Here is a 56312-nt window from a genome sequence, read left to right on the forward strand (position 1 = left end):
GCCACGCTCCCACCCGTCTCCCGCCCGTGGTGCCCCGCGGGGGGCCCGGGCGCGGCGCGCCCGCCCCCGGCTCGGGGTTAGGGGGTGTCCGCAATGTCCCGGCGTCCGCCCGGAGGGCGGGCCCGGCGGCGTTCGGTGCGTGCTCTGGGGGTCCCCCCGGCCGAAGGCTGGAGGAGTGCCGGGCGGACGCCCGCGTACTGGTTGTACGCGGGTGGTCGCCCGGTGCGGCGAGTGGGGGCACCTCCCACGCAGGGCAGGGACTTTGCGGACACCCCCTACTAGGCCGAGGCCGTCGTGCGCGGCGGTAGCCTGTCGTAGTAGTCGCCGACGGCCGTGAGGTACGCCGGGTCCCGGGTCTCGCTGTCGGTCTGGAAGCGGGGCGCCGCCTTGGCGTCTCCCCTGGTGCAGGCCAGCGTGATCTTCCGGCCCTGCGGGTCGATGCCGGTGACGACTCCGGCCGGCACCAGGACGCTGCGGCCGAACACCCACACGCCGGTGTCGACGACCAGGTGCCGCATGCCGTGCGGGGCGTCCTCACGGTCCACGTGCCCGATCGTGCCGTCGGTCGCGGCGACGGTGAAACCGGTCAGGTCCTGCCCCTCGACGTGACCGCTGTCCGGCGCGTACGACCAGATTCTGTCGATGGCCACGCTGCTCCATCCTCCCTGACGGTGTGCGGATCGCGGAGTCCGGCCGACGGTTCCCGCCCGACCGCTCCACAGCAGCAACTACCCTCCTGCCGCAAGCGCATTCGGTGCACACACGTGCCACCGTACGCCGTCGGCGGCGGGCTTCGGCAAGGTTCGTCGGCCTGGGGGCATGGGAGGCGGTTTCCGGGGTAATCGCGGGGCGCGGTGAAAACGGAGCCCGGTGGCGAAGGGAGGCAGATGAAAAACGCCAGCAGAGCCCGCACCAGAACCGGCATCGCCCCGCACCGCGGTCATCCGCAGAGGTGACCCGCCCAGGCCGTAGCACTTGTTGGAGGTACCCGTGCCCCTCGCCCAGAACCCGCTGTCCGTGGAAGTCGAACTGCCCCGGGAGGACGTGGCCCTGATCACGGTCGACGGCTACCTGGACGTCGACACCGCGACCGAGTTCCAGGCCCATCTGGCCAACCAACTCCACCACGGCCGACGGCACTTCCTGCTCGACCTGTCGTCCGTCCCCTTCATGGACTCGTCCGGGATGAACATCATCCTGCGGGTGTACCAGGAGACCCGCAGGACCGCCGGCAGCGTGCACGTCATCAACCCGACGCCGGCCGTGCGGCGCGTCCTCGACCTGACCGGTGTCAGCATCACGGTGCCGATATCCGAGAGCGTCGAGGAGGCTCTGGAACGCGCCGACGAGGTGCCGGACATCCCCGAGGAGCCCGGGGCGCAGAGCGCCTGACGGGCCGGGTGGCCCCTCGGGCACGCCGTCGGCGGGACCGGCGGCCCGGTATCCTCGTCCGCCCTGCCCGGACGGCCGTTCGTCCTGTGCGCGCCGGTGACGGCGCCGGTCAAGTGCCGCTCCCCCGGACCGGATCGGTTGCGCCGGATCCGGTGTCGTACGAGGTCGGCGCATGGTTAGAGTTGTCGCCCGGCAAGTGTCACAGCACCGTCCCGTTGCCTTTGGCGGGCTCGGTCGACGCAACGCGGATGAGGAGAGAACCAGGTGCCGGAGCACGAAGCGGACGGACAGCTCGCCACGCCGACACACGAGGTCAGGGACTTCCTGCACCGCAGGCGTGAGCAGATCGCCCAGCGGTGGGCGGACGAGCCCTTGTTCCGCACCGTGTTCACCGTCTCGCGTGACGAGGCGGTGGAGGCGAGCAAGGTCGTCGTGGACGCGCTGGCCCAGGTGGCCGACTCGGATCAGGTGGAGGACCCTGACGCCGCGGGATTCAGCGGCGTGCGTGAGCAGCTGGCCCGGATGGGGGCGGCCCGCTCGCGGGCCGGGCTCTCGAACACCCAGGTCGCCACTGAGCTGGCCGCGCTGCGGCCCCCTGTGGAGAACCTGCTGGCCGCCGATCTGGAGCAGGCGCCGCCCGAGCACATGCGGGCGTGTTCGACGGCGCTGACGGTGCTGATGGGCACCCTGCGGCTGGTCGCCATGCAGACGGCGCTGAGCGAGTGGCAGGCGCTCAGCGACCGGCAGCGGCTGCAGCTGATGGAGGTGGCGACGCCCGTCATCCGGCTGTGGGACGGCGTCGTGGCCGTTCCGCTGATCGGGACGCTGGACAGTGCCCGCAGCCAGGTGGTGATGGAGACGCTGCTGAACGCCGTCGTCGACCAGCACGCCCGGTTCGCGATCCTCGACATCACCGGCGTGCCGACGGTGGACTCGCTGGTGGCGCAGCACCTGATGAAGACGGTCGCCGCGGCGCGGCTGATGGGCGCCCAGTGCATCGTCTCGGGCATCCGCCCCGCCATCGCGCAGACCATCGTCCATCTCGGCCTGGACCTGGACGTGATCACCCGCGCCAGCCTTTCCGACGCGCTGCGGTACGCGCTGCACGAGCTCGGCGCGGACATCGTGAACCCGGGTGCGGGTCAGCGGTGAGCGACGCGTACTCCCGTCCCGTCCCGGGCCACGTGCCGGTTCTCCGGCTCGGTGACGTCCTGCTGGTCACGCTCCAGGGGGACCTGCACGACAGCACGGCACAGCAGCTCCAGCAGGATCTCGCGGAAACGATCTCCCGTACCGGGGTGCGTGGTGTCCTCATCGACATCTCCGGGGTGGAGATCGTCGACTCCTTCCTCGGCCGGGTGCTGGCCGAGATCGCCGCGCAGGCCAAGCTGCTGGCCGCGCGGACCGTGGTGGCCGGCATGCGCCCGGCGGTCGCCATCACCCTGGCGGAACTGGGTCTGACCCTGCCCGGGCTGAGCACGGCGCTGAGCACCGAGGCCGGCATGGAGCTCCTCACGCAGCAGACCCCGGCGTACCGTCCGGGCGGCCCGCGTCAGGAGAGTCCGTGATGCACACTGCCGCGGGCGTGGAGGCCTGCCTGCCCATCCGGTCGGACATGGACCTGGTGTGGGTGCGACAGCATGTGCGGCAGGCCGCGGCCCGGCTCGGCTTCGGCCTGGTGGAGCAGACCAAGCTGGTCACGGCGGCCAGCGAGCTGGCCCGCAACACCCTCGTGCACGGCGGTGGCGGACAGATGGAGGCGACGCACCTGTGCAGCGGCGGTGCGCAGGGGCTCCGGCTGGCCTTCACCGACCAGGGGCCGGGCATCGCCGACCTGGACCAGGCGCTCAGCGACGGCTACACCTCCGGCGACGGGCTGGGGATGGGTCTGAGCGGCGCCCGGCGCCTGGTGCACGACTTCGAGATCGACAGCACGCCGGGCGACGGCACCACCGTGCGGGTGACCTGCTGGGCGGCCCAGCCGCCGCGTCCGCGCGAGGAGGCCTGATGCCGCGCGTGTGGGACGTCCCGGTGCGCGATTCGACGCGGGTGCGCGACGCTCGGGTCGCCGCGGAGAGCGCGGCCGCGCTGGCCGGTCTGGACGAGCGGCGCACGGCGGCCGCCGCGCTGGTCGCGACCGAGCTGGCCACGAATCTGCTCAAGCACGCCGAGGGCGGTCAGGTGCTCATCGACATCGTGACCGCGCCCGCGCTGCGGGAGGACGGCGCGGAGTCCCGGGTCGTACAGATCACCACGATCGATCACGGACCTGGCATTCCGGATCTGCCCGCGGCCATGAGCGACGGTTTCTCCACGACCAGCTCGCTCGGCGCGGGCCTCGGCACGTGTCAACGGCTCGCCGACGACTTCGCCCTGCACAGCACGCCCGGCCGCGGCACGGTCGCGGTGGCCCGCGTGGGCACCACGCCGCGCGGTGGCGGCGGTCCGGTCGTGCGGGCCGGGGCCGCCTTCGTGCCGGGCGGCCGGGGCCCGGCGACCGGTACGGCTGTTCCCGGCGCCCCGGCCCGGTCCGAGGGCGGGGCCTTGGCCGGCGGCTGGTGGCCGGGCGGTGCCGCACGGGCGGGCGACGCACCGGTGGGAGCCGTGGCGTGCGGCACCCTGACGGGGCACGCGGTGGTACCCGGCGGCGCGGCGGCGCCCGGCGGCGCGGCGGTCTTCCCCGGGCGGGCGGGCGGCGTGCCCGACGGCAACGTGCCCGACGTCAGCGGCGGGCCCGGGGACAGCGGCACGCCCGGGAACAGCGGCCGGCCCGAGGTCAGCAGCAGGCCCGGGGACAGCGGTATGCCTGGGGAGAGCAGCGTGCCCGGGGGTGGTCGGGGTCTCGGGGATGGCGCCGGTCCTCGGCAGGTCTCCGCCGTTCCGGGCCGCGAGACGCGGGGGGACGGCGTACCGGGGCCGGCAGGGCTGCCCGGCCTGTCGGGAGACCGGTCCGTCGCCGTCGCCGGTGTGCGCGCCGGAGGCGTGAACATCCCCTACGGCGGAGCCGAGTACTCGGGTGACGCCTGGGCGTGGGTGCGTTCCGGCGACCGGCTGACGCTGATGCTGGCGGACGGTCTGGGGCACGGCCCGGAGGCGGCCCGCGCCTCGTCCGCCGCGGTCACGGCGCTGCACCGCTGGGCCCACCTCTCCCCCGCCGAGTCGCTGCGGCGGCTCCACGACGCCCTGAAGGGCACCCGGGGCGCGGCCGTCGCCCTGGCCCAGCTCGACGTGCGGGCCGGGCGGCTGCGGTTCGCCGGCATCGGCAACGTAGGGGCGCGGCTGCGCGCGGACGGCACCTGGCGTCCGCTGCTGTCGCGGCCAGGCATCGTCGGCGTGCACCGGCCCGGCACCCTCCGCGAGGAGGAGGCCGACTGGGCCGCCGACCGGCTGCTGGTCCTGCACACCGACGGCCTGCCCAGCCGCTGGACGCCGCCGTCCGACGCCGGTCTGCCCGCGGCCGACCCGGCCGTGACGGCCGCCCTGGCGATACGCGACGCGAGCAGTCCCGCCCGGCCGGTGCGGGACGACACCGCCGTGGCCGTGCTGACTCCGACCCCGCCGGAACTCCCATGATGCGCACTTGGCAGATCACCACCGTCACCGATGCGGCACGGGCCCGCATCGCCCTGGCGCGCCTGGCCGCCGCGTACGGTGTGCCCACCGTCGAACGGACCAGGCTGGCCGCCGCCCTCAGCGCCCATCTGCGGCAGTGCCTCACCAAGGGCGGCACCTGGCTGCTCACCCTGGACATGGCCGGGTCCCCCGCCGAGGAGGGGCTGCTGCACGCCGTGGTGACGCCGTCGCCGGACGCGTCGGCCGCCGCCGGGGAGCCGCCGTGGGAGGTCACTGTCCCCTGCCCCGAGGCGGCCCGGGCCACGGAGGCCGGTGCCGTCGAGGACGATCCCGCCGCCCTCGCGCAGGCGCTGCTCGGCGCCGACGAGGACACGGCCGTGGTGCTGGACAAGCTCACGGAGCAGGAGGACCTGGTCGCCTTCCACCGCGAGGAGCTGCACCAGACGAACCAGGGCGTCCTGGCGCTGCACGCCGAGCTGGACGCGGCGGGCCGGGCCCAGCGCGAGGCCTTCGCCGCCGAGCGCAGGGCACGCAACGAGGCGGAGAGCGCCCGCCGCCGGCTGACGTTCCTCGCGGACGCGAGCGCGGTGCTCACGGCCTCGCTCAACCACGAGGAGATCGTGCGCCGGCTGCCGGACCTGCTGGTGCCGGAGTACGCCCGCAGCGTCGACATCTGGCTGTTCGACAACGAGGACGACAAGCACCGGTCGGCGCCGCATCCGGCCGCCGCCGTGGTCGCGGCCCGAACCGGGCGGCCGCAGTACGCGGCCGACCATCCCGGCGGACTGCCCGGCGTCGACGACCAGCCGCCGTCCGCGCTGGATCCCACCCGGCCCCTGCTGTGCGTTCCGCTGCCGACGCGCCGGGCCCCGCTGGGCGTGCTGACCCTGTCGCCGCCCGGTGCGCGCTGGGACCCGGACGACGCGGTGATGCTGATCGAGCTCACCCGGCGGGCCAGCATCGCGATCGACAACGCCCGGCGCTTCGAGCACAACCGCGACATCGCCGAGACGCTGCAACGCGCCCTGCTCACGGATCTGCCGGCCACCCCGGGCCTGAGACTCGCCGCGCGGTATCTGCCCGCCACCCACGGGCTGAACATCGGTGGTGACTGGTACGACGCGTTCCCCCAGCGGGACGGCGGTCTCATCACCGTCGTCGGCGACGTGACCGGGCACGGACTGCACGCGGCCGTCATGATGAGCCAGCTGCGCACGGCGCTGCGGGCGTACGCGGTCGACGGTGACAGCCCGGGCCGGCTGCTGACCCGGCTGCACCGGTTCCTGCACCATCTCCAGCCGGATCTGTACGCCACCGCGGTCATCGCCCGGTTCCACCCGGACGAGCCCACCATGACCTGGGCCGCCGCGGGCCATCCGCCGCCGGTGCTGCGGCTGCCCGACGGGACCGTGCGCACCCTCGACGCCAAACCCGGCGCCATGCTGGGCATCCCCCTCACGCAGGAGATCGACGACCACACGGTGCGCCTGTCGCCGGGCTCGACGCTCGCGCTGTACACGGACGGACTGGTCGAACGGCGTGCACAGGGCATAGACCCGGGCATCGAGCGGCTGGCCTCGGCGCTCGGCGATTTCCGCTCGGCGGAGCTGGACGCCGATCTGGAGGGTTCGGCGGACCGGATCCTGCATCCGCTGCTGAGCGATTCCGAGCGCGACGACGACGTGTGTCTGCTGCTGTGTCATCTCCAAGGGGACGCCGCGTCCTGACGCCGCATCCTGTGACGGGTCCCGCCGACCGTGTGTGCACGCGTTCTTCACTCCCGCCTGGTGCTTTTCGGCCACGGGCCGGGCATGGTGGTGATCGACGCGTTCGTCTGCCTGCCGCGTCCGACTGGCGTGCCGGTCGAGGACGCGGTGGGATCAATGGGGTGCGAACCAGCGATCCAGGGGCAGTCGATAGGCGTTCGAGGCAGACCGCCTGGAGCCGCAGAAAGGGATGAACACCGTGACACGAGCCAGGATCCTGGTGGTTGGCGCAGGCTTCGCCGGCGTGGAGTGCGTCCGCCGTCTGGAACGGAAACTCTCCCCGGACGAGGCCGACGTCACGCTGGTGACGCCGTTCGCCTACCAGCTGTATCTTCCGCTGCTCCCCCAGGTCGCCTCCGGCGTGCTGACGCCGCAGTCGATCGCCGTCTCGCTGCGCCGCAGCAAGAAGTACCGCACGCGGATCATTCCGGGCGGGGCCATCGGCGTCGATCTAAAGTCCAAGGTCTGCGTCATCCGCACGATCACCGACCAGATCGTCAACGAGCCGTACGACTACATCGTGCTGGCCCCCGGCAGCATCACCCGCACCTTCGACATCCCGGGGCTGACGGACCATGCGTTCGGGATGAAGACGCTCGCCGAGGCGGCGTACATCCGTGACCACGTCATCTCGCAGCTGGACCTGGCCGACGCGAGCCAGGACCCCGCCGAGCGGGCCTCGCGGCTGCAGTTCGTGGTGGTCGGCGGCGGCTACGCGGGCACCGAGACCGCGGCGTGCCTGCAGCGGCTCACGCACGCGGCCGTGAAGCGGTACCCGCGGCTGGACCCTGGCCTGATCAAGTGGCATCTGATCGACATCGCGCCGAAGCTGATGCCGGAGCTCGGCGAGAAGCTCGGCAGCAGCGCGCAGGAGATCCTGCGCCGACGGGGCATCGAGATCTCCCTCGGCGTCTCGATCGCGAAGGCGGGCCCGGAGGAGGTCACCTTCACCGACGGGCGGGTGATCCCGACCCGCACGCTCATCTGGACGGCCGGGGTCGTCGCCAGTCCCCTCATCGCGACGCTGGGCGCGGAGACCGTCAAAGGGCGGCTGGCGGTCGCCCCCGAGATGAACCTGCCGGGCAACGACGGGGTGTTCGCGCTCGGCGACTCGGCCGCCGTGCCCGACCTGGCCAAGGGGGACGACGGCGCCATGTGCCCGCCCACCGCGCAGCACGCCCTGCGGCAGGGCAAGCACGTCGCGGACAACGTCATCGCGACGCTGCGGGGTCAGGCCAGGAAACCGTACGTCCACAAGGACCTGGGGCTCGTCGTCGACCTCGGCGGCACCGACGCGGTCTCCAAGCCGCTGGGCATCGAACTGCGGGGCCTGCCCGCCCAGGCCGTGGCACGCGGCTACCACTGGTCGGCGCTGCGCACCAACGTCGCCAAGACGCGGGTGATGACCAACTGGCTCCTCAACGCGGTAGCCGGCGACGACTTCGTACGGACCGGGTTCCAGGCCCGCAAGGCAGCGAGGCTGAAGGACTTCGAGTACACCGACGCCTATCTGACGCCGGAGCAGGTGCGGGCTCACGTCGAGGGAACCGCCCGGCAGGAGTAGGCCGGGCCGGACGGGGCCTTCCGCTCGTGGCATGTCATGCTGAGGTGCGGATCTTGGTGTGGTGAGTCGGGAGAGAGTGCGGCGGCGTGAGGGCAGCGGGACGGTCGGTGCGGGCACGACTGCGGGACCGGATCGCGGCGTCCGACCCGGGGCTGCTGCGCCTGACGGCCGGGCTGCGGACGGTCGGCGCCATCGCCCTCACGCTGGCCGTGCTCACCCTGTTCGGGGCCGATGTGCATCTGCTGGTGGCGGGGGCCATGGCGGCGATGGTCGCCACCTTCGCCATCCGGGAGAAGCAGCTCGGCGCCCAGGCCGTGACGCTGGCGCTGGGCCTGCCGGTGGCGCTGGTCTCCGTGACGCTGGGCGCGGTGCTCAACGCGCGTCTGTACGCCGGTGACGTCTTCTTCGTCGTCCTGATCTTCTGCGCGGTGTACGGCCGCCGGTTCGGCGACCGGGGCACGGCGCTCGGGCTGATCGGCTTCCAGGTCTACTTCCTGTCCCTGTTCGTCGGCGCCAAGGTGTCCGCGCTGCCCACGTTGTGCGGTGCCATCGCCGTGGCGTTCTGTGCCAGTGCCGTGCTGCGCTTCGCGGTCGTGCCCGCGACGCCGACGGGTGTCCTGCTGCGGCTGCGGCTGGCCTTCCGCGCCCGGCTGGCCCAGCTGGTGTCCGCGCAGCTCGACCTTCTCGACGCCGCCCCGGAGGAGATGGACAAGGCTCTGGAGGCCGTGCGCGAGGGCACGGCGCGGCTGCACGAGACGGCGATGATGATCCAGGCGCAGCTGGAGGAGGGCACCCCGGACGAGTCGGCGGCCCGTCTCGTGCAGCGGCGTATCGCGGACGCCGAGATCGCCGCCGAGCGGCTCGGTCTGCTGCTGCTGACCTCGCGCAGCGCCGAACGGGCCGACACTCTCACCCTGCACCTGCCGGGCGCTCCCGCGCCGTCGGTGGGGAAGCCGGCCGTACCGGACGAGGCCACGGCCACGCTCCGCCGTGATCTCCAGGCGCTGCGCGCTCTCGTGCTGCGGGCCGGGAGCGGCGACGCGGGGACCGGGCTGGCGCACGTGCGCAACCGTCTCCTCGGCTACCGGGACGAGGAGAACCTGCCGCCCGCGCCCGCGGCCGTCCAGGACGTGTTCCGTGGCATCGGCGAGGCGGCCCGCTCGGTGCTGGGGCTGCGGATCGCGCTGGACGGGCCGCAGGACGAGTCGGACGACACCCCCGCGACGGCCCGCTCCCGTGAGGAACTGGACGCGGAGGACGCCGCGATCGACGGCGGCGAGGAGCCGGCGGAGGAGAAGGAGACGGGGCTGCGGCGGCCCACCACACGCGCGGCCGTGCAGGTCGCCGTCGGGTCGGCACTGGCCATCGTGGGCGGCGAGCTGCTGTCCACGCAGCGCTGGTACTGGGCGGTGCTGACGTGCTGGATCGTTTTCCTGAACACCGCCTCGACGGGCGAGATCCTCGTCAAGGGGTACCGGCGGCTGCTGGGCACGGTGTTCGGCGTGGTGGCGGGCATCGTCCTGGCGGGTCTGGTCGGACAGCACACCTGGACGGCGTTCGGCCTGGTCCTGGTGCTGATCTTCGCGATGTTCTACGTGGCGCCGCTGTCGTACACGCTGATGTCGTTCTTCGTGACCGCGATGCTGGGGCTGCTGTACACGCTGCTGCACACCTACAGCCTCGACGTGCTCCTGCTGCGGGTGGAGGAGACGGCGCTCGGTGCGGCCTGCGGGGTCGTCGCGGCGGCGCTGGTGCTGCCGGTGCGGACCGACCGCCGGACGAACGAGCTGCTCGGCACGGTGCTGGAGCGGCTGGCCGATGTCACCGAGGCCGCGGTCGGCCAGCTGAGCGGCGGGCCGGCGGACGAGCTGCTGGACAAGGCGCGCGACCTGGACCAGGCGCTGGCCGACCTGCGGGCCGCCACGCAGCCGCTGACCCATCCGGTCACGCCGCTGCGGGCCCGGCGCCACACGGCCCGCTACGTGGTGGCGCTGCTGGAGACCTGCGCGTACCACGCGCGGACGCTGGCGGCCACCGCCGAGCTGCTGCCCACGCATCCCTCGATCGCGGCGGACCCCCGACTGCGCGGGGCCGCGGGGCGCACGGTACGCAACATCGAGACCATCGCGGCCCGGGTCGCCGACGAGCACGCCGCCGCCCGGGTCGAGACCGGGCCGAGCATCGCCTCACTGCTGGGCTCCGACGCCGGCACACCACGCTACGGCCGCATCACCGACCGCGTACTGCGACACCTGGAGCGACTCGACGAGGCCGTGGTGGGCCTCGCCCGACCACTGGACGTGCCGGTGGCGGAACCGCGGGCCTGAGGGGCCTGAGGCCGGGGACCCGGAGGGCCCCCGGGACCCGAGACCGCCGACCCGGGGACCGGGAGGGCCGGGGCACGAGCCCGTGGTGGGCAACCGCTGAGCGCGCGGTGGCGGACCCGCGGGCCTGAAGGGCCGCGAGCCGGAAACCGGAGGCCAGGGACCGGGGCAAGGAACGCGGAGGGCCCGGCGCCCGGGACCGCGGACCGGGAAATCGGGAGCCTGTGGCGGAACCGTGAGCCTGAAGGCCGGAGGCCAAGGCGGAGACCGGTATGCGCGAACCGGGAGCCGGGGGCCCGGAGGGCCAGGAGGCGAGACCGTGGTGGGCCTCGCCCAGCCGCTGAGCGTGCCGGTGGCGGAAGCGCGCGCTTGAAGGGCCGGAGACCGGGGACCGCCGACCGGAGGCCGGGGACCCAGAGAGCCGGGGCCTGGGATCCGGAAACCGACAGGCGCGAGATCGGGGACTGCGGACCGGAGGCCGGGGGGGCAGGCCCTGGTGGGCTGCTACGCGTGCCGGTGGCGGCACTGCGGGCCTGAAGGGGCCGGAGACCGGGGAGAACCGGGAGGGCCGGGGCACGAGGCCCTGGTGGGCCTTGCCCAGCCGCCCAGCGCGCCGGTGGCGGAAACGCACACCGAAGGCCGGAGACCAGGGACCTAGACGGCCGGGGCCTGGGACAACCCCAGGACCGACGGGCCGGGATCGGGGATCATGGGCCGGAGGCCGGAGCCCAGAGAGCCGGGGGCCTAGGGGACCGACGGGCCCGGGATCGGGGACCGTGGGCCGGAGGCCGGGGGCCAGAGAGCCGGGGGCCTAGGGGACCGACGGAGCCGAGGGACGAAGGCCCGGAGGGCCTGGGGCGTGGGGCAGGGCCGGGGTCGGAGGCTGGGCTTCAGGGGGCCCGGTGACCAGGGTCGAGGCTGGTCAGAAGTCCGTGGGCAGGCCGCTGACCTCGGCGATGCCCCGCAGTTCCTCCGTCTGCCGGTGCCGTTCCTTGATGTAGTCGGCGATCTCGCCGAGGCGGACCGGGTCGGACGCGGTGGACGCGTCCGTGACGATCCTGACCGGGCCGGTCTCGTCGACGTCGAGTTCGATCACTTCGTTGTCCAGGCGGCCGGTGACGGCGGTGGCGATGACGAGGGCCACCTCGTCCCGCACTTCCTGGGGCAGTTCGTCGTCGGCCCCGGAGTCGAGCGCGAAGTCGAGGCTGGACAGGCGCTCCTCGTCGATCGCCTGGAGGACCGGTTCCACCACGCGCATCAGGAGGCGGTAGTCCTCCGTGTCCATCCGGATGCGCAGGAGGTCCAGGTACACGTCCACGGGCCGGCCGTCGCCATGCGGAATCTCGGAATCGCTCATTGGCTTCGTGTTCCCCGGATGGCGCGGCTCAGACGCGGCGCCAGCGGGCCATGGCGAAGGAGAACACCCCGAACAGCACCAGCCCGGCCGCGACGCAGACCAGCAGCCAGGGGCCGAGAGGGGTGTCCGCGAAGCTGCGCAGGGTGTCGTCCAGGCCCTTGGCCCGGTCGGGTTCGTAGTCGACCGCGGCGCGGACGGCGAAGACGCCGGCCACGGCGAACACCAGCCCCCGGGCGGCGCCGCCGGCCACACCCGTGACGTCCACCAGCCGTCGTGTCCGGGGGTTCATCTGCCCGAGCCGGAGTTTGTCGTGGTACTTCCGGAGCACCGCCCGTACGCCGATCCACCCGCCGACCGCGACGATCGCGAGGCCGGCCGCGCCGACCAGCCACTGGCCCGCGGGCATCTCTAGGGCCCTGGCGGTGGCGTCCTGGGACTGCCGGTCGCTGGATCCGCCGCCGCTTCCGCCCCGGTCCGCCGCGAACGACAGCACGGAGTAGGCGACGAAGACGTAGAAGCAGAAGCGGGCCGTCGCCAGCAGCCGCTTGCGGGCGCTGCGGCCGTCCTGTCCGACGGAGCCGAAGAGCGCCTCGGACAGCCGCCACAGGGCCATACCGGCCAGTCCGATGCCCAGCGCCCACAGCATCACCGCGCCGAACGGCTTCTGCGACAGTTCGGCCAGGGCTCCCCCGCGGTCGGCCTGCTCACCGGTGTCGCCGAAGGCGATCTGCACCGCCAGGGCCCCGACGAGCAGGTAGATCACACCGCGGGCGGCCAGGCCCGCCCGTGCCGCCCCCTCGACAGCCGAACCCCGTGCCGCTCGCCGGGCCCGGATCCGGCCGTCCTGTGCCAATGCACTCGTGTTCATGTCGACCTCCCGGCACTCCGGATGCCCCGGCTCGCCCGGCACACACCCGGCCCGGCCACCGGACCAGGGGATTCCGGTCAGAGCGGGGCCTGCCGCGTGCGCTTCAGGACCGCCGGAACCTCGTTCCACGGCCGGCGCGGCCGAGGGCGTGCAGGTGCTCCAGGGCGTCCAGAACCACCGTGCGGTCGTGCCAGGCGAGCCACCGGCCGGCCTCGCCGCCCACGGTGTCGAGGGCCTTGGTCTGGGCCGTCGTCAGTCCCTGGAGGGGCCGGTCCAGATGGGCCGAGACCATGCCGACGCACAGGCCGGACGCGGTGATCAGCGGGACGCTGTGACAGGCCCTGCTGCCCGCCTGGAGGATGGCCCGGCGGGCCGGTTCGCTGAACACCGGGTCGCTCTCCACGTCCCGCACGGTGACCTGGGCGACGTCGCGGGCGGCCCGGGCGCAGGCGGTTCCGCCGCCGTCGACGTGGGCGAAGAAGTCGACGAAGTCGGGCGGGTGTCCGGTGTGCTCCTCCAGGCGCAGGCCGCCCCGGGCCCGGTCGGTGAGCTGGACGTTGCCCATGTCGGTGTCGACCACGGCCAGGGTGCTGCTCAGCACGGCCTTCAGGACGGCGCTGCGGCTGCCGGACCCGGACCGGTGGGCCGAGGTGAAGGTCAGGTCGGGTTCCGGCCGGCGGACCCGGCGCGGGAACCACAGCCGTTCCCGGCTGTCGGGAGGCGGCGCGGTCACCAGGAACCCCACGAGGGTCCGCAGCTTGACGTTGTACCGCTGGGACGCCCGCTGCATCAGCGCGAAGGCGCTCTCCGCGTCGGGCAGCGCGTACCGCTCCTGCAGCATGCCCTGGGCCTGTGAGATCAGCGGGTAGACGCGAGCCCGGGCACGCAGGTCGCGCACTTCGGCGCGCAGGCGCTCCAGTTCGGCATCGTCGTCTGCGGCCTTCCGTCCCGCTGTGGACATGGAACTCCCCGGTCTAGGTGACGTGACACGTAAGAGCCCGGCCTCGGCTGCCGCCGTGGGCCGGGCCCCTTCGGTGCCACGCCTTCCCCGTCACGTCATGCGCACACTCCGATCACGCGGGCTCCGGGGTCGGTGTGCGCTGCCCGGTGACGGAGGGCGGGGCGGACGACTCGCGGGCCGGTGCGGGTGCGGTCGCGAGCCACTGGTGAGCGACTTCCAGGGCACGCTCGACGTTCCGGGTGCCGGTGGACACGCACAACGTGTACTCAAGGTCGCCTGCCCGCCCGCTCAGGTCGGCCGGTTCTCCCGGTCGCGCGGCGGCCGACAGTGCTTCGTACTCGTCGACGAGGCGACGGAGCACGACGGGATGGGGCCTCAGCATGGCTTTCTCGCTCCTCGGTGGGTCGGTGGTCAGGCCGTCGTGGAGGTGCCGCGGGTGCCCGTCCGCTGCCCCAGGACCTCGTCACGCACGCGGGCGCAGCTGCGGCTGATGAGGCGGGAGACGTGCATCTGGGAGATGCCCAGGTGGTCGGCGATGCGGCTCTGGGTCATGTCCTCGAAGAACCGCATGTAGAGAATGGCCCGCTCGCGTTCCGGCAGGCGGCGCAGGCCTTCCTTGGCGGATTCGCGGTCGACGACGACGTCGTAGGACGAGTCCGCCGCGCCGAGGGTGTCCGCGAGGCTGTAGCCGTCGTCGTCGGCGGAGAGTTCGGCGTCCAGTGACAGGGTGCTGAAGCTCTCCAGCGCCTCGAGCCCGGCGCTGACCTCTTCCTCGGTCAGGCCGGTGTGGGCGGCGATGTCCGCCACGGAGGGCTCGGGGCTGCCCGGGTTCTGGGTGAGTTCACGGCGTGCAAGCCGCACCTTGTTGCGCAGTTCCTGCACGCGGCGGGGGACCCGCAGGGCCCACATGCGGTCCCGGAAGTGCCGCTTGACCTCGCCGGTGATGGTGGGGACGGCGTAGCTCTCGAAGGCTCCCCGGCTCGGGTCGAACCGGTCGATGGCCTTGACGAGCCCGAGGGCCGCCACCTGCCGGAGGTCCTCGATCGACTCTCCGCGGTCGCGGAAGCGGCCGGCGATCCGGTGGGCCATGGGCAGCCAGAGCGTGACGAGCTCGTCGCGGACTGCTTCTCGTTCGGGCCCTTCCTCCAGTTCCGCCAGCCGGGCGAAGAGAGCCGCGGTGTCCGGAGCGTCGTCGTGCCGCCGCCGCGTGGCGGTGGTCGTCGATTCGGGCGTGCCGGGACGGTTCGTGGGCGTATCGATGAGCATGCGGATTCGCTCCTGAACAACGATGGTCTCAGGGACTTACCGCGGGACGGTCGCCGCCCGGATCGCCTGGAGGGCCTCCGGGGCAGTCGTACATACCGCTCCCGCTGGCGCGCCTCCGGTCCGAAGCACGAGTTTGCGTCTGCCCTGCCCCCGGTGGAACAAACTCCACTTTGCTGAGCAATCTGGAGTGAACCGGTCCGCGGGCGTTCAGGCCAGGGGGACGACGGCGGTGATGCGCTTGCCGCCGGCGGGCAGATCGGACACGCGGACGTCACGGGAGAGGCGGCAGACGATGGGCCAGCCGTGGCCGCCGTGCCGCAGCCGTCCGTGTGGATCGGTGGGCGGCGCGGTCACCGGCAGTTCGTCGCTGCGGTCGCTCACCGAGAGCCGTACGCCGGGCCCGTCGACGTCGACCTGGAAGTCGGTGACGCCGCCGCCGTGCAGGATGGCGTTGGTCGTCAGCTCCGAGGCGACGAGCAGTGCGTCGGACAGGGCGTCGGCGTCACAGGCGGTATGGGTCGTGCGGCAGCGCTCGGCCACGGCGCGCTCCACGGCCCGGCGTGCCTCGGCGGGTTTGCACGGCCGGGCCCGGTGCGCACCGGGCGGCTCGAATACTGATTCGATCATGTGCTCCTCGCACATCCTTAAGCTCCCTGCTCGGTCAGGACATGACCCGGGTCCCGGATCCCGCACCGTGGCCGCCTGCCCGGGCACACTTCGGGCTCACGGACCCGCAATTCGGTGTCTTCTTCCTTCCACCGCCCGCGGTTTCGGGGCGCGTCGCGCGAGCACCGCGGGTCTCCTTAGTTCGGCTGACCTCTCCCCGCACCTGCAAACCTCGGTCCGCACCACTGTCGGAAAATCACCCCGAAAAGACCCCGGTGGCAGATCCGGGAAACTCCGGGAAATCCGGGCCGGCCGTGAATCGTTGCCATCACCACGCGTCGCCGGGGTACGCGGGGTGCATGACCGATGTGGTGGATTCCGACGAACTGCTGCGGCGCATCCAGCGCGCGAGGGCCTGCGCGGTGCGCGAGGAGCGGTCCTGGCGGACCAGGAGCGAGGAACTGGGCCCGACCGACCCGCAGGGCGCCCGGGACGCGACCGTGCGGCAGATGTCCTACGAGGCGGTGCTGACGGTGCTGGACGAGATCCTGACTCCGGGCAAACACACCGCGGAGGGCTGACCAAGAGGTCCGCTGCCCGCTGCCGGGCACGGGCGGATTGTGCGGGCACCTGCCGGGAACCCGGTGCGCATGACAGTCGACCACACCAGAGCACCGGTCCTGGAAGCCCTGGACGAGTACCGCCGCAAGGGGCACCTGTCGTTCACGCCGCCCGGGCACAAGCAGGCCCGGGGCGCCGACCCGGCGGTCCGGGAGGTCCTCGGTGACGCGGTCTTCCACGGCGATGTGCTGGCCTCCGGTGGTCTGGACGACCGGCTCACCCGCGGGCGGGTGCTGCAACGCGCCCAGGAGCTGATGGCCGACGCGGTGCACGCCGAGCACACGTTCTTCAGCACCTGCGGCAGTTCCCTGTCGGTGAAGGCCGCGATGCTGTCGGTCGCCGGGCCGCACGAGAAGCTGCTGATCGGGCGTGACGCCCACAAGTCGGTGGTGGCGGGACTGATCATCTCCGGGATCGAGCCCGTCTGGGTCGAGCCGCGGTGGGACGCCGAGCGGCACCTGGCCCATCCCCCGTCCGCCGAGGACTTCGACCAGGCCTTCGACGCCCGCCCGGACGCGCGGGGTGCGCTGGTCACGAGCCCCACACCGTACGGCGGCTGCGCGGATCTGCGGGCGGTCGCCGAGGTGTGCCACCGACGCTCGCGGCCGCTGATCGTGGACGAGGCCTGGGGCGCGCATCTGCCCTTCCATCCCGGTCTGCCGTCCTGGGCGATGGACGCGGGCGCGGACATCTGCGTGACCAGCATCCACAAGATGGGCAGCGGCCTGGAGCAGGGCTCGGTCTTCCATCTCCAGGGCGATCTGGTCCCGCCGGCGCTGCTGGGGATGCGCGCGGACCTGCTGGGCACCACGAGCCCGTCGGTGCTGATCTTCGCTGGCCTGGACGGCTGGCGGCGGCAGATGGCGCTGCACGGCGAGGAGCTGATGGGCGGCGCCCTCACGCTCGCGGCCGAGGTCCGCTCCGCCATCGAGGAGATCGACGGGCTGCACGTCAACGACCGCGACGACTTCTGCGGCCCGGGCCTGTCCGACGACCTCGACCCGCTGCCCGGCGTCATCGACGTCACCGGGCTGGGGATCACGGGCTACCAGGCGGCGGACTGGCTGCGCGAGCACCGGCAGATCGACGCGCATCTGGTGGACCACCGCCGCATCGGCGCGCAGATCACCCATGGCGACGACCGGGAGACGACCGGGCAGCTGCTGGAGGCGCTGCGGGACCTCGCGGGGACCGCGCGGGAGCTGCCGCGGGCGCCGCGGGTGGAGGTGCCGTCGCCGGCGGGGCTGCGGATGGAACAGGCCGTGCTGCCCCGGGACGCGTTCTTCGGTCCGGCCGAGGACGTGCCGGTGGCGGGGGCGGCCGGACGGGTCGCGGCGGAGATGATCACGCCGTATCCCCCCGGCATCCCGGCCGTCCTGCCCGGCGAGCGCCTCACCGAGCCGGTGCTGGCGTACCTGCGGACCGGTCTGGCCGCGGGGATGCATCTGCCCGACCCCACCGACCCGGAGCTCGAGACGGTCCGGGTCCTCGCCGAGGACGCGGACTGAAGTGAAACGGGTCACGCGACCCGGTCCGGGGTGCACACAGGCCCCAGGGATGGTTTACGGTTCATCCATACGTGGTGACGGAGTCGACCCCCTGTCCTCCGCACCACCGCTTACGGCCCTGGCTGGTCTCCCCCGTCCAGCCAGGGCTTTTTCATGTCCCGGAAAAGTTGTGCACGCCGAGGTGCCCGGGGGCCCGGCAGCGGCTGAAATGGGCGTAGGGAAAGCACCGGAAGTCGACCGCCCGGCGAGGAGCTCCGCGTCATGACCAAAGCGATCAAACTCCTGACCGCCCTGCCCCCGCCCCAGCGGCAGCGCCTGATGACACTCGCCCGGGAGGTGTCCTTCCCCGAGGACGCCCGGATCTTCGAGGCGGGCGGAACGGCCGACCGTTTCTGGGTCATCCGCTCCGGCGCGGTCTCCCTGGACCAGCAGGTGAACTCCCTCCAGCGGGTGACCGTGGCCAGCCTCGGCGCGGGCGACCTGCTCGGCTGGTCCTGGCTGTTCCCGCCGTACACCTGGGACTTCGGGGCGGTGGCGTTCAGTCCCGTCCGGGCCTACGAGTTCGACGCGGCGGCCGTGCTGCGGCTGTGCGAGGAGGATCCGCAGCTCGGGCTGGTGCTGGTGCGCAATGTCGCCGAGGTGCTCGCGCACCGGCTGGAGATGACCCGGGGCAAGCTGATGGAGCAGTACACGCTGCACCGGCGAGGCGCCCTGTGAGACGTCAGACGCGGTAGCGCCGCAGCGCCGGTACGGCGGCGGCCAGGACCAGCATCACGGCGACGACCAGCAGCCCGCCGCCCGCGACGGCGGTCCGGGGGCCGAAGGCGGAGCCCGCGGTGCCGTGCAGCACGTCGGCCAGGCGCGGACCGCCCGCCACGACGACGGTGAAGACGCCCTGCATGCGCCCGCGCATCTCGTCGGTCGCGGCGGACAGCAGGATCGCCCCGCGGAAGACCATCGACACCATGTCGGCGACCCCGGCCACGGCCAGGAACGCCACCCCCACCCACAGACTGCGGCTGAGCCCGAAACCCGTGATGGCCACGCCCCAGACGACGACCGCCCCGATGACCATCCAGCCGTGCCGGCGGGCCCGGGAGAAGGTGCCGGAGAACAGGCCGCCGAGCACGGCACCGATGGGAATCGCCGCGAACAGCAGCCCGAGCGCGAGCCCCTCGCCGTAGGGCGCGTAGGTCTGGGCGGCGAGCTGCGGGAACAGGGCCCGGGGCATGCCGAGGACCATGGCGATGATGTCGGCGAGGAACGACAGCAGCAGCACGGTGTGCCCGGAGATGTAGCGGAAACCGGCGGCTATCTCCTTCACGCCCGCGCGGGGCACCGCCGTTCCGCCCAGGGGCGGCAGCGACGGCAGCCGGTACACCGCCCACACCGTGACGCACAGGGCGACGGCGTCGATGAGATACAGCTCGGGCAGGCCGATGACGGGGATGAGGGCACCGGCCAGCAGCGGGCCCGCCACCTGGCCGGTCTGCATCACGGTCGAACCGAGGGCGTTGGCCGCGGGCAGTTCGTCCTCGGGGACCAGCCGGGCTATGGAGGCGTTGCGGGCCGGTGCGTTCAGGCCCCAGAAGGCCTGCTGCACAGCGAGCAGCAGCATGAGCGCGGTCACCGACTCCAGGCCGGTGAAGGCCTGGAGCCAGAACAGCAGCGAGGTGACGGCGATGCCGCTGTTGGTGATCAGCAGCAGCTTGCGCCGGTCCATGCTGTCGGCGATCGCCCCGCCCCACAGCGCGAACACGATCAGCGGCAGCAGGCCGGCCATGCTCGCGGCGCCGACCCAGGCCGAGGAGCCGGTGATGTCGTAGATCTGCTTGGGTACGGCGACGGCGGTGAGCTGGCTGCCGACGGCCGTGACGATGGTCGAGCTCCACAGCCGCCGGTAGGCGGGGCGGCGCAGGGGGCGGGTGTCCATGGCCCAGCGCCGCCAGCCGCGCCGCCGGGGGGCCTCCGGCGCCGGATGCCGCTCGTCCTTCCTGCTCTCACTCGTGTCCACTCGCCGCTTCCTGGATGCTCGCTACACCGACCGGGCCGGGGATCACTATCGCACCGGCCTCCGGGCGCCGGATCGCCGAGGTCTCAGCTCCCGGTGATGAGCACGGCACCGAGCACGATCATGGTGGCGGCGACCAGGCCGTCCAGGACGCGCCAGGCGGCGGGCCTGGCGAGGAAACGGCCGAGCAGCCGGGCGCCGAACCCGAGGGCGGCGAACCAGCACAGGCTGGCCAGCACGGCGCCGAGGCCGAACGTCCAGCGCAGCGGGCCGTGGTCGGCGGCGACGGAGCCGAGCAGGAAGACGGTGTCGAGGTAGACGTGCGGGTTGAGCCAGGTCATCGCCAGGCAGGTGAGGACCGCCCGGTGCGTCGATCCGGCCGACTCCCCTTCCGTCTTCAGCGCGCCGCCGTCCGGCCGGAACACCCGGCGGGCGGCCAGGGCGCCGTAGCCCAGCAGGAACGCGCCGCCGATCCAGCCGACCGCCTTCAGTGCGCCCGGCCAGGTCACCACCACGGCACCGACCCCGAAGACGCCGAGGGCGATGAGCGCGGCGTCGGACAGGGCGCAGATGGCGACGACGGCGAGGACGGCCTGGCGGCGGATCCCCTGGCGCAGGACGAAGGCGTTCTGGGCGCCGATGGCGACGATGAGGGACAGTCCGGTGCCGAACCCCGCGGCCGCGGCGGTGAAGGTGCTGGTCATGGCCGTGACGCTACGGACCGGCCCGGGTCGCGTACAGCTAAAGATTCTTACGTATCGTTAGCAGACGTGATGACTGATCTGCCTCTGGACCAGGTGCGCACCCTGCTCGCGGTCGTCGACGAGGGGACGTTCGACGCCGCGGCGGCCGCGCTGCATGTGACGCCCTCGGCGATCAGTCAGCGTGTGAAGGCGCTGGAGCAGCGCACCGGGCGGGTGCTGCTGCTGCGGACCAAGCCGGTGCGGCCGACGGAGTCGGGCGAGGTGCTCGTGCGACTGGCCAGGCAGGTGGCGCGGCTGGAGCACGACGCGTACGCGGAGCTCGGGCTGAGCGGCAGCGGGGAGCCGACGCGGGTGTCGGTGGCGGTGAACGCGGACTCACTGGCCACCTGGTTCCTCCGGGTGCTCACGCGTGTGCCGGAGGAGATGCGGCTGTACTTCGAACTGCGCCGCGAGGACGAGGACCACACGGCGGCGCTGCTGCGGGAGGGGGTGGTGATGGCGGCGGTGACCTCGTCGCCCGACCCCGTGCCGGGCTGTTCCGTCCGGTCGCTGGGGCGGATGCGCTACCTCCCCGTGGCCGCGCCGGACTTCGCCGCGCGCCGGCTCGGCGGCCCGCTGGAACGGGTGCTCCCCGACCTGCCCGTGGTGGCCTTCGACCGGCGGGACGACTTCCAGGACGGCTTCGTGCGCCGGCTCACCCGGGGACGGTGCGGCGCGAGCGCGCTGCGGCACTACGTGCCGACCTCGGAGGGTTTCGTCGAGGCCGTGGTGGCCGGACTGGGGTGGGGCCTGGTACCCGAGGCCCAGGCGGACACGCTGCTGCACGCCGGGCGGCTGGTCGAATTCGCCCCGGGCCGGACGGTGGACGTGCCGCTGTACTGGCAGCAGTGGAAGCTCGACTCGCCCGCGCTGGCCCAGGTGGCCGAGACGGTGGCGGCCGCAGCCGCGGAGGCGCTGCGGGTGTGACGCCCTACTCCCGGACGCCCTCCAGCTGGGCCGCCGCGCTGTCCAGCAGCATGTCCAGGGCCGTCGGATAGGCGCTGGTGAGCATGCGGGTGGCGAGCAGGGGCGCCGCCTCCGCGATGCGGGGGTGGGTGGTGGCGGGCAGCCGGGCGTAGGTCGAGCGCCACATCTCCTCGTCGGCCCGCAGCGAGGCGCTGGGCAGGGCGAGCGAGGCGGCGTCGAGGGCGGCGAAGGCCAGTGTGGTGTCGACGAAGGCGTGGTAGACGCGTACCGCGTCCGGCACCGCGAAGCCCGCCGTGCGCAGGATGTCCAGGACGGCCTCGTCGGCCGCGAGTTCGTGGGCCCGGCCGGAGACGCGGCTCGCGGTGAGCACCGCGGCCTGCGGGTGCTCCACGTACGCGGCGTGGATGCGCAGCCCCACGGCCCGCAGGTCCGCCCGCCACTCCCCCGTCGGCTCCCAGCCGTCGAGTGCCTGTCCGATCAGTGCGTCGCCGATGGCGAGCGTCAGATCGTCCATGCCCCGGAAGTACCGGTAGAGCGTGCTCGGGTCGGCGTCCAGGGCCAGACCGAGCCTGCGGGCGGTCAGCCCCGCGCTGCCGTGTTCGCGCAGCATGCGCAGCGCCGTCTCGACGATCAGCCGCTCGGACAGCACGGTGCCGCCCTTGGTGGGCCTGCGCCGGCGGCGTTTCTCCTCGGGCACCACGGGCTTCGGCACGACGGTCTCCTCCTCCGGCCTCGCGGCCTTATGCCAACGCCATTGACCTTAAAACACAGGGCGGCGTTGTATCTCCCCCGAGGGCGCGCCACGTTCTTCGCGAAAAGGGAGTTTCTGTCATGCGTGTACTGCTCGTGGGTGCCGGAGGCGTGGGCGGCGCGATCACCCGGATCGCGGCCCGGCGGCCGTTCTTCGAGGCGATGGTGGTGGCCGACTACGACCGGGGCCGGGCCGAGGCGGCGGTCGCGGCGCTCGGCGGTGACGCGCGGTTCACAGCCGGGCAGGTGGACGCGGGCGACGAGCCGGCGGTCGCCGGGCTGCTGGCACGGCACCGCTGTGACGTCCTGCTGAACGCCACCGATCCCCGCTTCGTGATGCCGCTGTTCCGCGCGGCCCGCGCCGCGGGCGCCACCTATGTCGACATGGCGATGTCGCTGTCCCGGCCGCACGCCGAGCGCCCGTACGAGGAGTGCGGGGTCAAGCTCGGCGACGAGCAGTTCGCGCAGGCGGCCGACTGGGAGAAGGAGGGTGTGCTGGCCCTCGTCGGCATGGGCGTCGAGCCGGGTCTGTCGGACGTCTTCGCGCGGTACGCCGCCGACGAGCTCTTCGACGAGATCGAGGAGATCGGCGTCCGCGACGGCGCGAATCTGACCGTCGACGGCTACGGCTTCGCGCCCTCGTTCAGCATCTGGACCACCATCGAGGAGTGCCTGAACCCGCCGGTCGTCTACGAGGCCGGCCGGGGCTGGTTCACCACCGAACCCTTCAGTGAGCCCGAGGTCTTCGACTTCCCCGAGGGCATCGGGGAGGTCGAGTGCGTGAACGTGGAGCACGAGGAGGTGCTCCTTCTCCCGCGCTGGGTCGACGCGCGCCGCGTCACCTTCAAGTACGGCCTGGGCCGCGAGTTCGTCGAGACGCTGAAGACGCTGCACCTGCTGGGCCTGGACCGCACCGACCCGGTGACCGTGCCGGGACCGGACGGTCCGGTGGCGGTCTCGCCCCGGGACGTGGTCGCCGCGTGCCTGCCCGACCCGGCCACGCTCGGCGAGCGGATGCGCGGCAAGACGTGTGCGGGCACCTGGGTGCGGGGCGTGCGGGACGGGAAGCCGCGCGAGGTATACCTCTACCACGTGGTCGACAACCAGTGGTCCATGGCGGAGTACGGCTCCCAGGCCGTGGTGTGGCAGACGGCCGTGAACCCCGTCGTCGCGCTCGAACTCCTCGCCTCGGGCGCCTGGTCGGGCGCGGGTGTGCTCGGCCCGGAGGCCTTCCCGGCCCGCCCGTTCCTGGACCTGCTGACGGCCTACGGCTCGCCCTGGGGCATGCGCGAGCAGTGAGCGGTTCCGGGGCGGCGCTGTTTCACGAGGCGTCGACAGGTGACCCGAAAAGGAGCAATCATCCGAACGGGCACGTTTCTACTGCGATCGCAGGTGACTTCGATGGACAACTGGCGAGACCACGCTGCCTGCCGGCACGAGGACCCCGAGCTCTTCTTCCCGATCGGCACCTCCGGCCCGGCCCTCCTTCAGACGGAGCAGGCCAAGGCGGTGTGCCGGCGCTGCCCCGTCCAGGAGCAGTGCTTGCAGTGGGCGCTGGACACGGGGCAGTCCATCGGTGTGTGGGGCGGGACCAGCGAGACGGAACGGCGTGCGCTGAAGCGGCGGGCGGCGGCCCGGCGCCGCTCCGGCTGACGCCCCGGCACCACCCACCCCTGGGGGATTCAGCTGCGGCGCAGCGGCCCCCAGGGGTTCTCCTGCCGGGAGACCTCCGCCTTCGCCTCGTCGATCACCTGCTGGTCGATCCAGCACATCGGCCGGGCGTCGGTGACGAGCGGTTCGTTGTCGGGGCCGCGCGAGGTCTCCTTGCCCGCGAGCACCCAGGCCCGCACACCGGGCCCCTTCTCGTGCGGCAGATGGGCGTAGTCGTGCAGGCGGCGGGCCACCCACACCCGGACGGGCCGGTCCTCCCACCAGTCCTCGACGTCGAGCGGGTTGGCGGACAGGCCCGGCATGGACACGCCCGTCAGATCGTCGGTGCTGGACACGTCGCGGAGATCGGTCGCGGGGCCGCGGGACCAGCGGACGTACAGGCCTTGGTGCCGTTCGACCAGTTCGGTGAGCTCGGCGAGTGTGCGCACGACCGGCAGGTCGTCCGATCCACTCATGTCGTGACCTCCTCCCTCGACGCCGTCAGGCGGACGGAGTACCCGCTCGGCGCGAGCGGAATCGGCCCTTCGGCGCGGCCGGGCACCGTCACCCGGTCAGGGTTACGCTCGCGGCACCCTGTCCGTCGGAGCAGCACAGTCGCCGCAGCAGAAGGGGCCGAGCATGAGCGTCCGCGTCCGCCGCGTCTACGATCCGCCCGAGCCGGAGGACGGGGTGCGCGTCCTGGTCGACCGGCTGTGGCCGCGGGGTCTGGCGAAGGACGCGGCCCGGGTGGACGAGTGGCCCAAGGCGCTCACGCCGTCGACGGAGCTGCGCCGCTGGTACCACGCGGGCGAGGGCTCGTACGAGGAGTTCGCCGGGCGGTACGAGGCGGAACTGGCCGCCGGCGAGGCGGCCGAGGTCCTCGATCACGTTCGTGACCTGGTCCGCGCGGGCGACGTGACGCTGCTGACCGCGTCGAAGACGCCGGAGCAGAGCCACGCCGCGGTGCTGGCCCGCCTCCTGGGGAACTGAACGAGTGGGCCGTCCGGGCACGGTCAGGCGGTCTGCTTCGCCGCCGCCCGGCCCGCCGCCCGGCCCGAGAAGAGGCAGCCGCCGAGGAACGTGCCCTCCAGCGCGTTGTAGCCGTGGACGCCGCCGCCGCCGAATCCGGCGACCTCGCCGGCCGCGTACAGCCCCTCGACCGGCTTGCCGTCGGTGCCGAGGGCGCGGGAGTCGAGGTCGGTCTGGATGCCGCCGAGCGTCTTGCGGGTGAGGATGTGCAGCTTGACGCCGATGAGGGGGCCGGCCGCCGGGTCGAGGATGCGGTGCGGGGTGGCGACCCGGCCGAGGCGGTCGCCGATGTAGCGGCGGGCGTTGCGGATGCCCTGTACCTGGGCGTCCTTGGCGTAGGGGTTGGCGATCTGGAGGTCGCGGGCCTCGATCTGGCGCTTGATCCCGGCTGCCTCCAGGAGCGGCTTGTCGGTGAGCTCGTTCATCTTCTCGACGAGCTGTTCGACGCTGGGCGCGGTCACGAAGTCGGCGCCCTTGCGCAGGAACGCGTCGACCGGCCCGGGCGCGCCCTTGCCGAGGATGCGTTCCTTCAGGAACCCGGCGCGGTCCTTGGCGGTGATGTCGGGGTTCTGCTCGGAGCCCGACAGGGCGAACTCCTTCTCGATGATCTTCTGCGTGAGGATGAACCAGGAGTGGTCGTACCCGGCGATGTCCTCGGTGGTGCGCAGGTGTTTCAGGGTGCCGAGGGTGTCGTAGCCGGGCAGGTAGGGCCCGGGCAGGCGGCGGCCGAGGGCGTCGAACCACATCGAGGACGGGCCGGGCAGGATGCGGATGCCGTGGCCGGGCCAGATCGGGTCCCAGTTCCGCAGGCCCTCGGTGTAGTGCCACATGCGGTCCCGGTTGACCAGGCGTGCGCCCGCCTCGGCGCTGATGTCGAGCATCCGTCCGTCGACGTGGGCCGGTACGCCGGTGACCATCTCCCGCGGCGGGGTGCCGAGGCGCTCGGGCCAGTAGCGGCGGATGATGTCGTGGTTGGCGCCGATGCCGCCGCTGGTGACGACGACGGCCTGGGCGGTGAGTTCGAACTCGCCGATGGCGTCGCGGCTGGAGGCGACGCCCCGGGGTGAGGAGTCCTCGGCCAGGACGGTGCCGCGCACGCCTCGGGCGCTGCCGTCCTCCATGACCAGTTCGTCGACGCGGTGGCGGTGGTGGAAGGTGAGCAGTCCGTCGCGCGCGGCCTGCTTGGCGTAGCGGACGAAGGGCTCCACCACACCCGTGCCGGTGCCCCAGGCGATGTGGAAGCGGGGCACGGTGTTGCCGTGCCCGTGCGCCGTGAGGTCGCCGCGTTCGGCCCAGCCGACGGTGGGCAGGAACGTGATGCCGTGGCCGTTCAGCCAGGACCGCTTCTCCCCCGCGGCGAACTCGACATAGGCGCGCGCCCAGCGCACGGCCCAGGAGTCCTCGTCGTCCAGCCGGTCGAAGCCGGCGCTGCCGCGCCAGTCGCTCCAGGCCAGGTCGAAGGAGTCCTTGATGCCCAGGCGCCGTTGCTCCGGCGAGTCGACGAGGAACAGCCCGCCGAAGGACCAGAAGGCCTGTCCCCCGAGGTTGGCGGCGTTCTCCTGGTCGACGAGGGCGACCCTCCTGCCCCTGCTGGTCAGTTCGTGGGCGGCGACCAGGCCTGCGAGGCCCGCTCCGACGACGATGACGTCGGCGTCCATGGCGACGTTCCCTTCTTCAGTTCTGCCTGTGGTCGGGGGTGCCGCTGCCGTCGGTCAGCAGGGCCGTGAGCAGTTGCTTCAGCCAGACGCGGGCGTGCTCGACGTCCCGGTCCAGCAGCAGTTGCGTGGTGACGCCGTCGTAGGCCGCGACCACGGCGTGGGCGGCGCCGTCGGTGTCGCCCAGGACGGCGGGCAGGGCGATGTGCCCGCGGGCGCGGGCGAGCCGGTCGGCGATCGCCTGCCGCAGCCGCGCGCGGTGCTCCAGCAGGCTCCGGGCGACGTCCGGGTCGCGGGCGGCGTGCACCAGGAAGTCCGTCTTCACCAGGAGCCAGTCCCGGTCGAGGAGCAGCACGTCGGTGACGCGGTCCACGGCGGCCGGCACGTCGAGGGCGGGTCCGTCGAGGGCGAGGGCCCCGGACACCTGTTCCGCGATGAGGTCGGCCCTCTCCTGGTAGAGGGCGAAGAACAGCTCGTCGAGGCTGGAGAAGTTGGAGTAGAAGGCGCCTCTGCTGTAGCCGGCGGCCTCACAGACCTCCTCGATGGAGACATGTCCGAAGCCCTTGGCCGCGAACACGGTGAACGCCGCGTCCAGGAGGTTGGCGCGGGTGCGGACACGGCGCCTGGTCACCCGCCCGGTCGTTCCCTCCACGGCCATGCCCCGCCCCCTTTCGATACAGGACTGTATTCGATACATCGATGTATCGAAAGCCCTTCATCCCCTCCGCACACCAAGAAATCGATGGAACAAGTTTTCGATTAAGGGGTACTGTGAGTCCATGCACCTGCAGGGCTCCCTCTTCGACCAGACCGACGAGCTGCGGCTCGGGCCTCTCGACGGGATCAGCCGTACCCAGCTCGGCTTCGGCGCCTGGCTCGACGTCCTCCCCGGGTGGCTCAGCGGTTCCGACACGCTGTTCGAACAGTTGGCCGCCGAGGTGCCGTGGCGGGCGGAGCGGCGCACGATGTACGACCACGTCGTCGACGTCCCCCGGCTGCTCGCCTTCTACGGCGACGGGGACCCACTGCCGCACCCGGTACTGGCCGAGGCTCGCGACGCACTGAGCGCCCACTACGGCAAGGAACTGGGCGAGCCGTTCACCACGGCCGGCCTGTGCTACTACCGCGACGGCCGGGACAGCGTGGCCTGGCACGGCGACCGGATCGGCCGCGGGGCGCGCGAGGACACGATGGTCGCGATCCTGTCGGTGGGAGCGCCTCGGGACCTGCTGCTGCGGCCGATGCGGGGCGGTCGCGACTCCGTGCGCCGGCCGCTGGGCCACGGCGACCTGATCGTGATGGGCGGCTCCTGCCAGCGCACCTGGGAGCACTCCATCCCCAAGAGCACGCGCGCGACGGAACCGCGCATCAGCATCCAGTTCCGCCCGCACGGCGTGCACTGAGCCCGAACCGCCATGCCCCGCCGGTCCGTTGGGACGGACCTGGCCATTCCGCCCGCCGTGGGGTCTGCTTTCCTACTCTCGTCGGAACGGGACCACACCAATGCGGGGCGATCATGCGGGCAGACGTACACCACGTCGCGGACGGCACCTACCTGGTGCACGGCTCCCACACCAACTGGGTGATCCTCGTGGAGGGCGACGCCGTCACACTGGTCGACACCGGCTACCCCGGCGACCGGGAGCGGCTCCTCGCCTCGCTCGCCGAGGTGGGCAGCTCCCCTGAGGCGGTGGCGGCCGTGCTGATCACGCACGCGCACAACGACCACCTGGGCTCCGCCGAATACCTGCGCGCCACATACGGCACGCCCGTGTACCTGCACGAGGCCGAGGTGCCGCACGCGCGCCGGGAGTTCCTGCACCAGGTGTCCCTCGGGACGGTGCTGAGGAACGGCTGGCGCCCCGGGGTGCTGCCGTGGGCCGTGCACGCGCTGCGCGCCGGCGGCACGACGCACAACCCCGTCACGGCTCCCGAGCCGTTCCCGGCGGCGGGCCCGCTGGACCTGCCCGGGCGGCCCGTGCCGGTGCACACGCCGGGCCACACCGACGGGCACTGCGCGTACCACGTGCCCGGCACCGGTGTGCTGATCTCCGGCGACGCCCTGGTCAGCGGGCACGCCACCTCGCGGGTCGCGGGGCCGCAGCTGCTGCCGGACATGTTCCACCACGAGCGTCCGCGCGCCGTGGCCTCCCTGGACGTCCTCGCGGAACTGGAGGGCGAGCTGCTGCTGCCCGGGCACGGTCCGGTGCACCGCGGCTCGTTGCGGGACGCCGCCCACCGGGCCCGGGAGCGCGCCCTCTAATCTGAGGTGACGATCAGCGGCGAGACAAGGACACCCGGCGCATGGCACTTCAGATCAGCGCGACCAACCCGGAGCATCCCGCGCTTCTGCTGGAACTGCCGTGGGACCTGCCCCTGGAGGAATGGCCGGAGGAGTACCTCGTGCCGCTGCCCCGCGGCATCTCCCGGCACGTGGTGCGCTACTCCCGGGCCGGCGACGAGGTGATCGCCGTCAAGGAGCTGGCCGAGCGGCCCGCGCAGCGCGAGTACGGGCTGCTGCGCGACCTGGACCGGCTCGGCATCCCGGCGGTGGACCCGCTGGCCGTGGTCACCGGCCGTACCGACGCGGACGGCGCCCCGCTGGAGAGCGTGCTGATCACCCGGCACCTGGGCGGCTCGATGCCCTACCGCTCGATGTTCGAGACGACCATGCGCCCGGCCACCATGCACCGGCTGATGGACGCGCTCGCCGTGCTGCTGGTGCGGCTGCACCTGGCCGGGTTCGCCTGGGGCGACTGCTCGCTGTCCAACACCCTCTTCCGGCGCGACGCGGGCGCCTACGCCGCGTATCTGGTGGACGCGGAGACCGGTGACCTGCATCCGCAGCTCAGCTCCGGGCAGCGCGAGTACGACCTGGACCTCGCGCGCGTGAACATCAGCGGGGAGCTGCTGGACCTGGAGGCGTCCGGGGCGCTGCACCCGTCGGTGGACCCGATCGAGTTCGGCATGGAGATCTGCGCCCGCTACCGCGGCCTGTGGGACGAACTGACCCGCACCTCCGTCTACCCGGCCGGCAAGCACCACTACATAGAGCGCCGGATCCGCCGCCTGAACGACCTGGGCTTCGACGTCGCCGAGATGCAGATCGAGCACGCCTCGAACGGCGACACGGTCACCTTCGTGCCCAAGGTCGTCGACGCGGGCCACCACCAGCGGCAGCTGCTGCGGCTGACCGGGCTCGACGCCGAGGAGAACCAGGCCCGGCGGCTGCTGAACGACCTGGAGAGCTGGATGGCGACCCAGGACGACTACGCCCCGGGCGATCCTCTGGGTGCCCGCCCGGAGGTACTGGCCCACCGCTGGGTGCGGGAGGTGTTCCGGCCCACCGTGCGGGCGGTGCCGCCCGAACTGCGCGGTTCCATGGACCCGGCCGAGATCTACCACCAGCTCCTCGAACACCGGTGGTACCTGTCCGAGCGGGCCCAGCACGACATCGGCATCGAGACGGCGGTCGAGGACTACATCAAGAACATCCTCCCCAAGGCCCGCAAGACGCTCCAGCCGACGGCGGAATGAGCCGCACCTGCCGTCAGGCGTGCGGGACGACGGCGACCGGGCAGTCCGCGTGGTGCAGCACCCCGTGCGCCACCGAGCCGATGCGGGCCCCGACAGCCGTACGGTGGGCCCGTCGGCCGACCACCATCAGCTGGGCCGTCCCCGCCACCGACAGCAGCACCTGCCCTGCGCTGCCCATCTCCACGTGCTCCTCCACCGGCACGTCGGGGAAACGCTCCCGCCACGGCCGGACCGCGGCGGCCAGGGCCTTCTTCTCGTACGGTTCCAGTCCGCCGGCCTCGTCGAGGAGCTTCAGGGAGCCTGGGCTGTAGGCGAAGACGGGCGGCAGGGTCCAGGCCCGTACGACCCGCACGGTCGCCCCGCGCGCGGCAGCCGTCTCGAACGCGAACCGCAGCGCGTCGGCGCTGTCCTCCGGGTCGCCCTGCTGGCCCACGACGATCTCGCGCCCGGCGGCCTCGACCGAGGGCTGGTCACCGGCCCGGACGAGCACGACGGGCCGGGTGGTCTCGGCGATGACCTGCTGGCCGACCGAGCCGAGCAGGAAGCCGACGATCGGCCCGTGCCCGCGCGAGCCGAGCACCAGCAGCTCCGCATCGGCCGCCGCGGCGACCAGGGTGTCGACGACCGGGCCCTCCACGACGTCGGTGGTCACCTCCAGCTCCGGGTGCCGCTCGGAGACGGTCCCGACGGCTTCCGTCACGGCGCTGTGCACCCACTCCGCCTGGCTGTCCGCGTCGCCGGTGATCCCCGCTTCGAGCGCCTCCTGCGGCTGGAACCGCCAGGCGTGCACCACGCGCAGCGGCCGCTCGCGCCGCACCGCCTCACGGGCCGCCCAGGCCAGCGCGGCCAGACTCTCCTGCGATCCGTCGACGCCTGCCGCGATCGGACGTGTCATGCAGCTGCCTCCATCATGTCCAAGGTCCTTGCGTGCCGCCCAGTCTTCACCACCCTGCCCCGATGTCCCCGGAGCGGGGCGCGTGCTGAGGGTTCGTCGGAGTTGATCTCCGTATCGGAGCGCGGCGCGGCGATCGAACATACGATGGGCGGAGGTCGGCGCGGTGCCCCGGGGCGCCGTGCCGTGAGTCGACCGCCCGGTGTGGGGGACGTATGGCACAGGCCGCCGATGCGGCGCGGACCGTCATCATGACCGTGGACGACGATCCGGGGGTCTCCCGGGCCGTGGCCCGGGATCTGAGGCGGCGGTACGGCGCGTCGTACCGGATCGTGCGCGCGGAGTCCGGCGAGTCCGCGCTCGACGCGCTGCGGGAGCTGAAGCTGCGCGGCGATCTCGTGGCGGTGATCCTGGCCGACTACCGGATGCCGCAGATGAACGGCATCGAGTTCCTCGAACAGGCCCTGGACGTCTACCCGGGCGCCCGGCGGGTGCTGCTGACGGCGTACGCGGACACGAACGCGGCGATCGACGCGATCAACGTCGTCGACCTCGACCACTACCTGCTCAAGCCGTGGGACCCGCCCGAGGAGAAGCTCTACCCGGTCCTGGACGATCTGCTCCAGGCGTGGCGGACGAGCGACTTCCGGCCCGTGCCGAGTACGAAGGTCGTCGGGCACCGCTGGTCGGCGCGCTCTTCGGACGTGCGGGAGTTCCTGGCCCGCAACCAGGTGCCGTACCGCTGGTACTCCTCGGACGAGCCGGAGGGGCGGCGGCTGCTGGCCGCGGCCGGTGCGGACGGGATGCGGCTGCCGGTGGTCATCACTCCGGACGGGACGCCGCTGATCGAGCCGGAGGCCGTCGACCTCGCGGCCCAGGTCGGGCTGGCGACGACCCCGACGGCCGACTTCTACGACCTGGTCGTCATCGGCGGCGGTCCGGCCGGGCTCGGCGCTGCGGTCTACGGCGCCTCCGAAGGGCTGCGGACCGTGCTGGTGGAGCGGTCGGCGACCGGCGGGCAGGCGGGCCAGAGCTCCCGGATCGAGAACTACCTCGGCTTCCCCGACGGCGTGTCGGGGGCCCAGCTCACCGACCGGGCCCGGCGGCAGGCGGCGAAGTTCGGCGCCGAGATCCTCACCGCGCGCGAGGTGACGGCGCTGGAGGTCAACGGCGCCGCCCGGATCGTACGGTTCTCGGACGGCTCGGCGGTCGCCGCGCACAGCGTGATCCTGGCGACCGGCGTGTCCTACCGGCAGCTGTCGGCGCCCGGCTGCGAGGACCTGACCGGGTGCGGGGTGTTCTACGGGTCGGCCCTGACGGAGGCTCCCTCCTGTCAGGGGCAGGACGTGTACATCGTCGGCGGCGCCAACTCCGCCGGTCAGGCGGCGATGTACCTGGCGCGGGGCGCCAAGTCCGTGACGCTGCTGGTGCGCGGCGAGTCGCTGTCGGCGTCGATGTCGCACTACCTGATCCAGCAGATCGAGGAGTCCCCGAACATCCAGGTGCGCGCCCGCACGGTCGTCGAGGAAGCGCACGGCGACGGCCACCTGGAGCGGCTGACGCTGCGGGACGTGGACACCGGAGAGATTGAACAGGTCGACGCGCAGTGGGTGTTCGTGTTCATCGGCGCGGCCCCGCTGACCGACTGGCTGGACGGCACGGTGCTGCGGGACGAGCGCGGGTTCATCCTCGCCGGACCCGACCTGACCGCCGACGGCCGCCCGCCGGAGGGCTGGGAGCTGGACCGGCCGCCGTACCACCTGGAGACCAGTGTGCCCGGCGTGTTCGTGGCGGGCGACGCCCGCTCCGAGTCCGCCAAGCGGGTCGCGTCCGCCGTCGGAGAGGGAGCCATGGCCGTGATGCTCGTCCACCGTTATCTGGAGCAGTCGTGAGCGGGCAGCCCGCGCCGTGCAGCCCGCAGGAGATCGGCTCGCTGTTCCTGTTCGAGAAGCTCACGCCCGAGCAGCTGGGGCGGTTGTGCAGCGAGGGGCGGGTGGAGACGTTCGAGCCCGGCCCCGTCTACACCGAGGGGGACCCCGCCACCTGCTTCTACGTGCTGCTGGAGGGGACGGTCGTGCTGTACCGCCGGGTCGGCGGTGACGACGTGGAGGTGACGCGGACCTCCCAGCGCGGGGTGTACGCGGGGTCCATGCAGGCGTATCTGGGCGACCGGGTGCCGCAGGTCTACAACAACTCCATGCGCGTCACGGAGCCGACGCGGTTCTTCGTGCTGCCCGCCGACACGTTCGCGGGCATCATGCAGGACTGGTTCCCGATGGCGGTGCATCTGCTGGAGGGGCTCTTCTTCGGTACGAAGAACACCCAGCGGGCCATCGGGCAGCGCGAACGGCTGCTGGCGCTCGGCTCGTTGTCCGCCGGCCTCACCCACGAGCTCAACAACCCCGCGGCGGCGGCCGTACGGGCGACCGCGACACTGCGGGAGCGGGTGGGCAAGATGCGGCACAAGCTGGCGATCATCGCGCAGGGCTCGTACTCCCCCGAGGTCATGGCGAACCTCATCGACATCCAGGAACGCACCGCCGAACGCGTCGCCAAGGCCCCCACGCTGAGTCCGCTGGAGGCCTCCGACCGGGAGGACGCTCTCACCGACTGGCTCGACGACCACGGCATCCCGGACGGCTGGCGGATCGCGCCCACCTTCGTCCAGGCCGGTCTCGACCAGGACTGGCTGGACCAGGTCGCGGCGGCGGTGGCCGAGGAGATCCTGCCGAGCGCGATCGGGTGGCTCAACTACACGGTCGAGACCGAGCTGCTGATGGACGAGATCAACGACTCGACCACACGCATCTCGCATCTCGTCGACGCGGCCAAGCAGTACTCCCAGCTCGACCGGGCGCCTTTCCGACACGCCGATGTGCACGAACTCCTCGACAGCACGCTGCTGATGCTGTCGGGCAAGATCGGCCGGCAGATCAAGGTCGTCAAGGAGTACGACCGGACGCTGCCGAGCATCCCGGCGTACCCGGCGGAGCTCAACCAGGTGTGGACGAACCTGGTCGACAACGCGGTCTCCGCGATGAACAGCGCGGGCGGGGAAGGGACGCTGACCGTGCGGACGGCCCGGGACCACGACCGGCTGCTGGTGGAGTTCCGCGACACGGGCGTCGGCATCCCGCCGGAGGACCGGGGGCGGATCTTCGATCCGTTCTTCACGACGAAGCCGGTGGGTGAGGGGACCGGGCTCGGACTCGACATCTCCTGGCGGATCGTGGTCAACAAGCATCACGGGACGATCCAGGTGGAGTCGGAACCGGGGGACACGCGCTTCCAGGTGCTGCTTCCGCTGACAGCGGTCGAGGAGGAGTCGGCATGAGTGGTGAGAACGGGATCGACGGGGTCGACCCGGGTGCCGCGCCCAGCGGCAGCGGGTGTGCGGAGTGCGAGGCGGCCGGTGGGTGGTGGTTCCACCTCCGGCGGTGTGCGCAGTGCGGGCACGTGGGGTGCTGCGACAGTTCGCCCGCGCAGCACGCGACGGCTCATTTCAGGGAGTCGGGGCATCCGCTGGTGCAGAGCTTCGAGCCGGGTGAGGGCTGGTACTGGGACTACTCGACGAACGAGTTGTACGAGTCGGGGCCGGAGCTGGCCGGGCCGGTGAGTCATCCTGCGGATCAGCCGGTGCCGGGGCCTGCGGGGCGGGTGCCGGATGATTGGGCGAGGGTTTTGCGGGCCTAGGAGCTCGGGTCTCATGGTTTCGTGGCGGCTGCGGGTTGTACGTGGTTGATCGCGCCCACGCGGCGGAGCCGCATAGTGTCACAGCCCCGCGCCCCTGAAAAAAGAAGGTTGGTTCTGTGCCGCAGGCTTCATCTGTCACGCCCGTCATCGGGAGGGATGCCGAACTCACGCGGCTTTCCAGGGTGCTGGAGCGTGCGCGCGGGGGTGAGGCGCGGGCCGTGCTGGTCGCCGGGGATGCCGGGGTCGGCAAGACACGGCTGCTGGATGAGGTCGGGGGACGGGCCGCCGAATCAGGCATGACCGTGGTCACCGGGCACTGCGTGGATCTCGGTGACGTCGGGCTGCCCTATCTGCCGTTCACCGAGATCCTGGGCGTGCTCGCCGCCGACGAGCGGTTCGCTTCCGCCCTGGCCGCTCATCCGGTGGTCGAGCGGCTGCTGGGGGCCGGGACCGATTCCGCCCGGGACGTCGACGGGCGGCTGCGGCTGTTCGAAGGGATGGCGGGGCTGCTGACCGATGTGGCGGATGTCGCGCCCCTGCTGCTCGTGCTGGAGGATCTGCACTGGGCCGACCAGTCGTCGCGGGATCTGCTGCGGTTCCTGCTCGGCCGGGGTGTTCTGCGGCACCGGCTGGCGGTGTTCGCCTCGTACCGCGCGGACGACCTGCACCGGCGCCACCCGCTGCGGCCGCTGCTGGCGGAGCTGATACGGCTGCCCTCCGTGGAGCGGCTGGAGCTGCGGCCGCTGGGCGATGCGGATGTGGCCCGGCTGGTGCGTCACCTCGAACGGCGTCCGCTGGCGGACGCCACGGTGCGGCGGATCGTGGAGCGGGCCGAGGGGAACGCCTTCTACGCGGAGGAGTTGCTCGCGGCCACGGACACGGAGTCCGGCGGGGTGCCCAGCGGGCTGGCCGAGGTGCTGCTGATCCGCTTCGAGCAGCTGTCCGACACCGCGCAGCAGGTGCTGCGGACCGCGGCCGTCGCCGGGCGCCGCGTGGAGCACGAGCTGCTGCGGCGGGCGGTGGGGCTGCCCGAGGAGGAGCTGGAGTCGGCGCTGCGGGAGGCGGTGGGGCGGCAGTTGCTCGTCGCCGGGGACGACGACACGTACTCCTTCCGGCACGCCCTCGCCCGTGAGGCCGTCTACGCCGATCTGCTTCCCGGGGAGCGGGCGCGGTTGCACGGCGCGTTCGCCCGGCTGCTCGCCGCGCAGGGCCGGGCCGCGGAGAGCGCCGCCGAGCGGGCCCACCACTACCGGGAGAGCCACGACCTCGCCGAGGCGCTGGCCGCCTCCCTGGACGCCGCCGATCACGCCCAGCGGGTCGGGGCGCCGGCCGAGGAGCACCGGCATCTGGAAGCGGCCCTCGACCTGTGGCCGGCGGTGAGTGCCGAGGCGCGGCCCAAGGGCGGGGGCGTCGACCGGGTGACGCTGACGTTGCGGGCCTCGGCGGCGGCCGCGCACGCCGGGGAACTGCACCGGGCGGTCTCCCTCACGCGGTCCGCACTGGCGGAACTCGGCCAGGACGCCGACTCCGAGCTGGCCGCCCGGGTCCGCTACACCCTCGCCGGGAACCTGCTGAGCGTGGACAGCCTGACGGCGGCGTTCGCCTACAGCAGCGAGGCCCTGGCGATGATCCCCGAGGATCCGCCGTCGCGTACGTGGGTCTGGGCCGCGGCCACGCATGCCATGGCCGCACGCCACGTCGGGGGGAACGAGACCGCGCTGCGGGTCGCCCGGAAGGCCCTGAGCGTGGCCGAGGAACTGCGGATGACCGACGCCCAGGCGGACCTGCTGATCTCCCTGGCCGTCTTCGACGGAGGCGGACGGCGCGGCCCCGAGGGCCGTCAGCGGCTGCTGCGGGCCCGGGAGCTGGCCCGGAGTGCGGGCAACGCGGCCGTGGAGCTGCGCGCCCTGTTCAACCTCGCCATGGGCTACTACGAGTCCGGTGCGCTGGCGGAGTGCGTGCCCTGGCTGACGGAAGGCCTGGACCGGGCCCGGCGCGCCGGGCTGCTGTCGTCCCCGTATCCGCTGGAGATGCGGTATCTGCGGCTGGTGGTGCTCCATGTGCTGGGCCGCTGGGACGAGTGTGTGCGGGCGGCGGCGGCCGATGCCGACGTGCTGCCGGCCGCCGGCGCGTACACGGTCGGTCCCGTGCTGTACGTCGCCCTGGCGCGGGGCGACATGACGGCCGCCGACCGGGCGCGTGCCCTGCTGGAGGGGCCCTTCGACTGGATGGCCACCCTGGTCGCGGGCATCGTGCTCACCGACGCCGCGGCGCTGCGCCGTGATCCCGAGGACGCGGTGCGGTGGACCCGGTCCACGGTCGCGGCCCTCACCGACGAGTCGGGGGCCCGCCCGGACGTCGCGGTCCGGCTCGCCGCCCTGGCGTTGTCAGCGGTGGCCGACGCGGCCGCCGAGCCCCGGTCGGCCGGCGACAAGGCGACGACCCGCCGCTGGACGGACACCGCGGCCGAACTGGTGGAACTGGCGCGAGCCACCGCCACCCACCCCGAGCACGGCACTCCACAGGGCCCCGAGGGGCAGGCGTGGCTGGCCCGTGCCGAGGCGGAGTGGATCCGAGTCGTCTCGGGGCCTGACGCCGCGGCCTGGTCTCGGGCGCTGACGGCGTTCGGCTTCGGCGACGTCTACGAGCAGGCGCGCTGCCGGCTGCGGTACGCCGAGGCCCTGGTCGCGGCCGGGCGTCGCGAGGAGGCGGCGGCCGAGGCCCGTGAGGTCCGGGAGACCGCCGACCGCCTCGGCGCCACGCCGCTGCGGGAGCAGGTGGACGCCCTGGTCCGGCGCGGGCGCCTGGCGGACACGCCGGACGCCGAGGAGCGCGCCGGTGTGCTCACCGCACGCGAGCGGGAGGTGCTGCGGCTGCTCGCGCTCGGCCGCAGCAACCGGCAGATCGGCGAGGAGCTGTTCATCAGCGGCAAGACGGCGAGCGTCCACGTCTCCAACATCCTCGCCAAGCTGGGTGCGTCGAGCCGCGGCGAGGCCGTGGCGGTCGCCTACCGGGAGGGGCTGATCACCCCGGAGCCGTCGGCGTCCGGCTGACCGGCCGGACGCCGTGCGGGCCGCAGGAGGGGGGCGGCACCCGGTGAGGTGGCTGTATCCCTGACCCGGGCTACCGGCTCGGGCAGTCGAGGCTCTCCGGATCGACGGCGTCGGCCATCGCCCGCATGCCCTTGTCGTTGGGGTGCAGATGGTCTCCGCCGTCGAAGGCGGGGCGGATCCGCTCGGGGTCGTCGGGGCTGCGCAGGACGCGGTCGAAGTCGGTGACCGCGTCGAACGCGCCGCTGGTGCGGAGGAAGGCGTTGACCTTCCGGCGCACGGCTTCCCCGGCGGGGTCCCATTCCCGCCAGCCCTTGTAGGGAGCGATCGTGGCGGCGACGACGCATTTCCCGGCCGCGTGCACCCGGCGGGCCAGCGCGCGGTACCCGGCGATGAGTTCCTCCGCCGTGGCGCCGGGCTCGGCCTTGATGTCGTTGACTCCCTCGAAGAGGAACACCGTGCGCAGGCCCGGCAGTGCGAGCACATCGCGTGACAGGCGGTTCAGGGCGCTCTGTCCGGGGTCGTCGGCGAGGACCTTGTTGCCGGCGATGCCCGCGTTGGCCACTGCCTTGACGGTCGTCGTGGGGGACGCGCGCAGCCGGCGGGCGAGGTAGTCGGGCCAGCGGCGGTTGAGGTCGGTCGTCGAGTGCCAGCCGTCGGTGATCGAGTCGCCGAGGGCGGCCACGGTGCCCGCCGCGGGGCGGGGCCGCACGGTGACGGCGTCGAGGTAGAACCAGGAGCCGGTCCGCTGCGCCCAGTGGGCGCCGCTCTCCTCCGCGGTGTGGTCGCCGTCGGTGGTGTACGACGTCTGCATCGCCAGCCAGTGCCCGGTGAGCACCCCGCCCGCCCGCGGCACGTAGAGGCTGACGGCGAGATTGCTCGCGGCGGGGACGCGGACGGGCAGCGGGTCGCTGTAGACGATGCCGCCGGCGGGGACCGTGACGGAGGGGGCGCCGCCGAAGGTCAGGCGCCGGTTGCTGCCGGGGACGAGTGCGGCTCCGTCACGCTGGAGCCCCGCGTGGACGCTGCCGAACGTCACCGGCTGGTCCCCGAAGGCGTTGGACAGCCGCACCCTCAGGCCGGTGCCGCCGACGCTGGTGTGCACGACCAGCCGGTAGCCGCGGCCGTCGACCGCGGCCCCGACGCGGCCGGCGGAGGAGGCCCACGTGACGACGTCGTTCCTGGCGCCCGCCGGGGCGCCGGCCGGCGGGGACGGTTCGTCGCCTTGGGGTGTCCCACCGGAACCGCAGCCCAGTGCGAGGCACAAGGAGAGGGCGGCCGCGGCGGTGCGGCCGCGGGGGCGTGCGGTGCGGGGCATCGGGGGCGCTCCTTCGGCCGGTGTGCACGGTCGGGCGGTGTCATGGGGGCGAGTTCCCGCAGCGTCGCGGAGCCACCGGGAGCAAGCCCGGCACTCCGTGCCGCCCCGGCGTACGACACGGTAACGGTGCGGGCCTCCGGCACGGTGCGGGGGTGCCGACGCGTGTGCCGGTCCGGGAGTTGCCGACTGGTCTTCGAGATGCTGCGGGCGGACATCAGCTTCAAGGCCGCGGGTGGGCACCGGCTTCAGGGCCGTGGGTGGGCGCCGGCCTCACGGCCGCAGGCGGACACCCGCCTCGCGACCGCGGGTTGGCACCGGCCTCACGGCCGTGCGTGGACGCCGGTTTCACCGCCATGGGCCGGGGCTGACGTGGGAACCCTCGCGCTGCCACGGCCGTTGTCGGGGCACGGTGTCCTCGTGGGGAGGCCGGGACGACGAGGAGCAGGGGGGCGTGATGGACGAGTTGGTCCCCGGTGGCAATCTGCCGCTTCCGGGCGGGGCGGTGACCGTCCGGGTGCCCGGCCCGTTCGACGTGTCCGCGCTCGTCACGGACGACGGCGGAAAGGTGCGGGGCGACGGCGACTTCGTCTTCTACAACCAGCCGGCCGCGCCGGGCGCGGCGCTGCGGGGCGACGCGCTCACCGTGGACCCGGCGGGACTGCGTGCCGGCGCCACCCGGGTCACCGTCGCCGTCAGCCCCGCCGAGCCCGGAACCGCCCTCGGTCGCCTGCCCTCCCCCACACTGCACGTCACCGACGCGGCGGGCCGCCCGCTCGCCCGGTTCACCCCGCCGCGCCCCCGGCAGGAGACGGTCCTGCTCCTCGCGGAGCTCTACCGGCGCGGTGACCGCTGGAGGCTGCGCGCCCTGGGCCAGGGGTACGCCGACGGACTGGCGGGACTCGCCCGGGACTTCGGCGTCGACGTCGTGGACGATCCGCCCGCACCCGTGCCGGGCTCGGCGGCGACCGGCGGGCCGGGCACCGCGCGGCCAGTCCGGTTCGGCGGCCGGGATCAGCGAGCAGCCCACGCGCCCGCCCCGGGGCCGACGGCGGTCCCGGCCGCGCGGCGACCGACCGGGAGCGGGCCCCCGGGTCCTCCCGCCTCCGCACAGCACGCCCCCGACCCGGACGGCTTCGCCGCCCAGGTCAACTCCGCCCGCGTCGCAGCCGGTTCACCACCGGTCTCACTCGACCCCCGGCTCGTGACCGCGGCGCGGGCCCACGCCGCGGCCATGGCCGCGTCCGGACGACTCGGCGTCGAGAGCCGCGACGGCGTGTCGGTCTACCAGCGGGCCGTCGGCGCCGGGTACGCGTACCTCACCGTCGGAGAACACCTGGTGTCCGGCCCGCGCACCACCGCCGAGTTCGTCGCGTACTGCCTGCGCGCGGAGGGGCCCCGCCGCACGCTGCACGACCCGGCGTTCACCCACACCGGGGTGGCCCACGTCCACGACGGACCCACCGGCGACACCTACTGGACCGCGCTGTGGGCCCGTCCCCTCACGCCGGAGGGGCTGGCCGGCGCGGCGGCGGCCGTCACCGACCTCACCAATCGCGAGCGCGCCCGCGCCGGACTCCCGCCCCTGGCCGCCGATCCCCTGCTCACCGCCGCCGCCCAGGCGCACAGCGCCGACATGGTGGCCCGCGACTTCTACGCGCACACCGCGCCCGGCGGCAGCCGGCCCTGGGACCGGGCCGCCGCCGCGGGCTCCACCCGGCGTTCCATCGGCGAGAACATAGCCTGCGGCCAACGTTCTCCCGCCGAGGTGGTTCAGGGCTGGATGAACAGCCCCGGCCACCGGGCCAACATCCTCAAGCCCGGCTTCACACACGTCGGCGTCGGTTTCGCCGGCGGCGGCCGCGCGGGCACGTACTGGACGCAGCTCTTCGGCGGCTGACACCGCGCCCCCGCGCGCCCTGCCCGTCACTCGCCCCCCGATCTTGGCGGAGGGGGACGCTCCGGGCGAGGATGCGCGTATGAAGGGTGACCTCTTTTCCAGCAGGCACATGGCACAGCCGGCCGTCGCACCGGGTATGACGGTCGAGAACGCCAAGTGCCTCCGCTACACGGTGAACGGCGAGATGCTCGCCCGACAGGGCGCGATGATCGCCTACCGCGGCAACCTCCAGTTCGAGCGCAAGGGCCAGGGCGTGGGCGGCATGCTCAAGCGCGCGGTCACCGGGGAGGGACTTCCGCTGATGGCCGTGCGCGGGCAGGGTGAGGCCTGGTTCGCCCACGAAGCGCAGAACTGCTTCATCGTCGACGTCGAACCCGGCGACGAGTTCACGGTCAACGGCCGTAACGTCCTGTGCTTCGACGCCACGTTGTCCTACCGCATCGCGACCGTGAAGGGCGCCGGCATCACCGGCGGCGGCCTGTTCAACAGTGTCTTCACCGGGCAGGGCAGGCTGGGGCTGATCTGCGAGGGCAACCCGCTGGTCATCCCGGTCTCACCGCAGTATCCGGTGTACGTCGACACCGACGCGATCGTGGGCTGGACGGCGGGTCTCCAGACCACGCTGCACCGCTCCCAGTCCATCGGCTCGATGCTGCGCGGCGGCTCCGGCGAGGCCGTCCAACTGGTGCTCCAGGGCGAGGGATACGTCGTCGTGCGGCCGAGCGAGGCGACTCCGCAGAAGGCCGGCCAGCACTGAGGTCCCCACGGTGATCTGCGCCTCACAGGCAACCCCGTCCGTACGGTCGACGTCTTGATCCACAACAGGTGATGCCCTGGCCCTGGTGGCCAGGGCAGGTTTCCACCCTTCTATACATGCCATGTATACGCTCTGTGTATACATGGTGCGTATACGGACCGAAAGGCATCGATGTACGGCAAGGCATTCGCCCCGGAGTACCAGGGCGCGCTCACCACCCTGTCCGTCAACTCCTCTCTGACCGACGTCCTGGCCGCCGGTACCGAGCAGTTGAGGGCGGCCGAGCGCGCCGGGAAGCCCGGGGAGGCGGCACGTTCCGGACTCGCGGTGGCCGAGGCGCACCGCCGGCTGGGCCGGGTCGAGGACGCGGACCGGGCATGGAAGGCGAGTTACCGCGCCGCGCGTCAGGCGGAAGACGTGGCGGCGATGGCCTGGGCGCTGTGGAGCGGCGGCACACTGGCCCGGCAGCGCGGGGCGCTCCGGCTGGCCCGCCGGCTGCTCCAGCTCGCGGCGGACCTCGGCGAACAGGGCGGCGACATCGTCGTACGCGGCTACTCGCTGGCCGGCCTGGCCGAGACCGGCCGCATCCAGGGCGACTACGAGGCCGTCGGCCGGCTGCACGAGCAGCTGCTCGCCGAGGCCCGGCGGCGCGGGGAGGCGCGGCACACGGTGTGGGCGCTGGAGGGCATCGCACAGATGCACCGCAACACCGGGGACTACGACACCGCGTACGCCCTGTTCGAGGAGTCCGCGGAGATCGCCGCGCGCGCCGACGACCGGCGCGGTCACGCCTGGGCGTTGCGCGGTCTGGCCGACGTGGTGTCGGTGCGTGACGGGGACACCGAGCGGGCGCTGGAGCTGCTGAGCGAGGCGGAGGCGACGTGCCGCGCCATGCGGCTGTCCAGCGCGCTGGCCTACAACCACAAGATGCGCGGCAACGTCCTGTACCGGGCCGGGCGTTACGCCGAGGCGCGGGCCCTGTACGAACAGGCCCTGGCGGAGTTCCGCGAGATGAGCGAGCCGCGCGGGGAGGCGCTGTCCCGGCTGGGCCTCGCCAAGTCCCGGGCCCGGCTGGGCCGCGACCGCGCCGAGACGGCGGCCGAACTGGCCGAGCTGGCCGGCACGCTGGAGCGGATCGGCCTCCGGCACGCCCGCAGGATGGTGGCGCGCGCATATGACGAACTCGGCATACCGGACACCGGGGTCGTCGAGACGACGATGGCGGAGGTGACACGGTGACGGTGTCCTCCACGGCGGTGGAGACGGCACGGCAGAACACGGTCCCGCACGGCGAACGGCAGCACGACGCGCTGAGCCCCGGCCTCTCGGCCGAGCCCCACCGGATCCTCCACCGCTGCCGCACCCTCGTACGCCCCGCCCTCACCGAAGCCGTCGGCCGACTGCACCCCTGGGTCGGCGAGATGGCCGCGTACTCCTTCGGCTGGTGCGAGGTGGGCGGCGCCCCGGCCGCCGCCCCGGGCGGCAAGGGCGTACGGCAGGCGTTCGCCGTGCTCGGCGCCGAGGCGGCCGGTGCGTCCGGGCGGGACGGGGTGGCCGCGGCCGTCGCGGTGGAGCTGGTGCACGCCTTCTCCCTGCTGCACGACGACATCATGGACGGCGACACGGACCGGCGCCGCCGCCCGGCCGTGTGGAAGGCCTACGGCACGGGCCCCGCGGTCCTCGCGGGCGACGCCCTGTTCGCGCTCGCCGTCGAGACCCTCGCCGCGCAGCCGGGCGGAGCCGCGGCCGTGCGGACGCTGTCCGTCGCACTGGGCGACCTGGTGCGCGGGCAGGCGGACGACCTGCTGTTCGCCGACCGCCCCTGGACGGGGCCGGAGCGGGTCCGGCCGGACGAGTACCGGGCCATGGCGGAGCACAAGACGGGCTCGCTGCTGGGCTGCGCGGCGGCGTTGGGCGCCGTGCTGGGCGGCGCCGCCCCCGAGACGGCCGCCGCGCTCGACCGGGCCGGCCGGCACCTCGGGATCGCCTTCCAGATCGTCGACGACGTGCTGGGCGTCTGGGGCGATCCCCGGGTCACCGGCAAACCCGTCCACGGCGATCTGCGGGAACGGAAGAAGACCCTCCCGGTGCTGGTGGCGCTCGACTCCCCGCACGGCAGCCGGCTCGCCGCACTCCTGGAGACGGGCGACGATGCCGGCGCTGCGGCGGAGCTGATCGAGCGGGCGGGCGGCCGGGCGGCGGCCATGGCGGAGGCCCGGCGCCATGTCACCGCCGTCGAGTCGGCGCTCGCCGGGGTGCCGCTGGAGGCGAGGGCCCTCGGTGAACTGCGGTCCCTGCTCGGCTTCCTGGTGCGGCGCGACGTCTGAGCCGACCGCTCCCGGATAATCCGTCGCCGAATTTGATCGGAGGGCTGTCGAGTTCGGCCGTTGGACACCTTCGCATTTACCGCCGGTTACCAGCAGGCCAGGCGGGCATTAGGGAATCCGCGGGCCGCGGAGGGTATTTCTCCGCACCCGCGGCGCCCTCCTCGACGACCCCAGGGCGGCCGAGGTGAGCCGCTCCGGAGCCCTCGAAAGACCGTTTTCTCTCGCACACTTGATCCCCTCTCTTGAATAAAAGACAAGAATGAACGCGGAGTTGCGATCCAGTTGAACGCAGGACGGCTCATCCCCCGTACTTCTGGAAAAGGTGAGAGCCAGGTTTCCAGCGAGGGATGGCCATGGGCAGGGCGCACGTCTCCACACACCAGTTGGTCGGCGGCCGGTACCGGCTGCTCGAGATCATCCAGCGCGAGACCAACCGCATCTGCTGGTACGCCGAGGACCTCGGTGCCGGCGAGGTCTCCCGTCCGTGTCTCGTCACGCAGATCGGGCTCCCGGACGACGCGTACGAGACGGAGCGCCGGGCCGCCGGCCGCCTGCTGCGCACGTCCGAACGCATGGCGCTGCTGTGCCCCGGCCGGATCGCCGCGGTGGTCGACGCCGTCGAGGAGGCCGGCACCCTGTGGACCGTCACCGAGTGGATCGACGGCAGCCCGCTCGGCGAACTCCTGTCGGAGCAGGGCACGTTCAATTACGTGCGGGCCGCCCGTATCGGCCTGGAGCTGCTCGACGTGCTGGACGCCGCGCACGCCGAGGGCGTCACCCACGGCGAGCTCAGTCCCGGCCAGGTGTTCGTACGCGAGGACCAGTCGGTCGTCGTCACCGGCTACGGCCTGGTAGGCGCGACCCTCGCGCCCCGGCTCACGGCCCCCGCGTTCGCCTCCCCGGAACAGGCCCGCGACCAGCACATCGGGCCCGCGGCCGATCTGTGGGCGCTCGGCGCGATCCTCTACACGATGGTCGAGGGCCGCCCGCCCTTCCGGGACCGGGGCCGACCGGAGAACACCCTGAAGGGCGTCGACCGGCTGCCGCTGCGGACGCCGGTGCGCGCCGGGCCGCTCACCCAGGTCGTGCAGGGACTGCTCCGCAAGGACGCGCGGGAGCGGCTGACCCGCCCGGTGGTCCGGGAGGCGCTGAACCGTGCGCTCAGCGAGGACCCGGAGGCGGTCATGGGGTCGGTGCCCGTGCCGCGACTGCGCGGCGTGTACGCCGCGATGCGGCCGGGGGGCCCGGCCTGGAGCAGACGGACCATGGTCGCCGGGACCACGCTGGCCGTGATCACCGTCGCGGTCGCCGTGCTCGCCGCGACCCAGGGCCTGCCCGGCAGCGACACGGGCAGTGACGCGGCGGAGTCCCCGGCCCGGCCACCGGCCTCCGCCGCCCCGCCGGAAGAGGGCACCGGCGGCGTCCCCGACCCGTCCGGGCCCCCCGGCCGGACCGGCTCCCCCTCCCCCACGCCCTCTCCGTCGTCCCCCGACCCCAAGCCCACACCCACACCCACACCGACTCCCACGCCGACGCCGTCCGCCCCCGCCACGGCCCTGCCGCCCGGCTTCCACACCTACCGCGCGCCGCAGGGCTTCTCCGTCGCGCTCCCCGAGGGCTGGGAACCGCTCGACACCGATCGCCAGGGCGATCTGCGGTACCGCGTGACCTTCGGTGCCGACGGCGACGACCGCACGCTGGCCGTCACCTACAGCGAACGCGTGGGCCCGGACCCCGTGGCCGTGTGGCGCGACGAGGTCGAACCCAACCTGGAGCGGTCCGGCGACTACCGGCGCATCGGTGAGATCCGCGCGACGACGTACCAGGGGCGCGAGGCCGCCGACATGGAGTGGACGGCGGACGTCGACGGCACCCGGGTGCACACCTTCGGCCGGGGCTTCCTGCTGGGCGAGGGCCGGAGCTTCTCGCTGCGCTGGACGACCCCGGACGCCGACTGGGAGGACGAGGCGAACCAGCAGGCGCTGCGGACTTTCCTCAAGACGTTCCGGCCGGGCTCAGACTGAGCCGCGCGGGGCGCGCAGGGAGGTGAGCCGGCCGCCGGCGAGAGGCTGCGTGCGCCAGCTCGCGGTGAGCGTACGGTCCGCGAGGGAGCACGTCAGCGCCAGGCGGTGCGGGGTCTCCAGGAAGGCCACCTCCACGGCCAGCGTGCCGGAGTCCGTCCAGCCGCCGCTCACCGCGGTCGGGAGCGGCTTCTCCGCGACCGTCCAGCCCTCCGCTCCGATCCGCAGGTCCAGCCGGTTCTCGCCCTCGGTGAGCCGGAGCGCCCAGCCGTCCGCGTCCGATACCAGCCCGGCCGACAGAGCGGGACCGCCCCCTTTCGAGGACCTGAACTCGGCTGCCGCCCATTCCTCCGCCCCGTCCGGCGGTGCCGGACTGCCCGGGGCGGGCGGGAGCGCGAGCCCGGCGAGGCGCTCCCGCAGGGCCTCGTCGGCGCTCTCACGGCCGGGCAGCGGCTCGGGACCGAAGGCGGGCAGCAGGTGCCGCCAGACCAGGTTCAGGACGTCCGGCATCCGTTCGGTCGCCGCGGTCATCGCGATCACCGCGTCCTGCTCGGGCAGCACCAGGCAGAACTGGCCGTACGCGCCGTCGCCCCGGTAGCCGTGGCGGGAGATCCAGAACTGGTATCCGTAACCCTGGTCCCAGTCCTGCCGGTTCTCGTCTCCCATGGCTCCGGCGGTGGGTATGTGCGGGCGCGTGGCCCGGTCGACCCATCCTTCGGGCAGCAACCGCTTGCCCTCCCGGATTCCGTCGCGCAGGTACAGCTCACCGAGCCGGGCGACAGCGTCGGTGGTGGCGTGCAGACCGCTGTAGCCGATCTCGCGGCCGGCGCGGTCCCGCTGCCAGAACACCTCGCCGATGCCCAGCGGGTCCAGCAGCCGGGGCCGCAGATAGGCGGTGAGCGGCTGCCCGGTCACCCGCTGGACGATCGCGGCGAGGGTGTAGGTGGCGGGCTGGTTGTAGGCGAAGACGGTGCCCGGGTCGCGGTCCGGCGGCAGCAGCAGGAACCCGCGCACGGGCTCCTGCTTGTCCAGCGCGTGGACCTCGTCGACGGTCTCCCGCTCGTGGCCGCTCGACATGGACGCCACGTGCCGGACGAGCATGGCCCGGCTGCGCGGGTCGGTGATCTCGGCGTCCAGCTCCGGGAAGTACGAGATGACCGGCGCGTCGAAGTCGAGCAGGCCCTCGGCCTCGGCGAAGGCGGCGGCGGTCCCGGTGAAGCTCTTGCTGAGCGAGTACAGCAGGTGGGGCCGGTCGGGGGTGTACGGCGCCCACCAGCCGGAGGCGACCAGCCGGCCGTGCCGCATGATCATCAGGCTGTGCGGCTCGAGCTCCGGGTCCGCTTCCAGGGCGTCGAGGAAGGCGTGGACACCGGACGCGTCGACGCCCTGGGCGGCGGGGCTGTCCGCGGGCAGGGAGGAGGCACTCATGGGGGCATCCTGCCCCGCCGGCGGACCTTGATCGAGCAGTTTTCACGCCTGTTGTCAGGGGACTCGGCGGTTATGGTGCAAATCGGATACACGATGATGACCGAGCAGGCCGGCCCCCGAGAGCTCGTCGACCACGTGGTGCGGGCCGAGGAGGCGGGCTTTGACTTCTCGGTGACCTCCGACCACTACTTCCCGTGGCTGCGCTCGCAGGGGCACTCGCCCTACGCGTGGGCGGTGCTCGGCGCGGCCGCCCAGGCCACGTCACGTATCCCGCTGATGACGTACGTGACGTGCCCGACGTTCCGCTACCACCCGGCGGTGGTGGCGCAGAAGGCGGCGACGGTCCAGTTGCTGTCCGAGGGGCGTTTCCGGCTGGGGCTCGGATCCGGCGAGAACCTCAACGAGCACGTGGTGGGCGGCGGCTGGCCGTCCGTCGACGTCCGGCACGAGATGTTCGAGGAGGCCGTGGAGATCATCCGCGCCCTCTTCAAGGGCGGTCACGTCAACCACCACGGCACGCACTTCGACGTGGAGTCGGCCCGGCTGTGGGACCTCCCCGACGAGGCACCGCCCATCGGCATCGCCGTCTCCGGGGAGCAGTCGTGCGAACTCGCGGGCCGGCTGGCTGATCTGGTGATCGCCACGGAGCCCAAGGCGGGGCTGCTGGAGGCGTTCGACCGGCACGGCGGCGAGGGCAAGCCCCGCGTGGGCCAGCTGCCGGTCTGCTACGACCGCGACCGGGACACGGCGATCAAGCGGGCGCACTCCCAGTTCCGCTGGTTCGGCAGCGGCTGGAAGGTCAACTCGGAGCTGCCGCACCCGGATTCCTTCGAAGCGGCGACCCAGTTCGTCACGCCCGACGATGTCGCCGACTCCATCCCGTGCGGCGACGACCCGGACGCGTTCGTCGAGGCCGTCCGCCCGTACGCCGAGGCCGGCTTCACCGAGATCGCCCTGGTCCAGATCGGCGGCGATTCCCAGCCGGCGTATCTGGACTGGTCGGAGAAGACCCTGCTCCCGGCCCTGCACGACGCGTTCGGCTGAGGTCCGCCGCCTTCCGGGCCGGCCCGGGCCATGGGCACGTATAGGCTGCCGACCTGCACATACTCAACCGGCCAGCCTATTCAGGAGAGTCGTCCGTGACCCTGGTGATCAACCCGCCCGAAACTTCCCCGGCGCCCGTCTCCGAGCCGATCGCGCGGGACGCGCGGGAGTTCGGGGCGTACGCCCGGACCGGAGGGTGGGCCTTCGGGCTGAAGGTGGCGCGCAGCGTGCGGCCCGGCGGGCAGGGCCCGGACGAGACGCCGAAGGTGTCGGCGAAGGAGTTCGCGAAGCTCGCCGGGTGCTCCCCGGAGCGGGTCATGCGCTACTACAAGGCATGGGACCGGGCGGCCGACGACGGACTGGTCCCGCTCTTCGAGGCGCTGACACCGGGTCAGGAGGTGGAACTGCCGGACGCCGACGTGTGGCTGAGCTACTACGTCTCCCGCTCCGGCGCCACGTCCGAGCGCGGCACCGCCATCGCCGAGGCCGCCGAGGCCGAGGGCATCCGGCCCACGAAGGCGCTGGAGGTCGCGGAGAACCCCACCGCGCTGCGCGCCGCGATCCTCGCCGACCCCGCCACCGCCCGCGCGGCCCGCCAGGCCCTGCTGGACCGGGTCCGGGAGGACCCCGAACTCCAGTCGGAGCTGGCCCGCGACGTCGTGCGCACCGACGAGCTGAAGAAGGCCGTCGCCGGCGAGAGCAGGGCGGCCGACCGGATCGGATACGTGCGCCAGATCGCCGAGTCGGGGCAGATCAAGACACCCGCCGGGCAGACCGTGGACGCGCCGGCCGATCTCCGTCAGGAGGCCGAGCGGCACCTGTCGCTCATCGACGAGCTGGACGAGGGCGAGGACGCCGGCGAGTGGGCCGCCGAGGCGTACGACACCATGAAGTCCCTCGTCGTCGAGACCGTCGAGACGGACCCGGGGCTGCGGGTGCGGGAGCGGCGCACGAAGTTCTACAGCAGTCTGCAGAAGGCGACCAAGGTCTTCGAGGAGCTGACCTTCGACGACGCCGGGGAGTTCTACGAGGACGACATGGTCGAGCGCCTGGAGGAACTCCAGCGGGCCGTGGCCGTGTGCATCGAGTCGCTGCGCGGCGCCCGGAGGAATCACCCGGAGGGCTGAGCATCTTGTGCGTGTGGGGGGTACTAGAGGGCTCTACGTCGGTTGGTTCTTCCCGGAGGCCCTTTCGTGAACTCCTTCGTGCACAAGACGCTGGTGGTGCAGCTCCAGGCGGGTGACACGGACCGTTTCTCCGTGCTCGCCCACCTGAGCTACGACGCCGCGGACCCGTTCGCCGTCACCGTCGTCTTCAGTCACGACGGCCGTGTCCTCGCCCGCTGGCAGCTCGACCGCGAGATGCTCGGCGAAGGGCTGCGGCGTCCGGTCGGGGTGGGGGACGTGCGGATGCGCCCCGAGTCACACGGCATGTGGCAGGAGCTGCGCCTGGAGTTCCTCGGAGACGCCCGCCCCGACGGCGGCCGGCACCATGCGGTGGTGTTCGCGTGGGCCCCGGCGTTCGCGGCGTTCCTGCGGGAGACCCACGAGATGGTCCCGCCGGGCCGCGAGGAGGTCCGTGTCGACGACTTCCTCGCGGACGTCATCGCCGGGGGCTGATCCGGGAGTGCCGCTGACGAAAACCTGCGGTGCCGTCCGCCGCCGGGCGGGCGCCGCCGCAGGCCGTCACTTCGACGTGTGGCGGTGCCGGGTCCACAGAGGCAGGGCGAACCAGCACAGCAGGTACCAGCCGACGACGCCGGCGACGATGTAGGGCACGAAGCCGTCGTGCGTCGCCACGCGCAGGATCAGCAGCAGTGAGGCGGTCGTCGTGGCGAGCAGCAGCACGAGGCCGAGCAGCGTGAGCCGGGAGGCCAGCCGCACCGCCTGGGGCTTGACGCGCCGCCCGGAGACCAGGCGGTGGAGCGACACCGGTCCGATGAGCGCCCCCGTCGCGCACGCGCCGAGGACGACCGTCACGAGGTAGATCGTCTGGTCCGTGTCGGTCAGGTTGTCGTACTTCTCGGTGAACACCACGGTGAGCAGGAAGCCGAAAAGGATCTGCACGCCCATCTGCGCCACGCGGACCTCCTGGATGAGCTCCTGCCACATCCGGTCCGCTCTCTCCTCCTCCGTCTCGTTGCGTCCCCGGCGCCTGGGCGCGCCGTCTGCCGTGTCCGCCACTGTGACTCCCCGGTGTGAGACGTGGGTGCTTGTCTCACGCGGGTTCCCCGTAAACGGCCGTCGTCCCCGCCCGCACGGCGGTTTGAGCGATCAGCGGACGGTTACACGGAGGGCGACTGACGCACAGCCCGAGGAGGTCGTGGACGCATGTCCGGTACCCAGCTCACCGTCACGCTCAGCGGCGGGGGCGCCGACGACGCACGAGCGGTCGTCCGGGCCCTGCAAGGCACGTTCGGGGCGCCGGACGAGCTGCCCGCCGACGAGAACGCGACGGTGCACATGGCGACCTTCGACGGCGGCACGGACGCGCGTTCCGCCGGTGACGCCGGCGCGGGGCCCGAGCGCCTGTCCGCCCCGGTGACCGTCACCGTGCAGGGCGCTCCGGAGGCGGTGCGGCGGGCGAGCGACACCCTCACCCGGGCCTTCACGGCCCGCGACGACGGTGCCGCCTCCGGCGACCAGGAGCAGGAGAGGCAGCTGCTCCTGGTGCCCTGAGGGGCGCACCTCACCAGCGGGATTCGACCTGGTCCTTGATCCGCCGGTCGTACAGGTCGCGGATCGCCGTCAGCGTCTGGCCGGACAGCTCCGGCAGGCGGGCGGCGGCCGCGTTGGCGCGGGCCTGCTCGGGTGAGCGGGCGCCGGGGATCACGGTGGTGACGCCGGGCTGGTCGATGATCCACCGCAGGGCCAGCTGGGCCGGGGTGTACCCCTGAGGGGCGAGCGCGGCGAACTCGGCGGCGGCCTCGACGCCGGTGGTGTAGTCGACGCCGGAGAAGGTCTCGCCCACGTCGAAGGACTCGCCGTGCCGGTTGTAGGTGCGGTGGTCGTTCTCCGGGAAGACCGTGTCCCGCGTGTACTTGCCCGACAGCAGGCCGGAGGCCAGCGGGACGCGGGCGATGATGCCGACGCCGGCCTCGCGGGCGGCCGGGAGCACCTCGCGCAGGGGCTTCATGCGGAACGGGTTGAGAATGATCTGCACGCTCGCCACGTTCGGCCGGGCGATCGCGGTCAGCGCCTCCGCACAGGTCTCGACGCTGACGCCGTACGCGGCGATCCGCTCCTCCTCGACCAGGGTGTCGAGGGCGTCGAACACCTCGTCCGTGGAGTAGACGGGCGTCGGCGGGCAGTGCAGCTGCACCAGGTCGATGCGGTCGACGCCGAGATTGCGCCGGGAGCGGTCGTTCCAGGCGCGGAAGTTGTCGAGCACGTAGTTCTCGGGGATCTGGTCGACCCGGCGGCCCATCTTGGTGGCGACCATCACGTGCAGGTCCGGCCTGCCGCTCAGGAACGCGGCGATGGTCTGCTCGCTGCGGCCGTCGCCGTACACGTCGGCGGTGTCGAAGAAGGTCACCCCGGCCTCGGCCGCCGCCTCCAGCACCGCGAGGGCTTCCTTGTCGTCGACGTCTCCCCAGTCGGCCCCCAGCTGCCACGTCCCGAGACCGACGACGGAGGCGTGCTGACCCGACCTGTCGAATGTGCGCTCGTCCATGGCGTCAGTCTGTCATCCGTCACGGCCTCGCGCGGAACATCCGGCTCCGATCCCCGACCCCGCCCGGTTCACTCACACGAGTGAATAGAGTCGACAGGGATATGTCACGTGTCAACGGACCCCTAGCGTGACTCGACGTGACAACTGGTGCAGTGAACAACGTTCCGTCGGACGAGGCGCGTTGGTCGCGCCGGGGTTTCCTCCTCACCGCGGCGGCGCTGGCCGCCGTGCCGGGCCTGCCGGCGGATCCGGCCGCCGCCGCGGCGGAGGTGCCGGACTTCCCGGCGGACGTCGCGCTGTACCGCTCGGCGTACCGGAACTGGGTCGGCGAGATCACCGCCGACGGCCTGTGGGCCTGTGCGCCGGCAAGCCCCGGCCAGGTGGTCGAGGTCGTCAACTGGGCCTGGCGGCACGGGTGGCGGGTGCGCGCCCGGGGCGCCGCGCACGGCTGGTCGCCCCTGACGGTGACGGAGGGGACGCCGTCCGGTGCGCCCGTCCTGCTCGTCGACGCCGCGCCCCACCTGACCCGCCTCGCCCTGGACTCGCCGACCGCCGTACGCGCGGGCACCGGCGTGACCATGGAGGCCCTGCTCACCTTCCTGGAGGAGCACGGCCTCGGGGTCACGGCGACACCCGCTCCCGGGGTTCTCACCCTGGGCGGCGCTCTGGCGATCGACGCGCACGGAACCGCCGTTCCCGCCCGGGGCGAGCAACCTCCGCCGGGGCACACGTACGGCTCGCTGAGCAATCTGATCCTGTCCCTGACGGCCGTGGTGTGGGACTCCCGGGCCGGCGCGTACGCGCTGCGCACGTTCCACCGTGACGAGGCCGACTGCGCCGCGCTGCTGACCCATCTCGGGCGGTCCCTGGTGACCGAGGTGGTGCTGCGGGTGGGCTCCGACGCCGACCTGCGGTGCGTGAGCCGTACGGACATCCCGGCCGGCGAGTTGTTCGCCGCGCCCGGCTCCGGGGACGGGCGCCGCACGTTCGCGAGCTTCCTGGAGGAGGCGGGTCGGGTCGAGGCCATCTGGTTCGCCTTCACCGCGCACCCCTGGCTGAAGGTGTGGAGCGTCTCCCCCACCCGGCCGCTGACCTCACGGCACGTGACGCGGCCGTACAACTACCCGTTCTCCGACAACATCCCGGCCCCGGTGGCGAAGCTGGTCGGCCGGATGACGTCGGAGGCGGCCTGGTACCTGGCGCCGGTGCTCGGCACCGCGCAGTACGACGCGGCCGCGCTCGGACTCGTGGCGACCCTCTCCGGCGACATCTGGGGACCGTCCAAGAACACCCTGCTGTATCTGAAGCCGACCACCCTGCGGGTCCACGCGAACGGCTACGCCGTACTCACCTCCAGGGACCAGGTGCAGCGGGTCGTGGCCGGGTTCGCCGCCTTCTACCAGGAGCGGCTGGCGGCCTACGCGGCCCGGGGCAGCTTCCCCGTCAACGGGTCGGTGGAGATCCGGGTGACCGGACTGGACGACCCCGGCGACTGCGGGGTGGCCGGGGCCCGGCCGCCGCTGCTGTCCGCGCTCCGGCCGCGCGAGGACCGCCCCGAGTGGGACACGGCCGTGTGGCTGGACATCCTGACGCTGCCGGGCACGCCGGACGCGGAGGCGTTCCTGCGCGAGATCGAGCGGTTCCTGCTGCGCGCGTACGACGGCGGATCCGCCCTGACCCGGGTGGAGTGGTCCAAGGGGTGGGCGTACACGGACGACGGGGTGTGGAGCGACGAGGAGGTGCTGGGCACGGTGGTGCCGGCCGCGGTCGGCACGGCCGAGTGGGCCGAGGCGGACGCGGTGCTGGACCGGCTCGACCCGCACCGCGTGTACGGCAACGCCTTCCTGGACCGGCTGTTCGGGCAGGGCGCTGAGAAGTGAGGCCGCCTCACCCTGGCGCCTGTTCACGGGCGGCCAGGGCCCGCGCGCGCACCGCCCGACCTTCGGACCCAGCCAGCGCTTGAACCGGCGCAGCGGATCCAGCTGCCCGGCCGCCCGGTCGAGCCGGTAGTACAGCTCCGGCGGGACGTGCGGCAGCAGGGGTGAATGGCGCTGGCCGAGCAGGGCGAACATCCGCTCGGGTGGCAGGTGCATGTAGCGCGCGAGGTTCTCGTACCACTCGCGCAGCGCGGCGGCCAGGGCGATCGCGTCCTCCAGGGCGAGGGTGGTGCCGGCGCCGATGGAGTAGTGCGTGGTGTGGGCTGCGTCGCCGAGCAGGACGAGGTTGTCGCGGTACCAGGTGCGGTTCGTGAGGGTGCGGAAGGTCTGCCAGGGCGTGCCGCCGGAGCGGCCGAGCAGGGGTGGCCGTCCAGGACGTCGGCGAAGAGTTTCTCCAGCAGAGCCCGCCCGTCGTCCTCGCCCGCCCGGTCCAGTCCCAGTCCGGTCCAGGTCTCGGGCGCGCATTCGATGACGCAGGTGCTGCGGCCGGGGCCGTATCCGTAGCACCAGATCCAGCCGTGTCCGGTCTCGACGAAGGTGGAGGCTCGACGAAGGCGAAGGTGAAGGCGTCGAACACCTTCGTGGTGCCGAGCCAGACGTAGGGGTTGCGCCCGGCGGCGACCTCCGTGCCGAAGTGTGCGGCGTGCCGGGTACGCAGGGCGCTGCGGACCCCGTCGGCCGCGACGACCAGGTCGGCGTCGGCGGGCAGGTCCTCGGCCGTGATCTCGCGCTCGTACTCCAGGCGTACGCCGAGCTCGCGGGCCCCGGGCGGCGAGGATCTCCAGCAGCCGGTGGCGGCCGATGCCGTGCCCCTGGGCGCCGCTGTGCCGGGCCGTCAGGTCCCGGACGTGGGCGACGCCTTCGCTCCAGCGGACGGAGTCGCGGTCGAGGGCGCGCCGACTCGGGGTCCTGCTCGTGGAGCCGGTCGCACAGCCCGCGCCAGTACGTGACGCCCCAGCCGTAGGTCGAGCCCTCCGGGTCACGTTCGTGGACGGTGATGTCGTGGGACGGGTCCTGCCGCTTCAGCAGGATCGAGAGATACAGACCGGCGGGCCCGCCGCCGACACAGGCGACCTTCACGCACACCCGCGAGGATTACCGAGAGCTGTCAATGAGGGACGCAGAGCAGCAGGACAAGAGCATCATCGTCCGGACCGCCGGATCGCGTCAGCTTCCCGGCGTGACGCGCACCACGAGCCTCCGGCCTCACGGGGAGAAACATCCGTCACATCGCCGCACTCGGGCGGAACTTCCCCTTCCGCGCCCACCCGGGCGCCCTTCACAGCAAGATCATCTTGGTTCAACCTTGCACGACATAAGGGGAATTGCCCGAATCTCAGCCAACCGGCTCGCGCGGATTTCTCCCGGTACCGGACGGGCCGATAGGCATGCGGGGTCATCACCCGAACGAACCCAGGAGGTCCGTTTGCCCGAACTCAGCCGTCGCCGCGCGCTCACCGCCGCGGCCGTCGTCGCCACGACCACGGCGACGTGGACGGGGCCGGCGAGCACCCCGGCCACGGCCGCCGGACACCACGACTCCCACCAGACCTTCGACGAGGTCTACAAGGGCCGCCGGATACAGGGCCGGCCGGCCGCCGGATCCGGTCACCACCACGGCGCGGGATACGCGGTGTTCGTCGACGGTGTGGAACTGCACGTGATGCGCAACGCCGACGGCACCTGGATCAGCGTCGTCAGCCACTACGACCCGGTGCCCACCCCGCGCGCCGCCGCCCGGGCCGCGGTGGACGAGCTGCAGGGTGCGCCGCTGCTGCCCTTCCCCGCCAACTGACCTACCCCGCAAGGCATCTGGAGCACCCGCACATGACCGTCCGCAAGAACCAGTCCGCCCTGACCGCCGACGAGAAGCGGCGTCTTGTCGCCGCCCTCCTGGAGTTGAAGCGCAGCGGCCGCTACGACGAGTTCGTCACGATGCACAACGCGTTCATCGTCTCCGACACCGACGACGGCGAACGGACGGGGCACCGCTCACCGTCCTTCCTGCCCTGGCACCGAAGATTCCTCCTGGAGTTCGAGCGGGCGCTGCAGTCGGTGGACGCTTCGGTGGCCCTGCCGTACTGGGACTGGAGCGTCGACCGTTCGCCGCGCGCCTCGCTGTGGGCGCCCGACTTCCTCGGCGGCACCGGGCGCGAGCGGGACGGCCG

The 56312-nt window shown here is 72.9% G+C and carries 51 protein-coding genes and 3 pseudogenes (1 of these 54 cut by a window edge); 35 read left to right on the plus strand and 19 right to left on the minus strand.

The window, feature by feature from the left end:
* Positions 1 to 278: 278 nt before the first annotated feature.
* Positions 279 to 650, minus strand: coding sequence for a PRC-barrel domain containing protein (locus ABZ192_RS28290; protein WP_356927299.1), 372 nt, complete (start codon positions 648 to 650; stop codon positions 279 to 281).
* Positions 651 to 990: 340 nt separating this feature from the next.
* Between ABZ192_RS28290 and ABZ192_RS28295 the strand changes: the two genes are divergently transcribed.
* The 9 genes and pseudogenes from ABZ192_RS28295 (at position 991) to ABZ192_RS28335 (ending at position 10622) form a co-directional block, all read left to right on the plus strand.
* Positions 991 to 1392 (plus strand): STAS domain-containing protein, encoded by a 402-nt coding sequence (locus tag ABZ192_RS28295; RefSeq protein ID WP_356927300.1) that lies wholly within the window; start codon positions 991 to 993, stop codon positions 1390 to 1392.
* Between the two features lie 264 nt (positions 1393 to 1656).
* A complete protein-coding gene (locus tag ABZ192_RS28300; RefSeq protein ID WP_356927301.1) occupies positions 1657 to 2544 on the plus strand; it encodes an STAS domain-containing protein in 888 nt (295 codons plus the stop codon).
* A complete protein-coding gene (locus tag ABZ192_RS28305; protein WP_086558899.1) occupies positions 2541 to 2960 on the plus strand; it encodes an STAS domain-containing protein in 420 nt (139 codons plus the stop codon). The genes ABZ192_RS28300 and ABZ192_RS28305 overlap by 4 nt, the downstream gene beginning before the upstream one ends.
* Entirely contained in the window at positions 2960 to 3400 is a 441-nt protein-coding gene (locus ABZ192_RS28310; protein WP_356927302.1) for an anti-sigma regulatory factor, read from the plus strand. Before ABZ192_RS28305 ends, ABZ192_RS28310 begins: the two co-directional genes overlap by 1 nt.
* Positions 3400 to 3813 (plus strand): annotated as a pseudogene (locus tag ABZ192_RS28315) (anti-sigma regulatory factor); the annotation flags it as partial. The gene ABZ192_RS28310 and the pseudogene ABZ192_RS28315, both read left to right, overlap by 1 nt.
* A gap of 546 nt (positions 3814 to 4359) precedes the next feature.
* A pseudogene (locus ABZ192_RS28320) lies at positions 4360 to 4965 on the plus strand (SpoIIE family protein phosphatase); the annotation flags it as partial.
* A complete protein-coding gene (locus ABZ192_RS28325) occupies positions 4962 to 6692 on the plus strand; it encodes a SpoIIE family protein phosphatase (RefSeq protein WP_356927303.1) in 1731 nt (576 codons plus the stop codon). The pseudogene ABZ192_RS28320 and the gene ABZ192_RS28325, both read left to right, overlap by 4 nt.
* 229 nt (positions 6693 to 6921) lie before the next feature.
* Positions 6922 to 8295, plus strand: coding sequence for an NAD(P)/FAD-dependent oxidoreductase (locus tag ABZ192_RS28330; protein ID WP_356927304.1), 1374 nt, complete (start codon positions 6922 to 6924; stop codon positions 8293 to 8295).
* Between the two features lie 86 nt (positions 8296 to 8381).
* Positions 8382 to 10622, plus strand: a complete 2241-nt coding sequence (locus tag ABZ192_RS28335; RefSeq protein ID WP_356927305.1) for an FUSC family protein — start codon at positions 8382 to 8384, stop codon at positions 10620 to 10622.
* A gap of 919 nt (positions 10623 to 11541) precedes the next feature.
* Here the strand turns inward: ABZ192_RS28335 and ABZ192_RS28340 are convergent.
* From ABZ192_RS28340 to ABZ192_RS28365, 6 genes are all read right to left on the minus strand, one after another.
* Positions 11542 to 11976 carry a hypothetical protein gene (locus tag ABZ192_RS28340; protein WP_356927306.1) on the minus strand — a complete coding sequence of 145 codons (435 nt, stop codon included), beginning with the start codon at positions 11974 to 11976 and terminating at the stop codon, positions 11542 to 11544.
* A gap of 28 nt (positions 11977 to 12004) precedes the next feature.
* On the minus strand, positions 12005 to 12844 hold the full coding sequence (locus ABZ192_RS28345; protein ID WP_356927307.1) for a DUF1206 domain-containing protein: 840 nt from the start codon (positions 12842 to 12844) through the stop codon (positions 12005 to 12007).
* Between the two features lie 103 nt (positions 12845 to 12947).
* Positions 12948 to 13805 (minus strand): ANTAR domain-containing protein, encoded by an 858-nt coding sequence (locus ABZ192_RS28350; RefSeq protein ID WP_356927308.1) that lies wholly within the window; start codon positions 13803 to 13805, stop codon positions 12948 to 12950.
* Between the two features lie 112 nt (positions 13806 to 13917).
* Positions 13918 to 14187 carry a DUF5133 domain-containing protein gene (locus ABZ192_RS28355; RefSeq protein ID WP_356927309.1) on the minus strand — a complete coding sequence of 90 codons (270 nt, stop codon included), beginning with the start codon at positions 14185 to 14187 and terminating at the stop codon, positions 13918 to 13920.
* 29 nt (positions 14188 to 14216) lie between these two features.
* Positions 14217 to 15071 (minus strand): SigB/SigF/SigG family RNA polymerase sigma factor, encoded by an 855-nt coding sequence (locus tag ABZ192_RS28360; protein WP_356927310.1) that lies wholly within the window; start codon positions 15069 to 15071, stop codon positions 14217 to 14219.
* Between the two features lie 207 nt (positions 15072 to 15278).
* Positions 15279 to 15713 (minus strand): ATP-binding protein, encoded by a 435-nt coding sequence (locus tag ABZ192_RS28365; RefSeq protein WP_356927311.1) that lies wholly within the window; start codon positions 15711 to 15713, stop codon positions 15279 to 15281.
* Between the two features lie 323 nt (positions 15714 to 16036).
* Here ABZ192_RS28365 and ABZ192_RS28370 point away from each other — a divergent pair, with 323 nt between their 5' ends.
* The 3 genes from ABZ192_RS28370 (at position 16037) to ABZ192_RS28380 (ending at position 18523) form a co-directional block, all read left to right on the plus strand.
* Complete coding sequence (locus ABZ192_RS28370; protein WP_356927312.1) at positions 16037 to 16258, plus strand: hypothetical protein; 222 nt, start codon at positions 16037 to 16039, stop codon at positions 16256 to 16258.
* Between the two features lie 69 nt (positions 16259 to 16327).
* A complete protein-coding gene (locus ABZ192_RS28375; protein ID WP_356927313.1) occupies positions 16328 to 17806 on the plus strand; it encodes an ornithine decarboxylase in 1479 nt (492 codons plus the stop codon).
* Positions 17807 to 18067: 261 nt separating this feature from the next.
* On the plus strand, positions 18068 to 18523 hold the full coding sequence (locus ABZ192_RS28380; RefSeq protein WP_356927314.1) for a cyclic nucleotide-binding domain-containing protein: 456 nt from the start codon (positions 18068 to 18070) through the stop codon (positions 18521 to 18523).
* A gap of 4 nt (positions 18524 to 18527) precedes the next feature.
* Here the strand turns inward: ABZ192_RS28380 and ABZ192_RS28385 are convergent, their stop codons facing one another.
* Both ABZ192_RS28385 and ABZ192_RS28390 read right to left on the minus strand, forming a co-directional pair.
* Entirely contained in the window at positions 18528 to 19820 is a 1293-nt protein-coding gene (locus tag ABZ192_RS28385) for an MFS transporter (protein WP_356927315.1), read from the minus strand.
* Positions 19821 to 19903: 83 nt separating this feature from the next.
* A complete protein-coding gene (locus ABZ192_RS28390; RefSeq protein WP_356927316.1) occupies positions 19904 to 20521 on the minus strand; it encodes a LysE/ArgO family amino acid transporter in 618 nt (205 codons plus the stop codon).
* Positions 20522 to 20590: 69 nt separating this feature from the next.
* On the opposite strand from ABZ192_RS28390, the gene ABZ192_RS28395 reads away from it, so the two are divergent.
* The gene (locus ABZ192_RS28395) at positions 20591 to 21487 is read left to right on the plus strand and encodes a LysR family transcriptional regulator ArgP (protein WP_356927317.1); all 897 of its coding nucleotides are present in this window, start codon (positions 20591 to 20593) and stop codon (positions 21485 to 21487) included.
* Between the two features lie 4 nt (positions 21488 to 21491).
* Here the strand turns inward: ABZ192_RS28395 and ABZ192_RS28400 are convergent, their stop codons facing one another.
* Complete coding sequence (locus ABZ192_RS28400) at positions 21492 to 22199, minus strand: helix-turn-helix domain-containing protein (RefSeq protein ID WP_356927318.1); 708 nt, start codon at positions 22197 to 22199, stop codon at positions 21492 to 21494.
* Positions 22200 to 22318: 119 nt separating this feature from the next.
* Here ABZ192_RS28400 and ABZ192_RS28405 point away from each other — a divergent pair, with 119 nt between their 5' ends.
* A complete protein-coding gene (locus ABZ192_RS28405; protein WP_356927319.1) occupies positions 22319 to 23536 on the plus strand; it encodes a saccharopine dehydrogenase C-terminal domain-containing protein in 1218 nt (405 codons plus the stop codon).
* Between the two features lie 102 nt (positions 23537 to 23638).
* Positions 23639 to 23890 (plus strand): WhiB family transcriptional regulator, encoded by a 252-nt coding sequence (locus ABZ192_RS28410; RefSeq protein ID WP_010033226.1) that lies wholly within the window; start codon positions 23639 to 23641, stop codon positions 23888 to 23890.
* 29 nt (positions 23891 to 23919) lie between these two features.
* Here the strand turns inward: ABZ192_RS28410 and ABZ192_RS28415 are convergent, their stop codons facing one another.
* Complete coding sequence (locus tag ABZ192_RS28415; RefSeq protein ID WP_020269227.1) at positions 23920 to 24363, minus strand: DUF6098 family protein; 444 nt, start codon at positions 24361 to 24363, stop codon at positions 23920 to 23922.
* A gap of 163 nt (positions 24364 to 24526) precedes the next feature.
* Here ABZ192_RS28415 and ABZ192_RS28420 point away from each other — a divergent pair, with 163 nt between their 5' ends.
* Entirely contained in the window at positions 24527 to 24877 is a 351-nt protein-coding gene (locus tag ABZ192_RS28420; protein WP_356927320.1) for a DUF488 family protein, read from the plus strand.
* A 23-nt stretch (positions 24878 to 24900) separates the two neighbouring features.
* On the opposite strand, the gene ABZ192_RS28425 is transcribed toward ABZ192_RS28420, so the two are convergent.
* Together ABZ192_RS28425 and ABZ192_RS28430 are read right to left on the minus strand one after the other, a co-directional pair.
* Positions 24901 to 26574, minus strand: a complete 1674-nt coding sequence (locus ABZ192_RS28425; protein WP_356927321.1) for an FAD-binding dehydrogenase — start codon at positions 26572 to 26574, stop codon at positions 24901 to 24903.
* A 16-nt stretch (positions 26575 to 26590) separates the two neighbouring features.
* Positions 26591 to 27229, minus strand: coding sequence for a TetR/AcrR family transcriptional regulator (locus ABZ192_RS28430; RefSeq protein ID WP_356927322.1), 639 nt, complete (start codon positions 27227 to 27229; stop codon positions 26591 to 26593).
* Positions 27230 to 27350: 121 nt separating this feature from the next.
* On the opposite strand from ABZ192_RS28430, the gene ABZ192_RS28435 reads away from it, so the two are divergent.
* The 3 genes from ABZ192_RS28435 to ABZ192_RS28445 all read left to right on the plus strand — a co-directional run bounded on the left by ABZ192_RS28435 (position 27351) and on the right by ABZ192_RS28445 (position 30108).
* Positions 27351 to 27974: an alpha-ketoglutarate-dependent dioxygenase AlkB gene (locus ABZ192_RS28435; RefSeq protein ID WP_356927323.1), complete on the plus strand. Its 624-nt coding sequence runs from the start codon at positions 27351 to 27353 to the stop codon at positions 27972 to 27974.
* Between the two features lie 113 nt (positions 27975 to 28087).
* The gene (locus ABZ192_RS28440) at positions 28088 to 28834 is read left to right on the plus strand and encodes an MBL fold metallo-hydrolase (RefSeq protein WP_356927324.1); all 747 of its coding nucleotides are present in this window, start codon (positions 28088 to 28090) and stop codon (positions 28832 to 28834) included.
* Between the two features lie 41 nt (positions 28835 to 28875).
* A complete protein-coding gene (locus ABZ192_RS28445; RefSeq protein ID WP_356927325.1) occupies positions 28876 to 30108 on the plus strand; it encodes a DUF4032 domain-containing protein in 1233 nt (410 codons plus the stop codon).
* A 13-nt stretch (positions 30109 to 30121) separates the two neighbouring features.
* Here the strand turns inward: ABZ192_RS28445 and ABZ192_RS28450 are convergent, their stop codons facing one another.
* Positions 30122 to 31003, minus strand: coding sequence for a universal stress protein (locus ABZ192_RS28450; RefSeq protein ID WP_356927326.1), 882 nt, complete (start codon positions 31001 to 31003; stop codon positions 30122 to 30124).
* Positions 31004 to 31215: 212 nt separating this feature from the next.
* On the opposite strand from ABZ192_RS28450, the gene ABZ192_RS28455 reads away from it, so the two are divergent.
* The 4 genes from ABZ192_RS28455 (at position 31216) to ABZ192_RS28470 (ending at position 37746) form a co-directional block, all read left to right on the plus strand.
* The gene (locus ABZ192_RS28455; RefSeq protein WP_356927327.1) at positions 31216 to 32892 is read left to right on the plus strand and encodes an FAD-dependent oxidoreductase; all 1677 of its coding nucleotides are present in this window, start codon (positions 31216 to 31218) and stop codon (positions 32890 to 32892) included.
* Positions 32889 to 34334 carry an ATP-binding protein gene (locus tag ABZ192_RS28460; protein ID WP_356927328.1) on the plus strand — a complete coding sequence of 482 codons (1446 nt, stop codon included), beginning with the start codon at positions 32889 to 32891 and terminating at the stop codon, positions 34332 to 34334. Before ABZ192_RS28455 ends, ABZ192_RS28460 begins: the two co-directional genes overlap by 4 nt.
* On the plus strand, positions 34331 to 34693 hold the full coding sequence (locus ABZ192_RS28465) for a UBP-type zinc finger domain-containing protein (protein ID WP_356927329.1): 363 nt from the start codon (positions 34331 to 34333) through the stop codon (positions 34691 to 34693). Before ABZ192_RS28460 ends, ABZ192_RS28465 begins: the two co-directional genes overlap by 4 nt.
* Before the next feature lie 116 nt (positions 34694 to 34809).
* The gene (locus ABZ192_RS28470; protein WP_356927330.1) at positions 34810 to 37746 is read left to right on the plus strand and encodes an AAA family ATPase; all 2937 of its coding nucleotides are present in this window, start codon (positions 34810 to 34812) and stop codon (positions 37744 to 37746) included.
* Positions 37747 to 37816: 70 nt separating this feature from the next.
* Here the strand turns inward: ABZ192_RS28470 and ABZ192_RS28475 are convergent, their stop codons facing one another.
* The gene (locus ABZ192_RS28475; RefSeq protein ID WP_356927331.1) at positions 37817 to 39061 is read right to left on the minus strand and encodes an SGNH/GDSL hydrolase family protein; all 1245 of its coding nucleotides are present in this window, start codon (positions 39059 to 39061) and stop codon (positions 37817 to 37819) included.
* 454 nt (positions 39062 to 39515) lie between these two features.
* Here ABZ192_RS28475 and ABZ192_RS28480 point away from each other — a divergent pair, with 454 nt between their 5' ends.
* The 5 genes from ABZ192_RS28480 to ABZ192_RS28500 all read left to right on the plus strand — a co-directional run bounded on the left by ABZ192_RS28480 (position 39516) and on the right by ABZ192_RS28500 (position 46066).
* A complete protein-coding gene (locus ABZ192_RS28480) occupies positions 39516 to 40958 on the plus strand; it encodes a CAP domain-containing protein (protein ID WP_356927332.1) in 1443 nt (480 codons plus the stop codon).
* Between the two features lie 79 nt (positions 40959 to 41037).
* Complete coding sequence (locus tag ABZ192_RS28485) at positions 41038 to 41715, plus strand: AIM24 family protein (RefSeq protein WP_356927333.1); 678 nt, start codon at positions 41038 to 41040, stop codon at positions 41713 to 41715.
* A 171-nt stretch (positions 41716 to 41886) separates the two neighbouring features.
* Positions 41887 to 42954, plus strand: a complete 1068-nt coding sequence (locus ABZ192_RS28490) for a tetratricopeptide repeat protein (protein WP_356927334.1) — start codon at positions 41887 to 41889, stop codon at positions 42952 to 42954.
* A 71-nt stretch (positions 42955 to 43025) separates the two neighbouring features.
* Positions 43026 to 44042, plus strand: coding sequence for a polyprenyl synthetase family protein (locus ABZ192_RS28495; RefSeq protein WP_356927387.1), 1017 nt, complete (start codon positions 43026 to 43028; stop codon positions 44040 to 44042).
* A gap of 353 nt (positions 44043 to 44395) precedes the next feature.
* Positions 44396 to 46066: a serine/threonine-protein kinase gene (locus tag ABZ192_RS28500; protein WP_356927335.1), complete on the plus strand. Its 1671-nt coding sequence runs from the start codon at positions 44396 to 44398 to the stop codon at positions 46064 to 46066.
* On the opposite strand, the gene ABZ192_RS28505 is transcribed toward ABZ192_RS28500, so the two are convergent.
* A complete protein-coding gene (locus ABZ192_RS28505) occupies positions 46058 to 47491 on the minus strand; it encodes a serine hydrolase domain-containing protein (RefSeq protein WP_356927336.1) in 1434 nt (477 codons plus the stop codon). The two genes, ABZ192_RS28500 and ABZ192_RS28505, sit on opposite strands and share 9 nt — an antisense overlap.
* Positions 47492 to 47563: 72 nt before the next feature.
* Between ABZ192_RS28505 and ABZ192_RS28510 the strand changes: the two genes are divergently transcribed.
* The 3 genes from ABZ192_RS28510 to ABZ192_RS28520 all read left to right on the plus strand — a co-directional run bounded on the left by ABZ192_RS28510 (position 47564) and on the right by ABZ192_RS28520 (position 50154).
* Positions 47564 to 48535: an LLM class F420-dependent oxidoreductase gene (locus ABZ192_RS28510; protein ID WP_356927337.1), complete on the plus strand. Its 972-nt coding sequence runs from the start codon at positions 47564 to 47566 to the stop codon at positions 48533 to 48535.
* Between the two features lie 95 nt (positions 48536 to 48630).
* Positions 48631 to 49662, plus strand: coding sequence for a hypothetical protein (locus ABZ192_RS28515; protein WP_356927338.1), 1032 nt, complete (start codon positions 48631 to 48633; stop codon positions 49660 to 49662).
* 66 nt (positions 49663 to 49728) lie between these two features.
* Positions 49729 to 50154: an SsgA family sporulation/cell division regulator gene (locus ABZ192_RS28520; protein ID WP_307179478.1), complete on the plus strand. Its 426-nt coding sequence runs from the start codon at positions 49729 to 49731 to the stop codon at positions 50152 to 50154.
* A gap of 66 nt (positions 50155 to 50220) precedes the next feature.
* Here the strand turns inward: ABZ192_RS28520 and ABZ192_RS28525 are convergent, their stop codons facing one another.
* Entirely contained in the window at positions 50221 to 50646 is a 426-nt protein-coding gene (locus ABZ192_RS28525) for a DUF6328 family protein (protein ID WP_356927388.1), read from the minus strand.
* A 219-nt stretch (positions 50647 to 50865) separates the two neighbouring features.
* Here ABZ192_RS28525 and ABZ192_RS28530 point away from each other — a divergent pair, with 219 nt between their 5' ends.
* Positions 50866 to 51213, plus strand: coding sequence for a hypothetical protein (locus tag ABZ192_RS28530; RefSeq protein WP_356927339.1), 348 nt, complete (start codon positions 50866 to 50868; stop codon positions 51211 to 51213).
* Positions 51214 to 51223: 10 nt separating this feature from the next.
* Here ABZ192_RS28530 and ABZ192_RS28535 read toward each other — a convergent pair whose 3' ends face one another.
* A complete protein-coding gene (locus tag ABZ192_RS28535; RefSeq protein ID WP_356927340.1) occupies positions 51224 to 52207 on the minus strand; it encodes an aldo/keto reductase in 984 nt (327 codons plus the stop codon).
* Between the two features lie 137 nt (positions 52208 to 52344).
* Here ABZ192_RS28535 and ABZ192_RS28540 point away from each other — a divergent pair, with 137 nt between their 5' ends.
* The gene (locus tag ABZ192_RS28540) at positions 52345 to 54087 is read left to right on the plus strand and encodes a cholesterol oxidase substrate-binding domain-containing protein (protein WP_356927341.1); all 1743 of its coding nucleotides are present in this window, start codon (positions 52345 to 52347) and stop codon (positions 54085 to 54087) included.
* 57 nt (positions 54088 to 54144) lie between these two features.
* On the opposite strand, the pseudogene ABZ192_RS28545 reads toward ABZ192_RS28540, so the two are convergent.
* Positions 54145 to 55224, minus strand: a pseudogene (locus tag ABZ192_RS28545) (FAD-dependent monooxygenase); the annotation flags it as partial.
* 346 nt (positions 55225 to 55570) lie between these two features.
* Between ABZ192_RS28545 and ABZ192_RS28550 the strand changes: the two are divergent.
* Positions 55571 to 55939, plus strand: coding sequence for a tyrosinase cofactor (locus ABZ192_RS28550; RefSeq protein WP_356927342.1), 369 nt, complete (start codon positions 55571 to 55573; stop codon positions 55937 to 55939).
* Between the two features lie 32 nt (positions 55940 to 55971).
* On the plus strand, positions 55972 to 56312 hold the 5' portion of the coding sequence (locus ABZ192_RS28555; RefSeq protein WP_356927343.1) for a tyrosinase family protein. 481 nt of this gene lie beyond the right edge of the window; 341 of the gene's 822 nt are visible here — the first part of the coding sequence; its start codon is at positions 55972 to 55974; its stop codon lies off the right edge, out of view.

The organism is Streptomyces sp. NPDC006235, from assembly GCF_040613735.1.
In the GTDB taxonomy this organism is placed as follows: Bacteria; Actinomycetota; Actinomycetes; order Streptomycetales; family Streptomycetaceae; genus Streptomyces.

Bases quoted from the DNA above. Each gene is read 5' to 3' on its own strand.
- ABZ192_RS28425 (WP_356927321.1), bottom strand. From the start codon at position 26,574: ATGGACGCCGACGTCATCGTCGTCGGAGCGGGCCTCGCAGGCCTGGTC.
- ABZ192_RS28345 (WP_356927307.1), bottom strand. From the start codon at position 12,844: ATGAACACGAGTGCATTGGCACAGGACGGCCGGATCCGGGCCCGGCGA.
- ABZ192_RS28310 (WP_356927302.1), top strand. From the start codon at position 2,960: ATGCACACTGCCGCGGGCGTGGAGGCCTGCCTGCCCATCCGGTCGGAC.
- ABZ192_RS28420 (WP_356927320.1), top strand. From the start codon at position 24,527: ATGAGCGTCCGCGTCCGCCGCGTCTACGATCCGCCCGAGCCGGAGGAC.
- ABZ192_RS28525 (WP_356927388.1), bottom strand. From the start codon at position 50,646: ATGTGGCAGGAGCTCATCCAGGAGGTCCGCGTGGCGCAGATGGGCGTG.
- ABZ192_RS28440 (WP_356927324.1), top strand. From the start codon at position 28,088: ATGCGGGCAGACGTACACCACGTCGCGGACGGCACCTACCTGGTGCAC.
- ABZ192_RS28355 (WP_356927309.1), bottom strand. From the start codon at position 14,187: ATGCTGAGGCCCCATCCCGTCGTGCTCCGTCGCCTCGTCGACGAGTAC.
- ABZ192_RS28485 (WP_356927333.1), top strand. From the start codon at position 41,038: ATGAAGGGTGACCTCTTTTCCAGCAGGCACATGGCACAGCCGGCCGTC.
- ABZ192_RS28500 (WP_356927335.1), top strand. From the start codon at position 44,396: ATGGGCAGGGCGCACGTCTCCACACACCAGTTGGTCGGCGGCCGGTAC.
- ABZ192_RS28435 (WP_356927323.1), top strand. From the start codon at position 27,351: ATGCACCTGCAGGGCTCCCTCTTCGACCAGACCGACGAGCTGCGGCTC.
- ABZ192_RS28430 (WP_356927322.1), bottom strand. From the start codon at position 27,229: ATGGCCGTGGAGGGAACGACCGGGCGGGTGACCAGGCGCCGTGTCCGC.
- ABZ192_RS28450 (WP_356927326.1), bottom strand. From the start codon at position 31,003: ATGACACGTCCGATCGCGGCAGGCGTCGACGGATCGCAGGAGAGTCTG.
- ABZ192_RS28330 (WP_356927304.1), top strand. From the start codon at position 6,922: ATGAACACCGTGACACGAGCCAGGATCCTGGTGGTTGGCGCAGGCTTC.
- ABZ192_RS28375 (WP_356927313.1), top strand. From the start codon at position 16,328: ATGACAGTCGACCACACCAGAGCACCGGTCCTGGAAGCCCTGGACGAG.
- ABZ192_RS28325 (WP_356927303.1), top strand. From the start codon at position 4,962: ATGATGCGCACTTGGCAGATCACCACCGTCACCGATGCGGCACGGGCC.
- ABZ192_RS28445 (WP_356927325.1), top strand. From the start codon at position 28,876: ATGGCACTTCAGATCAGCGCGACCAACCCGGAGCATCCCGCGCTTCTG.
- ABZ192_RS28380 (WP_356927314.1), top strand. From the start codon at position 18,068: ATGACCAAAGCGATCAAACTCCTGACCGCCCTGCCCCCGCCCCAGCGG.
- ABZ192_RS28410 (WP_010033226.1), top strand. From the start codon at position 23,639: ATGGACAACTGGCGAGACCACGCTGCCTGCCGGCACGAGGACCCCGAG.
- ABZ192_RS28395 (WP_356927317.1), top strand. From the start codon at position 20,591: ATGACTGATCTGCCTCTGGACCAGGTGCGCACCCTGCTCGCGGTCGTC.
- ABZ192_RS28475 (WP_356927331.1), bottom strand. From the start codon at position 39,061: ATGCCCCGCACCGCACGCCCCCGCGGCCGCACCGCCGCGGCCGCCCTC.
- ABZ192_RS28360 (WP_356927310.1), bottom strand. From the start codon at position 15,071: ATGCTCATCGATACGCCCACGAACCGTCCCGGCACGCCCGAATCGACG.
- ABZ192_RS28370 (WP_356927312.1), top strand. From the start codon at position 16,037: ATGACCGATGTGGTGGATTCCGACGAACTGCTGCGGCGCATCCAGCGC.
- ABZ192_RS28480 (WP_356927332.1), top strand. From the start codon at position 39,516: ATGGACGAGTTGGTCCCCGGTGGCAATCTGCCGCTTCCGGGCGGGGCG.
- ABZ192_RS28530 (WP_356927339.1), top strand. From the start codon at position 50,866: ATGTCCGGTACCCAGCTCACCGTCACGCTCAGCGGCGGGGGCGCCGAC.
- ABZ192_RS28405 (WP_356927319.1), top strand. From the start codon at position 22,319: ATGCGTGTACTGCTCGTGGGTGCCGGAGGCGTGGGCGGCGCGATCACC.
- ABZ192_RS28390 (WP_356927316.1), bottom strand. From the start codon at position 20,521: ATGACCAGCACCTTCACCGCCGCGGCCGCGGGGTTCGGCACCGGACTG.
- ABZ192_RS28340 (WP_356927306.1), bottom strand. From the start codon at position 11,976: ATGAGCGATTCCGAGATTCCGCATGGCGACGGCCGGCCCGTGGACGTG.
- ABZ192_RS28350 (WP_356927308.1), bottom strand. From the start codon at position 13,805: ATGTCCACAGCGGGACGGAAGGCCGCAGACGACGATGCCGAACTGGAG.
- ABZ192_RS28365 (WP_356927311.1), bottom strand. From the start codon at position 15,713: ATGTGCGAGGAGCACATGATCGAATCAGTATTCGAGCCGCCCGGTGCG.
- ABZ192_RS28415 (WP_020269227.1), bottom strand. From the start codon at position 24,363: ATGAGTGGATCGGACGACCTGCCGGTCGTGCGCACACTCGCCGAGCTC.
- ABZ192_RS28505 (WP_356927336.1), bottom strand. From the start codon at position 47,491: ATGAGTGCCTCCTCCCTGCCCGCGGACAGCCCCGCCGCCCAGGGCGTC.
- ABZ192_RS28510 (WP_356927337.1), top strand. From the start codon at position 47,564: ATGGTGCAAATCGGATACACGATGATGACCGAGCAGGCCGGCCCCCGA.
- ABZ192_RS28535 (WP_356927340.1), bottom strand. From the start codon at position 52,207: ATGGACGAGCGCACATTCGACAGGTCGGGTCAGCACGCCTCCGTCGTC.
- ABZ192_RS28465 (WP_356927329.1), top strand. From the start codon at position 34,331: ATGAGTGGTGAGAACGGGATCGACGGGGTCGACCCGGGTGCCGCGCCC.
- ABZ192_RS28455 (WP_356927327.1), top strand. From the start codon at position 31,216: ATGGCACAGGCCGCCGATGCGGCGCGGACCGTCATCATGACCGTGGAC.
- ABZ192_RS28490 (WP_356927334.1), top strand. From the start codon at position 41,887: ATGTACGGCAAGGCATTCGCCCCGGAGTACCAGGGCGCGCTCACCACC.